46 protein-coding genes and 3 pseudogenes (1 of these 49 running past the window's edge) are annotated in these 55,645 nt (G+C 66.5%); 40 read left to right on the top strand and 9 right to left on the bottom strand.

What is annotated here, in order from left to right; genetic code table 11:
* From AC27IO_RS00530 to AC27IO_RS00505, 6 genes are all read right to left on the bottom strand, one after another.
* A partial coding sequence (locus AC27IO_RS00530) for a putative Ig domain-containing protein (RefSeq protein ID WP_498736671.1) occupies nt 1-9,854 on the bottom strand: 9,854 nt, incomplete at its 3' end.
* Between the two features lie 201 nt (nt 9,855-10,055).
* Entirely contained in the window at nt 10,056-10,970 is a 915-nt protein-coding gene (locus tag AC27IO_RS00525) for a hypothetical protein (RefSeq protein WP_498736669.1), read from the bottom strand.
* Between the two features lie 320 nt (nt 10,971-11,290).
* Nucleotides 11,291-12,025, bottom strand: a complete 735-nt coding sequence (locus AC27IO_RS00520; RefSeq protein WP_498736667.1) for a hypothetical protein — start codon at nt 12,023-12,025, stop codon at nt 11,291-11,293.
* A 200-nt stretch (nt 12,026-12,225) separates the two neighbouring features.
* On the bottom strand, nt 12,226-13,722 hold the full coding sequence (locus AC27IO_RS00515; protein WP_498736683.1) for an HlyD family type I secretion periplasmic adaptor subunit: 1,497 nt from the start codon (nt 13,720-13,722) through the stop codon (nt 12,226-12,228).
* A gap of 26 nt (nt 13,723-13,748) precedes the next feature.
* On the bottom strand, nt 13,749-15,956 hold the full coding sequence (locus AC27IO_RS00510; protein ID WP_498736681.1) for a type I secretion system permease/ATPase: 2,208 nt from the start codon (nt 15,954-15,956) through the stop codon (nt 13,749-13,751).
* A gap of 371 nt (nt 15,957-16,327) precedes the next feature.
* Nucleotides 16,328-16,993: a LuxR C-terminal-related transcriptional regulator gene (locus AC27IO_RS00505; protein WP_498736665.1), complete on the bottom strand. Its 666-nt coding sequence runs from the start codon at nt 16,991-16,993 to the stop codon at nt 16,328-16,330.
* 254 nt (nt 16,994-17,247) lie between these two features.
* Between AC27IO_RS00505 and AC27IO_RS00500 the strand changes: the two genes are divergently transcribed.
* From AC27IO_RS00500 to AC27IO_RS00390, 23 genes and pseudogenes are all read left to right on the top strand, one after another.
* Complete coding sequence (locus AC27IO_RS00500; RefSeq protein ID WP_498736663.1) at nt 17,248-17,823, top strand: RNA polymerase sigma factor; 576 nt, start codon at nt 17,248-17,250, stop codon at nt 17,821-17,823.
* Nucleotides 17,804-18,883, top strand: a complete 1,080-nt coding sequence (locus tag AC27IO_RS00495) for a FecR family protein (RefSeq protein WP_498736661.1) — start codon at nt 17,804-17,806, stop codon at nt 18,881-18,883. Before AC27IO_RS00500 ends, AC27IO_RS00495 begins: the two co-directional genes overlap by 20 nt.
* Before the next feature lie 117 nt (nt 18,884-19,000).
* The gene (locus AC27IO_RS00490; protein WP_498736659.1) at nt 19,001-19,378 is read left to right on the top strand and encodes a hypothetical protein; all 378 of its coding nucleotides are present in this window, start codon (nt 19,001-19,003) and stop codon (nt 19,376-19,378) included.
* Nucleotides 19,379-19,687: 309 nt separating this feature from the next.
* Nucleotides 19,688-20,089, top strand: coding sequence for a DUF2628 domain-containing protein (locus AC27IO_RS00485; RefSeq protein WP_498736657.1), 402 nt, complete (start codon nt 19,688-19,690; stop codon nt 20,087-20,089).
* Between the two features lie 338 nt (nt 20,090-20,427).
* Complete coding sequence (locus tag AC27IO_RS00480) at nt 20,428-21,330, top strand: hypothetical protein (protein ID WP_498736655.1); 903 nt, start codon at nt 20,428-20,430, stop codon at nt 21,328-21,330.
* 57 nt (nt 21,331-21,387) lie between these two features.
* Nucleotides 21,388-21,633, top strand: coding sequence for an AlpA family transcriptional regulator (locus AC27IO_RS00475; RefSeq protein WP_498736653.1), 246 nt, complete (start codon nt 21,388-21,390; stop codon nt 21,631-21,633).
* A 26-nt stretch (nt 21,634-21,659) separates the two neighbouring features.
* The gene (locus AC27IO_RS00470) at nt 21,660-22,511 is read left to right on the top strand and encodes a ParA family protein (protein WP_498736679.1); all 852 of its coding nucleotides are present in this window, start codon (nt 21,660-21,662) and stop codon (nt 22,509-22,511) included.
* The gene (locus tag AC27IO_RS00465) at nt 22,495-22,728 is read left to right on the top strand and encodes a hypothetical protein (protein ID WP_498736651.1); all 234 of its coding nucleotides are present in this window, start codon (nt 22,495-22,497) and stop codon (nt 22,726-22,728) included. Before AC27IO_RS00470 ends, AC27IO_RS00465 begins: the two co-directional genes overlap by 17 nt.
* The gene (locus AC27IO_RS00460) at nt 22,728-24,374 is read left to right on the top strand and encodes a ParB family protein (RefSeq protein WP_498736649.1); all 1,647 of its coding nucleotides are present in this window, start codon (nt 22,728-22,730) and stop codon (nt 24,372-24,374) included. The genes AC27IO_RS00465 and AC27IO_RS00460 overlap by 1 nt, the downstream gene beginning before the upstream one ends.
* A 13-nt stretch (nt 24,375-24,387) precedes the next feature.
* Complete coding sequence (locus AC27IO_RS00455) at nt 24,388-24,948, top strand: DUF2857 domain-containing protein (protein WP_274340464.1); 561 nt, start codon at nt 24,388-24,390, stop codon at nt 24,946-24,948.
* A 4-nt stretch (nt 24,949-24,952) separates the two neighbouring features.
* On the top strand, nt 24,953-26,212 hold the full coding sequence (locus AC27IO_RS00450) for an STY4528 family pathogenicity island replication protein (protein ID WP_498736647.1): 1,260 nt from the start codon (nt 24,953-24,955) through the stop codon (nt 26,210-26,212).
* Nucleotides 26,213-26,567: 355 nt separating this feature from the next.
* Nucleotides 26,568-27,423: pseudogene (locus tag AC27IO_RS00445) on the top strand (PFL_4669 family integrating conjugative element protein).
* Nucleotides 27,420-27,960: pseudogene (locus tag AC27IO_RS00440) on the top strand (DUF3158 family protein). Before AC27IO_RS00445 ends, AC27IO_RS00440 begins: the two co-directional pseudogenes overlap by 4 nt.
* Nucleotides 27,961-28,092: 132 nt before the next feature.
* Nucleotides 28,093-28,479, top strand: coding sequence for a single-stranded DNA-binding protein (locus AC27IO_RS00435; protein WP_274340461.1), 387 nt, complete (start codon nt 28,093-28,095; stop codon nt 28,477-28,479).
* 162 nt (nt 28,480-28,641) lie between these two features.
* A complete protein-coding gene (locus AC27IO_RS00430) occupies nt 28,642-30,684 on the top strand; it encodes a DNA topoisomerase III (RefSeq protein WP_498736645.1) in 2,043 nt (680 codons plus the stop codon).
* Between the two features lie 495 nt (nt 30,685-31,179).
* Nucleotides 31,180-32,778 (top strand): DNA cytosine methyltransferase, encoded by a 1,599-nt coding sequence (locus tag AC27IO_RS00425; protein WP_498736677.1) that lies wholly within the window; start codon nt 31,180-31,182, stop codon nt 32,776-32,778.
* A 297-nt stretch (nt 32,779-33,075) separates the two neighbouring features.
* The gene (locus AC27IO_RS00420; protein WP_498736643.1) at nt 33,076-34,641 is read left to right on the top strand and encodes an ATP-binding protein; all 1,566 of its coding nucleotides are present in this window, start codon (nt 33,076-33,078) and stop codon (nt 34,639-34,641) included.
* Between the two features lie 186 nt (nt 34,642-34,827).
* The gene (locus tag AC27IO_RS00415) at nt 34,828-35,106 is read left to right on the top strand and encodes a type II toxin-antitoxin system RelE/ParE family toxin (protein WP_228316135.1); all 279 of its coding nucleotides are present in this window, start codon (nt 34,828-34,830) and stop codon (nt 35,104-35,106) included.
* Between the two features lie 13 nt (nt 35,107-35,119).
* Nucleotides 35,120-35,404: a HigA family addiction module antitoxin gene (locus AC27IO_RS00410; RefSeq protein ID WP_228316134.1), complete on the top strand. Its 285-nt coding sequence runs from the start codon at nt 35,120-35,122 to the stop codon at nt 35,402-35,404.
* Nucleotides 35,405-35,748: 344 nt separating this feature from the next.
* On the top strand, nt 35,749-36,006 hold the full coding sequence (locus AC27IO_RS00405; RefSeq protein ID WP_498736640.1) for a hypothetical protein: 258 nt from the start codon (nt 35,749-35,751) through the stop codon (nt 36,004-36,006).
* Nucleotides 36,007-36,024: 18 nt separating this feature from the next.
* Entirely contained in the window at nt 36,025-36,417 is a 393-nt protein-coding gene (locus AC27IO_RS00400) for a hypothetical protein (protein WP_498736638.1), read from the top strand.
* A gap of 191 nt (nt 36,418-36,608) precedes the next feature.
* Entirely contained in the window at nt 36,609-37,295 is a 687-nt protein-coding gene (locus AC27IO_RS00395; protein ID WP_487087287.1) for a hypothetical protein, read from the top strand.
* Nucleotides 37,296-37,483: 188 nt separating this feature from the next.
* The gene (locus AC27IO_RS00390) at nt 37,484-38,260 is read left to right on the top strand and encodes a GTPase (RefSeq protein ID WP_498736635.1); all 777 of its coding nucleotides are present in this window, start codon (nt 37,484-37,486) and stop codon (nt 38,258-38,260) included.
* A gap of 188 nt (nt 38,261-38,448) precedes the next feature.
* Here the strand turns inward: AC27IO_RS00390 and AC27IO_RS00385 are convergent, their stop codons facing one another.
* Together AC27IO_RS00385 and AC27IO_RS00380 are read right to left on the bottom strand one after the other, a co-directional pair.
* Nucleotides 38,449-40,098, bottom strand: a complete 1,650-nt coding sequence (locus AC27IO_RS00385; protein ID WP_498736633.1) for a jacalin family lectin — start codon at nt 40,096-40,098, stop codon at nt 38,449-38,451.
* A gap of 14 nt (nt 40,099-40,112) precedes the next feature.
* Nucleotides 40,113-40,430: a hypothetical protein gene (locus AC27IO_RS00380; protein WP_498736631.1), complete on the bottom strand. Its 318-nt coding sequence runs from the start codon at nt 40,428-40,430 to the stop codon at nt 40,113-40,115.
* 864 nt (nt 40,431-41,294) lie between these two features.
* Between AC27IO_RS00380 and AC27IO_RS00375 the strand changes: the two genes are divergently transcribed.
* The 17 genes and pseudogenes from AC27IO_RS00375 (at nt 41,295) to AC27IO_RS00295 (ending at nt 55,608) form a co-directional block, all read left to right on the top strand.
* Nucleotides 41,295-42,203, top strand: coding sequence for a DUF3577 domain-containing protein (locus tag AC27IO_RS00375; RefSeq protein ID WP_498736629.1), 909 nt, complete (start codon nt 41,295-41,297; stop codon nt 42,201-42,203).
* A 156-nt stretch (nt 42,204-42,359) separates the two neighbouring features.
* Nucleotides 42,360-43,187 carry a DUF932 domain-containing protein gene (locus AC27IO_RS00370; protein WP_498736627.1) on the top strand — a complete coding sequence of 276 codons (828 nt, stop codon included), beginning with the start codon at nt 42,360-42,362 and terminating at the stop codon, nt 43,185-43,187.
* Between the two features lie 97 nt (nt 43,188-43,284).
* Nucleotides 43,285-43,977, top strand: a complete 693-nt coding sequence (locus tag AC27IO_RS00365; protein WP_498736625.1) for a DUF3275 family protein — start codon at nt 43,285-43,287, stop codon at nt 43,975-43,977.
* A 93-nt stretch (nt 43,978-44,070) separates the two neighbouring features.
* Complete coding sequence (locus AC27IO_RS00360) at nt 44,071-44,415, top strand: hypothetical protein (protein ID WP_498736623.1); 345 nt, start codon at nt 44,071-44,073, stop codon at nt 44,413-44,415.
* Nucleotides 44,416-44,520: 105 nt separating this feature from the next.
* Nucleotides 44,521-44,928, top strand: coding sequence for a hypothetical protein (locus tag AC27IO_RS00355; RefSeq protein ID WP_498736621.1), 408 nt, complete (start codon nt 44,521-44,523; stop codon nt 44,926-44,928).
* Between the two features lie 14 nt (nt 44,929-44,942).
* Complete coding sequence (locus AC27IO_RS00350; RefSeq protein ID WP_498736675.1) at nt 44,943-45,203, top strand: hypothetical protein; 261 nt, start codon at nt 44,943-44,945, stop codon at nt 45,201-45,203.
* Nucleotides 45,204-45,279: 76 nt separating this feature from the next.
* On the top strand, nt 45,280-45,933 hold the full coding sequence (locus AC27IO_RS00345; protein WP_498736619.1) for a hypothetical protein: 654 nt from the start codon (nt 45,280-45,282) through the stop codon (nt 45,931-45,933).
* Between the two features lie 64 nt (nt 45,934-45,997).
* A complete protein-coding gene (locus AC27IO_RS00340; protein WP_441004858.1) occupies nt 45,998-47,107 on the top strand; it encodes a DUF6094 domain-containing protein in 1,110 nt (369 codons plus the stop codon).
* A gap of 54 nt (nt 47,108-47,161) precedes the next feature.
* Entirely contained in the window at nt 47,162-47,488 is a 327-nt protein-coding gene (locus AC27IO_RS00335; protein WP_228316121.1) for a methyltransferase, read from the top strand.
* 85 nt (nt 47,489-47,573) lie between these two features.
* Nucleotides 47,574-47,882, top strand: coding sequence for a hypothetical protein (locus AC27IO_RS00330; RefSeq protein WP_498736616.1), 309 nt, complete (start codon nt 47,574-47,576; stop codon nt 47,880-47,882).
* 100 nt (nt 47,883-47,982) lie between these two features.
* Nucleotides 47,983-50,252 (top strand): annotated as a pseudogene (locus tag AC27IO_RS00325) (helicase-related protein).
* A 138-nt stretch (nt 50,253-50,390) separates the two neighbouring features.
* Nucleotides 50,391-50,972: a hypothetical protein gene (locus AC27IO_RS00320; protein WP_498736614.1), complete on the top strand. Its 582-nt coding sequence runs from the start codon at nt 50,391-50,393 to the stop codon at nt 50,970-50,972.
* Between the two features lie 150 nt (nt 50,973-51,122).
* The gene (locus AC27IO_RS00315) at nt 51,123-51,353 is read left to right on the top strand and encodes a hypothetical protein (protein WP_498736612.1); all 231 of its coding nucleotides are present in this window, start codon (nt 51,123-51,125) and stop codon (nt 51,351-51,353) included.
* Between the two features lie 74 nt (nt 51,354-51,427).
* The gene (locus tag AC27IO_RS00310) at nt 51,428-53,452 is read left to right on the top strand and encodes a hypothetical protein (protein WP_498736610.1); all 2,025 of its coding nucleotides are present in this window, start codon (nt 51,428-51,430) and stop codon (nt 53,450-53,452) included.
* Between the two features lie 43 nt (nt 53,453-53,495).
* On the top strand, nt 53,496-54,395 hold the full coding sequence (locus AC27IO_RS00305) for a hypothetical protein (protein ID WP_498736608.1): 900 nt from the start codon (nt 53,496-53,498) through the stop codon (nt 54,393-54,395).
* 13 nt (nt 54,396-54,408) lie between these two features.
* Nucleotides 54,409-54,984 (top strand): hypothetical protein, encoded by a 576-nt coding sequence (locus AC27IO_RS00300; protein WP_498736606.1) that lies wholly within the window; start codon nt 54,409-54,411, stop codon nt 54,982-54,984.
* Between the two features lie 201 nt (nt 54,985-55,185).
* Nucleotides 55,186-55,608, top strand: coding sequence for a hypothetical protein (locus AC27IO_RS00295; RefSeq protein ID WP_498736604.1), 423 nt, complete (start codon nt 55,186-55,188; stop codon nt 55,606-55,608).
* Here the strand turns inward: AC27IO_RS00295 and AC27IO_RS00290 are convergent.
* Nucleotides 55,592-55,645 carry the 3' end of an MASE1 domain-containing protein gene (locus AC27IO_RS00290; RefSeq protein ID WP_498736602.1) on the bottom strand. The gene runs 1,461 nt beyond the window's last position, so only the last 54 of its 1,515 coding nucleotides appear in the window; its start codon lies off the right edge, out of view; its stop codon occupies nt 55,592-55,594. The two genes, AC27IO_RS00295 and AC27IO_RS00290, sit on opposite strands and share 17 nt — an antisense overlap.

The raw sequence follows: 55,645 nt of genomic DNA, 5'->3' as shown, positions 1-55,645 counted from the left end.
ACGTCGTTGCCGGCGCCACCGGTCATCGCGTCCGCACCCGCGCCACCGTCCAGCCGGTTGGCCCCGCTGTTGCCCGTGAGGGTGTTGGCCAGGGCGTTGCCGGTGCCGTTGATGGCGGCCGTGCCGGTCAGCGTCAGGTTCTCCACGTTCGCCGCCAGGGTGTAGCTCACACTGGACAGCACCGTGTCGGTGCCCGCGTTGGCAGCCTCCACCACCTTGTCGGAGGCGTTGTCGACCACGTAGGTGTCGTCACCCCCCAGGCCCGTCATCGTGTCGGCGCCCGCGCCGCCGTCGATGGTGTCGTTGCCGCTGGTGCCGGTGAGGGTGTCATTGCCGCTGGTGCCCGTGATCGCGCTGGACTGTACGGTCAGCGGCAGCTTCTGGGAGGCCTTGGCACCTGCCTGATCGGTCGCGGTGATGGTGATTTCGTAGCTGCCCGCCGGCGCCGAGGCGCTGGACGAGCGCAGCGTCTTCTTGGCAGCGTCGAACGTCAGCCACGCCGGCAGCGCGGCGCCGGATGACAGGGTGGCGGAATAGGTCAGCACGTCGCCCTCGTCCTCATCGACAAATGCGTCGGCCGGCAAGACAAAGCTCCATGCGGAGCCTTGCTTGAACGACTGCGCGGTGAGCGGGGTCTTGGCCAGCGGCGCGTCGTTCACCGCATCCACCCAGACTTCGAAAGCCAGGTGCGCGGATGCGCCTGCGCGGTCCGTCGCCACCACTTCCACCTCCCACAGTCCGCTATCGCTGCCTGCCGGAATGCCGTGGAAGGTCCGCGTAGCGGAATCGAAGGAGAGCCAATCAGGGAGCGAGCCTCCACCCGGGTACTGGGCACTCCACGTCAGGACATCGCCCGCGTCGGCATCGGTGAACGTGCCGGCAGGCACCGTGAACCGCCATTCGGCGTCTTCCGTGGCGCGCTGCTGCGCGATCGCAGCCCCCGCCACGGGCGGCCGGTTCCCCGCGGCGATGCTCAGCGCGAAACTGCCACTCGCCTGCGCGCCCATCGCATCGGTGGCCGTCACGCGCACGTTCAAAGCGCCCTGGTCGGCGGCGGCTGGGGTGCCACTGAACGAGAGTTTGGATGCATCGAACACGAGCCACCCGGGCAAAGGCTTGCCATCCGCCAGCGTGGCGCTGTACGTCAGCACCTCACCCGCGTCCTCGTCCTTGAACGCGCCCGCCGGCAACGCGAAGCTGAACGGCGTGTTCGTGGCGGCCTTGGCCTCGGGCAGCGCTGCCGACAGGACCGGCGCGTGGTTCACGGTGTTAGGGTCGGTCATGCGCATCAGCGCGTCGAAACCCCAGGCAGTGCCGTCGGCGAACTCGATGCGCCGCACCGCGTTGAATTCCTGGTCTCCGTAGAAGCCCTGCACGGTGACCTGGTCGGTGGTGCCGCGAATGGCCACGACCAAGGTATCGCCGACCCGCCGCACGCTGACGTCGGAGGCCACGACACCGGCCTTGAAGCGCAGCGCCTGCTGCCGGTCCGCGCTGGCGCGGCCCGTCCATGCCGTGATCACGTCCTGGCCATCGCCCCGCCCGAAACGGAAGACATCGCCTCCGACGAGCGTGTCGTTGCCCGTGCCGCCGTCCATCACGTCGCGCCCGGCATAGCTCACCAGGCGGTCATCGCCCGCGCCACCCAGCAGCTCATCGTTGTCCCAGCCGCTGGAGTACAACGAAGCACTCGGGCGGATGGCTGCGTACTGGTCTTCCACCACGTCGTCGCCCGCACCGCCTTCCAGGATGTCGTCCTGGAAGGAGCCGCTCACGGTGTTGTTGCCGGCGTTGCCCACCAGGTGCACGCCCTGCGCAGGCTGGTTGCCGCGCAGTTGCCCGTTGGCCGCGAGGTTTTCCACATTGGCGTAGTCGTCCAGGCGGAACACCTTGCCGCTGGAATGGTAGGCCGCGGCGCCAATGGCCATGACGTCGATGATGACCCGGTCCGTGCCGCCGCCGGCCTGCTCGACCACCGCGTCGTCGATCCCCACGTAGTAGGTGTCGTCACCGCCCTTGCCGGTGAGCACGTTGCGCGCCGTGTTCCGGGACGCGCGGATCTGGTTGGCCTGGTCGTTGCCGGTGGCGTTGATCGCCTGGTCGCCCAGCAGTTCGATGTTCTCCACATGGAGCGGCAGGTCGATGGAAATGCGGGAGGAGACCACCGTGTCGTTGAGGGACAACTGGGTCCCGTTGTCCGCGATGCCCGTCTCCACCACTTTGTCGCCCAGGCTGTCGAGGACGTAGTAGTCGTCCTCGGCGCCGCCGATCAGCGTGTCGTTGCCCAGGCCCCCATCCAGGACGATGCCGCCGAGCACTTCAGAACGGTTGCGCATCAACGTGGCACTGATGCGACCCTGGTTCGTCGCGTCGATCGTGTTGTCGCCGGTGTTTCCGCTGAGCTGGAGCCGGGATTCGTCCGCTCGTCCATCGTAGAGCTGGTAGGAAGGCTGGAATCCGTAATAGGACTCCAAGGGGATCATTCGGAAGGTATTGCTCCAGTCCATCAGCACGAGGTTCTCGACGTTCTCGTCCAGCATCCGGTTCTTGGCATCGAGCAGCAGAGTGTCGTTGCCCTCCCCGGCACGTTCCACGATGACGTCCATGTTTTCGCTGGCACTGCCGGCCGCATCCACGTAGATGTCGTCGCCCGCACCGCCCACCAGGCGGTCCGTTCCGCCCATGCCGTTGAGTACGTTGTTGCCCGCGTTGCCGGTGATGACGTTGGCGGCGGCATTGCCGACACCCGCAATGTCCAGTGACCCCGTGAGCGTGAGGTTCTCCACCTCGCCGGGCAGCACATACGACACGGCACTGCTGACCGTATCGGTGCCCTGGCCCGCGCCTTCGGCGATGGTGTCGGCCACATGGTCCACGGTGAAGGTGTCGTCGCCTGCCGTGCCCTGCATCGCATTGGCCGTGCCGCGAGCGTCCACCGTGCGGCTCTGGATGTCCTGCAGGCTCCAGCGCGCGCCATCGGCGAACTCGATCCCTTCGATCCCGCCCCCCGCACTGAAGAACCCCGGAATCCACACCTGCCCGCCCCCGGGCAGCACGGCCACCAGCGAGTCCGCCGCAGCGAACGCCGTCGTGCGGCCGGTCAGGTCGGTGGGAGGGCTGGAGGTGCGCACCAGCTTCACGTCCGCCGCGGCGATGCCCGCCCCGAAGCGCAGCGTGTCCGTGCCACCGGTCTCGGTGATCACGTCGCGCCCCTCGCCCTTGCCGACCAGGTACACGTCGTCGCCCAGGCCGCCTTCGAGCACGTCGTTGCCCGCATCGCCCGACAGCACGTCGTTGCCGCCCTGGCCCCGCAGGGTGTCGTCGCCCGCGCCACCGGCGAGGCGGTCGTCGCGCCAGTCGAAGCCGATCACCGTGTCCGCACCCGCGGTGCCCTGGAGCGCGCGCTCGCGCAGGTTCTCCAGCGTCCACACGGTGGCGGGACTGCCCGCGAAGCGCACCTCGGCCACGCCGCCCGGCTGCGCGTTGCGCAGCAGGCCCTGCAGCTCCACCGAGACGCGGAGCGCGCCGGACACCGGGTCCCGGGCGACCAGCATGGCCGCGCCGTTCACGTGCGTGACGGTCACGTCCTTCGGCGCGATCGAAGCGTCGAACTCCAGCACGTCCTGCGACACGGCGTCGTCCTGCACGATCACATGCCGCCCGCCCGGGCCGAAGCGGAAGGTGTCCGCCCCCTCGCCGCCCGACAGGCGCGAGGTGCCGCTGGTGGAGGCCACCAGCACGTCGTCTCCGGCTTCGCCATAAAGCAGGTCGGCCGCGATCGCACTGCCTTCGCCTGCGATCAGCGTGTCGTTGCCCTCGCCCCCGCGCAGCGTGTCCGCGCCTTGCGAGCCGCGCAGCACGTCGTTGCCGGCAAGCCCCTCGATGACGTCGTTGCCGGCCAGGCCGTCGAGTTCGTCGTCACCGGCACCGCCCTGCAGCGCATCGTCGCCGGCCGTGCCCACGTTGGCTCGGCGGTAGGCATCCTGGTAGCTCCACACCGTGGCGGGCGCATCCTCGAAGGTGAAGCGCAGCCCCTGGCGGTCGGCCTCGAAGCCCATGAAGCCATCGATGCGTAGCTGCTGCACGCCACCGGCTCCCGTGCCGGGCCATTGCACCAGCAGGTCCTTGCGCCCGTTGCTGCCGGGCACGGCGGCCAAGGTCACGTCCTGGGGCGCGATACCGGTGGCAAAGCGCACGGTGCGCGCCGTGCCTGCGGCAGTGCGGCCGTCCAGCAGCAATGTCTGCCCCACGGCAGCCACCGACCGGCGCACGACCAGGGTGTCGTTGCCTGCCCCCAGGATGACCCGGGCGCCAGGCACCTCCACCGTGTCGTCGCCGTCCCCGGCGTTGACCGCACTGCCCGTGCCGGTGACGCGGTCATTGCCGTCGCCGCCATCGAAGGTGTTGTCGCCCGTGCTGTCGGACAGCACGTCGTCGCCGGCATTGCCATAGAGCTGGTCGTCGCCGGCTCCACCGTCGATCGTGTCGTTGCCACGCCCGCCGCGCACCACGTCCTGACCGCCCTGTGCACTCACGGTATCGCCGCCCGGCAGCAGGTAGATCGTGTCGGCGCCCGCGCTGGCCTGGGCGTTGCCCGGCGTGAGCGGCAGATCGGCCAGCGCGAAGGCCGCACCGCCTGCGAACTCCACGCGCGCCAGCGGTTGATCGGCATAGGCCGAGCGCACGGTCACGCGGTCGTCCGTTCCGACGACGCGCACCAGCAAATCGTCGTCCACCCGTGAGACCACTAGGTCGGACAGCGCCAAGCCCTCCTTGAAGCGCAGCACATCGACCGCGCCGGCCTCGGCAGGCCCGGCAGAGAACTCGTCCTTGCCATCGCCGCGCCCGAACAGGAAAACGTCGCTGCCAGCGTCGCCGTACACCTTGTCGTTTCCGGCGCCTGCATCGATCACGTCGTTGCCCGCGCCGCCCCACACCTGGTCGTCGCCGCTGCCGGCATTCACCACGTCGTTGCCGAATCCTGCGTAGATCCGGTCGCTGCCGTCGCGCCCCGTGATGAGGTCACGGTAGGCGGTGCCCTCGCCATACCAGGCGCCCGAATCGGTGCGTGCGCGCATGTCCAGCACGATGCCCTGGGCCACCGCTTCGTCCCAGGTCACGGCCGAGCCATCGGCGAACTCAAGGCGGTCGAAGGTCCGTCCGTCCTCGCCCGTCAGGCCATCCAGGCGGATCGAGTCGCCGCCCGCACCGCCCGGCTCCGCACCGTAACGCAGGAACAGCGCCATGTCGCTGCCCACGTACTGGCGCACCAGCGACACCCCAGCCGCCGTGATGCCCTCGCCGAACTCGAACACGTTGGCCTGGCGGGTGCCACCGCTGGGCAGGCCCGCCAGGGTGGCGCCACTCACCGAGCCAATGGCCACGTCCTGCCCGTCGCCCAGCCGGAACCGCAGCCGCGCGCCACCCGTCTCGTTGGCCGGCGAGAGGTCGAAGGTATCGTTGCCTCCGGCCCCTTCCAGCGTTGCGCCGCCGGCCGCCACGACCATGAAGTCGGCTCCGGCGCCCCCGAACGCCTCGCCTCCCGCGCCCGCCGCCAGTGTCTTGTCCTCCGTCACGTTGGCGCGGATCCACTCGGACACACGCGTTTGCACCCCATCGACCACCAGGGTCTCGAATGCACCCGTGAACCCGTCCTCCAGAATGAGTGCGCGCTGCTCGGCAGGGTCCCCCACGCTCAGCGCCAGGTTGGCCGACTTGCTCGTGCGCGCGGCCTGCAGCCGGCCCGAGACGACGACGGTGTCGTTGCCGCCCGCGTCGCGCAACAGCTCGGCGGTGCTGGTCGAGTTCACCGGCACGTCGTCCGCCTCCAGCACGTAGGTGTCATCGCCCAGCCCCCCGTCCATCCAGTCGCTGCCGGCCCCGCCCTGCAAGGTATCGTTGCCCGCACCGCCGCTCAAACGGTCGTTGCCCTCGCCACCCATCAGTGCGTCGTTGCCGTTGCCGCCCATCAGCGCGTCGTTGCCGGCCCCGCCATCCAGTACGTCGTTGCCGGTGAGGGTGGATACCGCTTTCTCGGTGCGTTCGTCCTCGCCGGCCAGCCAGTCGTCGCCGTCGCCCCCGCGCAAGGTGTCGTCGCCACCGCCGCCGTAGAGAGCATCTTCGCCTGCGCCGCCGTCCAGCAGGTCGGCGCCGTGCCACTGCGCATCGATCTCGCCCGTGCGGTCGTCGCCCTCCAGGATGTCCTTGCCTGCGCCGCCCAGCAGCACGTCGTTGCCGCCGCCGCCGAACAGGTCATCGTCGCCGTCACCGCCATCGAGCAGGTCGTCCCCGGTTTGCGGGCCGTTCATGCGCAGGTGGTCGCCATAGATCCGGTCGTCACCCGCCCGGCCATAGAGCAGGTCGTTCTTGCCGCCGCCCATCAGGGTGTCGTCGCCCGCGCCGCCGTCAAGCACGTCGCTGCCATGGCGCGCGGCATCCAGCGTGTTGCGCATGACCATGCTGGCGCCGTGGTAGGTCAGCGTCTGCACCGCCTGCTCGCCGTCCATGGCCTGCACGGTGTAGTCCCCTTCCAGCCAGTCGTTGCCTTCCCCGCCCTCGATGAAGTCGTCGCCGTCGTAGCCGGCGACCATGTCCGAACCCGCGCCGCCGAACACGATGTCGTTGCCCGCACCCGCATTGACCACGTCATCGCCCGCGCCGGCGTAGATGGTGTCGGCGCCCGCGCCCACCCCCACGTTGCCCACGAAGGCCTTCCCGTCGTTCATCTGGGCGAAGGTGCGCTGCGAGCCGGCGGCATAGACGTGCGTGTCGCCGGCCGGCGGCTTGATGTCCTCGGCCCGCATGGCCAGCAGCCCCGACAGGTCGATCTCGGCCAGGGGGTTGAACGCGAACCCCCACAGGTCGGTGCTTTCATAGGCGCGGCCGGTGCTGTCGGTGGCGGTGGTGCCGATGCGCGCCATGACGACCTCGGCGTTTAGGACCCGCACCTGGCCCGTGGCCACGTCGTTGGCGCCGCTGCTGTAGGAGGCCGAGGCATCGCCCAGCACGAGGCCCTCGCCGTTGCCGTCGGCCAGGATGATGTCGTTGCCACCCCCGCCCACCAGGGTGTCGTCGCCCGCCCCGCCGTACAGCACGTCGTCGCCCGCATCGCCCACGAGCCGGTCGCCGCCCTGCCCGCCCACCAGGCTGACGAAGCCCCGCCCGCTGGGCCCTTGCGTCTCGCCGCCCGCGATGGCGGCGGCCAGGTCCACGGGCGCTGCGGCATACAGCACGTCGTCGCCGCCCTCGCCAAACAGGGTCTGCCGTGCGCTCGCACCGGCGCTGCCCGCGGCCAGCACGTCCGCGCTGGCGCCGCCTGCGGCGCCACTGCGGTTGGTGCCGGCCTGCGCGACGTTCTCCAGCCGCAGGCCGCTGTCTTGCTGCGCATCGGTGAGGCGGTCGTAGGCGGTCTGGCCGGTGAGGCTGGACAGGTCGTAGGTCGAGGCCGGCGTGGGCAGCGGCTTGGGCACGCCGGCCGGCACCACAATGCCCAGCTGCCCGGGCTCGAAGTTCTTGACGACCACGGTGCTGCCGTGGCCGGTGATGGTGAGCTCGCGCGTGTCCACGTTCAGCCGGTAGTCGATGGGCTGTGCGGTGTTGCTCTCGTCGCGCCACACCGTGTAGGGCTGCGCGGCCCCGGAAGCGGTGGCGATCAGCGTGCCGCCGCCCACCACCGCCCGCCCGGCCAGCTCGATGCTGCCGCCCTCGCTGCCTTTGCCGCTGTCCACGATGGTGTCCCGGCCTTCATTGGCCTGGATGCGGTAGGTGTCGAAGCCGGCGCCGCCCGCCAGGGTGTCGTCGCCTGCACCGCCGATCAGCACGTCGTCGCCGGCGCCGCCTTCCAGGTAGTCGGCACCGCCCAGGCCGGTGAGGGTGTCGTTGCCGGCGCCTCCGTACAGGTGGTCGTCCTGGCCTCCTCCATTGAGCGCATTGGCCTGGTCGTTGCCGAACCGCACGTAGGCCACGGGTGCGCCGTTGCGCGCCACGGCGGGCAGCACGGTCAGCGTCTGGTCCTGGGTCGACACCTCCGTGTCGTAGTAGTGGTATTCCAGCACGGTGCCGTTGGGGGTGATCCGGACCGGTTTTTCCACATCGCCCTTGTTGGCGGTGGCCTTGGCCTGCACCAAGGCCAGCCGATCCGCATACCAGCCGGTGGAGAAATTCGCCAACCCTTGGGCCCGTTGCGCATCGGTCAGCTTGGCATCGGCATCCCACCGCTGCGCCAGTGTGGGGTTGGCGGCCTTGAGTTTGGCGATGGCCTGGGCATCGTCGGTCTTGATGGCGATCGGGCTCAGGGCATTGAGCGCGAGGAATGACGCGAACTGGGTTTTCCCATCGGCGGCCGTGATCTCGGACGCCGCAACGCTGCCCTTGCCCACCAGGGCCTTGTAGGCTTCGCTGTCGGTAACGGCCTTGAGCCGGGCATAGAAGGTGGTGCGGCCGCTGGTGCCATCGCCCTTGCCGTCCTCGGTCTGCGCCCAGGTGTTGCCCTCCAGGCTTCCTTTGAGGCGCGTGGCGCCTTGCCAGTTCAGTCCGAGCATGTCGCCCAGCGCGTTGACGACGTTCTCCAGCACATCGCCTTCGGCCTTGCCTTGCGTGCCGGTGCTCCAGCTCGCCTTCTTGTTGGAGGCCGCGCGCAGGAGGGCCGACGCCTTCTCCAGCGTGAGGCTAGGGTCCAGTTGGGCCAGCGTCTTTTGCACGTTCAGCGAGTCCTGCATCAGCACCAGGCTGTGCGTGTCGCCAAAGTCGTTGTTGCTGAATTCGGGCACGAGCAACTTGATGTCGCCGGCCGCATTGGCGGTCGCCGCCAATGCGCCTCCGATGACCGCGCCGCGCAACAGGGGCTGGTCTTCAATGAACACGCCCTGTGCCTGGCCGTAGTGCAGTTGGGAGTTGGCCACGGCCGATGGGCGGGTATCGCCATACACGTCGTGGAAGTTGGGAATGACGGAGGAGCCTAGCGCACGGCCCAGCACGGCCTGCAATCCGCCGCCGAGGGTGCCTGCGGAGGGCGCGGTCTTGGTCTGCGCCGCCATCACGGCCAGTTGGTAGTCCAGTTGCAGCGCCTGGATGTTGGCCGGGCCCTGGATGTTCAGGGGCGAGTCCGCGCCACTGCCGGAGGACAGGCCGGGCACGCGCTCGGCCTCCGCCTCGATGGTGGCGATCCGCTCCAGAGCGGCCTGGATCTTGCCCAGTTGCTCGTTGCGAGCCGTGGGCCAGTACACCGGAACGCCCGTTTCGGGCGAGTTGATCGTGGTGCGCAGCGCTTTCACGCTGGCGGCCGCGTCCTTGGCGGCCTGGGCCGTCACGCCGGTGGAACTGGCCCCGAACAGCGCGCGGTACTTCTCGTACTGCGCCTGGGCATCGGGCTCGGAGAACGCGATGGCGGTGCCCGAGGCGTTCTTGCGCTGCGCGTTGAAGTCGCGAATGACATCGGTCAGGCGCGTGCCCTGCTGGACGACGCCAACGCCCGCGCCGTTGAACGTATAGGTCTCTTTGACGGCGGTGTTCTGGGTGCCGTCTTCCACGCGCAAGAGGTTGAAGGCAGTGGCCAAGTGGCCGCCCAGGCTGTAGCCGGTGACGGCGATCTGCTGGCCTGCCGGGATCAGTCCTTTGGTTTTAAGACTGGCGTACCAGTCCTCCATGTCCGCGATCTGCCCGAACGCCCAGCCGTAGGGCTTGATCTCCATGCTGTTGGTGGCCTGGTTGTCGCGCGCGCTGTCGTCCAGGAATTCGGTGGAGCGGAAGGACAGGACGAGGTCGCCGGCGGTGATGCCTTGCGTTTCGTCGCTCTTCAAGGCGCGGAACAGGGTGCCGGAGAAGCCGGTGGCGGTGTTGCTGATGTGTTCTGCCACCGTCCAGGTTTCAGAGAAATTCTTGGCTTCTGCTTCTGTGAATTTGCTGGAGCGGCCGTTGCCGTTGGTCAGGGTTAGATTGTCTAAATTTAGACCTTCAGCTCTCCCCGGAGAAGAGACTTTTGGCAATAAAAAAAGCCTCTGCCGCCATTTGCAGATTCGTGTATTTCACATAGGTTTGGATTTCGTTGGCCATTTTAATTACCTTGCTTTGGCTTCAAGATTTGATCGACAAAAAAAACGGGTTGGCGCGCGCTCAGCCCATCCTTTATTCTCTGGACAAGTGACTGCAAAACGCCAAGGCTGGCGATTACCTGCGTGACTACCAAAACCAGGCTCGAAGGAATACCAGGTTTTCTTGGCAATCAATTCCTGCGTCTTTGTATCCGTAATCATCACGGTGGTGCCTGCGATCCAATACTCACGATCGGCGGGGTTGATGATGTTCTCGAAGGAAACGGCGTAACGTGCAGGTGCTTTGGTCAATAAATCTTTTGACATCTCTGAAGAAGGCGGATTTTTCAAGCGATACCTGTATATACCGTCATCTTCTTTGACATCTATATAAGAATAACCTTGAGTGACAAGATAATTTCTAGCACTTTTGGAGTATGTATTGAGAACACCTCGTTCAGGAGGCGACTGTTGATGCTCCCATTCAAGAAAAGATCGAATGTAAGAATCACCTCCATATTGCTGCGCCAAGCCCGCATCCGGCCAATAGGGATCTGAATTTCTTTCACTCATGTCCGATCCACGCACATTCGTTAATAGAACGCCATCAACCCCCTCGACCGTCCGATTAATCTTTTCCTCCGCACTTTTGCATCGTTCGTCGAAAATCGCCTTCCCCTTGGCGTAACGCTCTTTCATCTGCTGCTGAGTCAAGGCATTGTTTTTTCGGGCTTCCTCGGCGGCAAGGCGCCGTGGCTTGCCGACCAGCGCGATATAGCCCCAGATCAGCCCACCCGCGAATAACACCACGACCCATAGCGCCCCCTTCTGCCTTCCCCTGGGTGATTTGTTGAAAAGAAAAACCAGCAACATGCAGAAAACGAATGCCCCGCAAATCACCCCGAGGATGAGTTTGAAAATATCGTTGGCATCGAAAGTCATGCCGGACTCCTTGAATCAAATGCGTTTTTTGCCATAGCCCGACTTCCCTGCCGGCCGTTTGAATGCGTCGAAGCGCTCATCGTCATTCCCTGGGTTCGATTATCTGAATCCAATTGCACTGATGCCTAGTGCTGATTGCCTTGATTGCTACTCTTTCCATAGCAAACCAGTGGTTGCCGGCTCTGCCGCGCTTTCGCTGGCATGCCCGTATCGCATCGCTCACTGTTTTTCCCTTTCTTCCTTGGTTTCTTGAGTCAAATCGTGGTGGCGCGTGCAGCGCTTGGACACGCTGGTCGACACTCCGATGCCCACGACGGCTATCACGCCCCCACGGCGATCGCCTGATTCCACAACACCGCCTGGGTCGCCGAAGCCGTTGCCGCCGTCCCCATCGCCGATGGCGCAAAGCCCGCCATGGCCTGCAGCAATTGCTGTGCGCTGCCTTCCAGTGCCAGCGCGAGGGGCTGCTCCAATGCGCTGCCCATGGAGGGCGACCACTCCAGCGGCTTGGTCGTTCCTGCACCGTCCGCCACATCCGACAGCTGCATCGGCTTGTTGGACTCGAAGATCGCCAGCGCTTCGCTGTCGGTCGTATAGGGACGGGTGCTTTCCATGCTTGCTTCGCCCGCCGACCACTCCAGCGGCTTGGTGCGCTCTGAGAGCGTTGCGTCCTGTGCTGCGTCCACGCCCAACTCGTAAGCGTAGGGGCGCATGCTCTCCACGCTGACGATGGTCTGCGAAGCCACCTCGGAGGCAACTCGTTCGCCCAGCACGCCGTTCTGGCCACGCGAGTGCAACGCCTCCAGGTTCCATTGCACGGTGTCTGCCGCAGTGGCCGTCGCCTGTGCCATAGCGGCCTGCGTCAGCCGCGCTCCCTGCGCGGCGGCAGAGAGCGCGGGTGCGGCAGCGGTGCCGCCAGCAGGAAGCACCATCGCGCTGGCGACCTCCGCCGCAAGGGTGGATTCGGCATAGCTTTCCTTCCAGGGCGTCACTCCCTGGGTGCCCTGGAAGCGCCACGAAACGGCGGGGGCGTTCTGGTTGTTGTTGCTGCTCATCGGGATTCCTTTCGTTTTCAATGGATCTGTCAATGGATCTGTAAAACCCACGCCCATCGCTTCACAGCCGCGGCTGTGCGATGGCTCGCAGGAGGTGTTTCGTGGTGCGGCCACGCTGTGCTGCCTGTGCCACGTTGGAAGGCGGCGAGTGGCAACCGACTACGGTCCCGTGCGCCGCACTGATCGCGCCAGTTGTGCCGTCAGCGTTCCCTCAAACTCTCGCTGCCCGCCCGCTGGATCGGGCTGAGCAGGTACTCGATGACCCGCCGCTGCCCGGTCTTGATCTCCGCCGTCAGGTTCATCCCCGGCGCCAGCCGGATCGCCTTGCCGTCGACGTCGATGTGGCTCTGGTTCAAGGTGATGAGCGCCGGGAAGATCGCGCCGCGCTTTTCGTCGGTGACCGCGTCCTGCGTCACCTTGTCCACCGTGGCCTTCACGGTGCCGTAGCGGGTGAACGGGAAAGTCTCCAGCTTGATGGCGACCTCCTGCCCAGGCGCCACGAAACCGATGTCCTTGTTTTCCAGCGTCACCTCGGCGCTCACGCCGGCGCTGTCGGGCACGATCACCATCAGCGCCTGGGCTTCGGTGACCACCCCGCCTTCGGTGTGGGCGGCCAGTTGCTGCACGGTGCCGGCCACAGGCGCCGTGAGCGTGGCAAGCCGCTCGCGCTGGGTGGCCTTGGCCAGTTCCTGGCCCGATTGCTGGCGCTTCAAGTCCGCCTGCGCCTGGCGATCGCTCAACGCGCGGCGGGTTTCGGCCAGGTAGGCGCCACGGGCCTGCTCGGCCTCGCGCAGGGCGGCCTGGGCCTCTTGCAGCCGGGCCTGCTGGGTGGCCAGGTCCCGCTCCTGTTCGATGCGCTCGCGCGTGCGGTCCTGGTTGGCGTGGCCCGACACGAAGCCTTGGTTGGCCAGGGCCTTGAAGTCCTGCTCGCGCTGGCGCGCGATGGGCACGGTGGCCTCCAGCTTGCCGATCATGGCGTGCACAGTGGCCATCTCCGCCTGGCGGCGCTGGCGTTCTGCGGCCAGCTTGGCCAAGCGCGCGGTGATGTCGCTCCACTCGGCAGCCAATTGGGCATTGGCCTCGGTGAGTTCTTCTTTGCTCCACTCGCCGGGCACGTCTTTCGCCGTCAAGCGGTTGGCCAACGCCAACCCGCCCGTGCTGATTCGATCTGGATTCGACAGCAGGTACTGGAGTGTGCGGCTGCGCACCCATTCCGAATCCGCGGACCGCCGTGCTTCGTGGAAGCTGGCCTTGTCGGCCCGCGCGGCGGTGGGGTCCAGCTCCAGCAGGGGCTGGCCGGCCTGCACGTGGTCGCCGTCCTTGACCAGGATGCGACGGATGACGCTGTTCTCCAGTGGCTGCACGAGCTTGGTGCGGTCGCTCACGATGACCCGCCCGGGCGCCACGGCCACGATGTCGATCTTGCCGAAGATGGCCCACAGCAGCGCGATCACGAACAGTGCCATCAGCACGAAGGCGATGCGCCGGGGGGCCGGGTGAACCGGTGTTTCCTGCAGGCTCAACGCGGCGGGCAAAAAGGCCTGCTCGTCCGCCAGGCGCGAAGGGCCCGCCAGTTCGGCCCGGTGTGCCCAGGCGGCACGAAAGACGGCGCGGTAGCGACCCAGCAGTTCGATGCCGGGATGGCGCTGCTTCTGGGGTTGGGCAGGTGGCACCTTCCCAGGGGCATCCGAAGGCATGGCGGCGCTGGGGATCACGGTGTCCGTCATGCGATCGCTCCTTCGGCAGCGGGAGCGGCTTGGCTGCCGTCCTGCATGCGCCACAGGTGGGCATACAGGCCCTGCTGGCGCTGGATGAGCGCATCGTGGGGGCCGGCCTCGACGATCCGCCCCTTGTCCATCACGATGATGCGGTTCGCATGCCGCACGGCGCTCAGGCGGTGGGCGATGATGAGCACGGTGCGCCCTTGGCAGATGTGCGCCATGTTGCGCTGGATGATGGCCTCGCTCTCGTAGTCGAGCGCGCTGGTGGCTTCGTCCAGGATGAGGATGCGGGGGTTGGTGAACAGGGCCCGCGCGATGGCGATGCGCTGGCGCTGGCCGCCCGACAGGCTGCCGCCCTGCTCGCCCACCAGGGTGTCGTAGCCTTCGGGCAGTTCGCTGATGAAGTCGTGCGCGCCGGCCAGACGGGCGGCGTGCACCACGGCTTCGATGGGTGCTGCGGGGTCGGCGATGGCGATGTTCTCGCGCACGCTGCGGTTGAACAGCAGGTTCTCCTGCAGCACCACGCCCACCTGGCGGCGCAGTTGGGCGGCATCGATGAGGCTGATGTCGATGCCATCGACCAGGATACGGCCCTGCTCCGGTACGTACAGCCGCTGCACTAATTTTGTGAGGGTGCTCTTGCCCGAGCCCGAACGGCCCACGATGCCGATGACCTCCCCAGGCCGCACGTCCAGGCTGACGCCGCCCAGCACGGGCGAGGCCTCAGGCCGGTAGCGAAAGTGCACGCCATCCAGGGTGATGCGGCCCTGGATGGGGGGCAGCTGCGCGGCGCTGGAGGGCGGCACTTCGGTGCGGGTGTTGAGGATGTCGCCCAGGCGCGCCATGGAGATGCCGGTCTGCTGGAAATCGGTCCACAGCTGGGCCATGCGCATGATGGGCTGGGCCACGCGCTGCGCGAACATGTTGAAGGCGACGAACTGGCCCACGGTGAGCTGGTTGTCCATGACGAGGTGGGCCCCGTACCAGAGGGTGGCGGCGTTCACCAATTTGCCGATCAGGTTGACGGCCTCGTGCGCCCAGGCGGCGACGTTCTGCGTCTTGAAGCTGGCGCTGACGTAGGCGGCCAGCTGGTTGTCCCAGCGGCGGGCGAACGAAGGCTCCAGCGCGCTGGCCTTGACGGTCTGGATGCCGGTGACGGTTTCCACGAGCATGGCCTGATTCTCCGCGCCGCGCGCGAACTTGTGGTCCAGCCGGCGACGCAGCACGGGCACGATGGCCAGGCTCAGGCCGAAATACAGCGGAAGGCTGACCAGCACGATCAACGTGAGCGGCACGCTGTAGAACAGCATCACGGCGATGAAAATGACGGAAAACAGCACGTCCAGCACCACGGTGAGGGCGTTGCCGGTCAGGAAGCTGCGGATGTTCTCCAGCTCCCGCACGCGGGCCACCGAATCGCCCACGCGGCGCGCCTGGAAGTACGACAGCGGCAGTTGCATGAGGTGGCGAAACAGCCGCGCGCCCAGTTCCACGTCGATGCGGTTGGTGGTGTGGCTGAAGACGTAGCCGCGCAGGCCGTTCAGCAGGCTCTCGAACACCACCACCACGACCAGACCGATGACCAGCACGTCCAGCGTGGTCACGCCATGGTGGACGAGCACCTTGTCCATCACCACCTGGAAGAACAAGGGGCTGATCAGCGCGAAGAGCTGCAGCATGAAAGAAATCAGCAGCACCTCGCCCAGCAGCTTGCGGTGCTTGACGAGGCTGGGAATGAACCATGAAAAGTCGAACTTGGCCAGCTCGCCCGCCAGGCTGGCGCGGCTGGTGATGAGCAGCAAATCGCCGGTCCAATGCGCAGCGAAGTCTTCCAGGGATTCGATGGTGGGGCGGTTGCCGCCGGGGCCGGCGGAAGGGTCTTGCAGCAGCACACGCTGGCCGTTGCATTGCGCCAGGACGATGGCCCGCACCTCGCCGGCCGCGTTGCGCACCATGGCCAGGGCCGGCAAGGGGCTGAGGGCCAGCCGGTCGGGGGTGGTGACACTGATCTTGGCTTTCAGGCCGATGTGCTTGGCCGCGCGGACCAGATCCTGCATCGTGGCGGTTTCGCTGGGCTGCAAGCCCATCTGGTGCTTCAGCGTGGCAGGATCCGCCGCCACCTGGTGCAGCCGCGCGATGAGGCACAGTGCTGCGAATCCGCCGCCATCAACGGGGCCATGCCGCTCGTTTGCCGAAACAGCGTGCGCCATCCCTGCGGCCACGCCCGCAGGCGCCGCGTGTACTTCTCCCATCCCGAACTTTCCCTGTTTTCGAAGGCGCGGATGCTATGCGACAACGGCGATGAATGGACGTGCTCAAAATTGTTGAACAATCTTCTTTTTTGAAACAATTTGTAATTTGATAGCGTCCCGCCGAATGGGAATCTACGGTTGAGCTGCAAACGCCGCTGACTGCTTGGGAGAGCGATTTCGCACGCTGGCGAGGCCGTTGTGGCGGCGAATCCACAGGCAGCCGTGCCCTCCATCAAAGACGAACAGCGACCGCGCTTCCCCCATCTGCGCACATGCGCGGTGTGCCACCGCCCCTGCGATAGCGCTGTCCGCACAAGAACAGCCGCGCGCTAGTCGCGCGCGGATGGAAACACCACCCTCTCCTCCACCCAGCCGTACTGCTGCGCCATTCGTACCAACGCCACGTTGTGTCGGATGCCGAGTTTTGCGCGCAGTCGCGCCTTGTAGGTCGCCACCGTCTTCGCGTCGATGCCCAGTCGCGCGGCCACCTCCTTGTGCCGCAGTCCCTGCACCAGCAGCCAGGCGACCTCCATCTCGCGCGGTGAAAGCACATCGAATGGCGTTTCCTCGCCTCGCGCTGCCTCCAGCGCCAGGCGATTGGCAATTGATCGCCCGAGGTAGCTCCGCCCCAGCGACGCTTCTCGCACTGCACGCAGGAGGTCGCGCACTTCGCTGCCCAGGGCAATGAAACCGCAGGCGCCCGCCTGCAGCATGCGCCGGGGCCAGGGTCCGTCCTCCAACTCGGACAGGATCACCATGCGCGGCCCGCGCCCTGGGCGCTCCACCAGGTGCGGGAGGATCTGCATCGCGCCGCTGTCCGGCAGGTTGACGTCGCAGATCACGACGTCCGGCCGCAGGCGCCGGATCTGCGGCAGCGCTTCCTGCCCGGTGCCCGCATCGCCCTTCACGAGGATGTCCGGCTCTCGGGACAGGATCATGTGCAAGCCGGTGCGCACCAGCGCGTGCCGCACGATCAGGTAGGTCTTGATGTCCATCTCGTTTTCCGTGCGTCTGGCGCCTTCATTGCCTGGACGCAATGGCAGGCATTCTGCCAATGCAGGCTCCATGGCACCGGGATGCGCAGGGTGCGTTCCACTGACCTATGGCCGACCGCACCCACGTGTCGTGGATACCGTCAAAGCACGCTGCCCTCTCTTGTTCAAGACGAGCAGGCAGGACGCTTCCCTACCGACGGTCCATGCGGCAGCGAAGGGATGCCAGCCGCGAGCCATTGCGCTACTGTTACTGCATGTCCCGCGAAATCGACGACTGGTTCGTCCAGCACATCCTGGTCCACGAAGCCGAACTGGTCGCCTATCTGCGACGATGCTGGCCGAATCCGCAAGACGTGCACGACCTGCGCCAGGAGGTGTATGCGCGCGTCTACGAGTCCGCGCTGAAGGGACTGCCCGATGCACCGCGGGGCTTCCTTTTCGGCACCGCACACCACCTGGTCACGGATCGCATCCGCCGCAGCCGTGTCGTCTCCATCGAGGCAGTGGGTGATCCGGACTCGTTGCGCGTCTTGATAGATGAGTGCACTCCCGAGCGCTGGATGGGCGGCCGACAGCTGCTGTCGCGCCTGGTGCATGCATTCGACCAACTGCCGGACCGCTGCCGCGACGTGGTATGGCTGCGCCGCGTCCAGGAACTGTCGCAGAGGGAGGTCGCCGTGCAATTGGGGATCAGCGAGAAGACCGTCGAGAAGCACATGGCCAAGGGCGTGCGCCTGCTGGCCGAGCACTACCATGGCTCAGCCGCATTGCCGCCCAAGGCACCAGCCGGAGCCCGCAGACCGTTGCGCGATGGACAGCAGGGAGATTGAAGAGCAGGCCGCGCGGTGGCTGACGCGGCGCGAGAGCGGGCCGTGGGACGCGGATACGCAATCCGATCTCGATGCCTGGCTGCAGACGATCACGCACCGCGTCGCCTTCCTGCGCCTGGAAGCGGCCTGGCGCGACGCCGAACGGCTCAAGGCGGTGGCCGCCGGCCTGCCGCCGCGCACGAGCCCGCCGCGGGGCATGCCGACCGGTCTGCCGGCGGTGACCTCCGCGGCCATCGATCCGCCACCCTCCGACGAGCGATGGTCCGAACTGCGCTTCGCTCCCGTCCGTCCTCCCGCTGCCCGGACACGGCGCCGCACGATGCTCGCGCTCGGCGTCACGATGGTGGCCGGCGCGATGGTCGCGACTGTCGCCATGGCACCGCTGCATCGCCCACCGGCCCCTGGCCCGGCCCGCCAGGTCTATGAGAGTGCACCCGGCGCGCTGCACGCGGTGGCCCTGGCCGATGGCTCGCGCTCTACGCTGGGTGGCGATACCCGCATCGATGTCGATTTGCGCCGCGCCGAGCGCCACGTCGAACTCCGGCACGGCGAAGCGATCTTCGACGTTGCCAAGGACCCGGCGCGGCCTTTCGTGGTGCAGGCGGGTGCACGGCGCATCGTGGCCGTGGGCACGCGTTTTTCCGTGCGCCGCGATGCCGCAGCGTTGCGGGTCGTCGTCACCGAGGGCACCGTTCGGCTGGAAACGGATCCGGCCGGGGGGCATCGCGAGCCGTCCATCCTCATGCCTGCCGGCAGCATCGCCGTCGCCCAAGCGCAGGGCGTGCGGGTGCAGACGGCCAGCCTGGACGAGGCAGAACATCAGCTGGAATGGCGCTCGGGCTACCTCACCTTCACCGACACACCGCTGGGACAGGTCGTCGCCGAGTTCAACCGTTTCAGCCGCGAGCCGCTGGTCCTTGCGGACCCGAAGCTGGAACAGCTTCGCATCGGCGGGCATTTCAGCTGGAGGGATGCGCAAGGCTTCGCACGGCTGCTGGAACGCAGCTACCCGTTGCGCGCGGAAACCCGCGATGGGAAGGTGATCCTTCACGCGCGCTGACACGCATGGGGGATGGGTTGCGCTCGTTCGTCTTTTAGTAGGTGACCCGCGCCGCGTGCGCCATCGCAACCCACTCAAGGACAGACCATGCAGATAAGCCGCCCCACTTCCCTCACCGTGATCGCGTGGCTGCTGATCGCTTCCTGCGCCATTTCCCTGATCGGCTTCATCGCATCCCATGGCAATGCGGCGACCGAGGACATCATGCGCAAGAGCGTGTTGCCACTGTCCGTCCAGTACGCGATCGGCTACTTCGGCCTTGGCGTGCAACTGGCCTGCGCCTTCGCAATCTTGAAAGCGCGCGCGTGGGGCCGGTCCCTCTATGTGGGCTGGGGAATTCTCGGGATGGTGATCGGATTCGCCACATCACCCATGAAGCTCGCACTGATTCCCGGCGCGCTGCTCTTTGCCATCGTGGCGTTCTTCCTGTACCGGCCCGCTGCCAGCGCCTTTTTCGAGCGCGGCATGCTGGGCACCCGCGTCGGCAACGCCTGACGCCATCGCACCAGCCCACGCAGGGCCCGCGCTGGTCCGCGGCGAACAACGATGTCCCGCCGCGATTTCGTGAGCAAACGTATCAGCGCCGCATTGCGCGCGGTCGGTCTTTGTTTCGTGATCCGACGGTGCGTTCGCGGATCTTCCCGGCTCAGGCAGCCGCTCTCGGCGAGCCCCTTCCGAAGACGACCACACGATTGGGCGGAAGCTACCGCACGAATGCAGGCGCCCGTTACCGCACAGGCAGCCGGGATCGCGCAACGCGACGCACCCCTCCAATTCCCTGACCAACACAAGGCCCAAGCCCCGATGAGCGAAGCAGTTCAGGACTACTCGCAGTACAGCCCCACCTGGCAGTTCCGCTTCAACTTCTATGATCGCCACGGCGAACCGAAGTCTGCGACCTTCAAGACCGCAATGAAATCCAAGGAGCTGTCCTTGGGCACGAAGATCAAGATGAACATGAACTTCTACGCGTTCCTGTTCGGGTTCATCTACTTCTTCATCCTCGGGCTCTGGCGCAAGGCCCTGGTTCTGATCGGCCTGTCGCTGGCCGTGGCCGCTTTGAGCCTGTGTCTGCCGGACTATGCGCTGCGTGCCTTCGGCATGGCGTACTCGCTGCTTGTGGGCATGACGGCCAACTACGCGTACTACCTGGATCGGGTCAAGGGCAGCACCAGCTGGAATCCGTTCGAAGGCGTGCGCTGGTGAAGTGAGCCCCCCGTCGCGCGGCTTGATCCAACCCACCCGCCCCGCCTTGGGCGCAGTGTGCAAGGCAGACAGCACAAGCCGTTACACGGAACCCACTGGCGGGGGATTTACCGCGCGGACGCCGGCAAAGATTCTATCTAGTGGAACAAGCAGCGGGTACGGCTCCGACGCCAATCGATCGAACCTGCTGCGAAACCGCTTTTTTCCCGCAGTTCGGACTCTGACAAGCCAAGCATTTGAGGGGGGATGAAGTGGGGCGACGGACGCCCGCACTTCAGAAAAATGAGCGCGCTCGCGCAACAGGGGGGAGGCAGGAGTTCGCAAAGGAGTTGCGACAGATGCTCTCGACACAAGAAGGCCCTTCAAGCCCACTGTGCAAAGTCTATTACCGCCCGATCGAAGCCGCCATCCGGTGGAGTGGTCTGCACCGCCACGAACCTGCGATCCTGAACACCCTGCGCGGACGACAGACGCCCACCGCCCAGGATTTCCCGCGATGGCCCGCGCTGCGCCTGAACGCCGAGCGCATCTACGACGCGATCCTCAACGATGAGTTGCCGCATGGGCGCAACGGCATCACCACACGCAGCGCCTATCGCTGCAGCTGCGAGGGCAGCGCCGACCGCATCGACCAGGGCGATGTGACCGTCCGGCACCTGGATCTGCGGACGTGGATGCAGCGCTGCTATCCCGGCGAGCGGCCCCGGTTCCTGTTCACGGCCGCCGAGCGCGCCACGCACCCGGTCATCACCGTGGAAGCTGGCCAGGCCCTGCTCACGGAGCGGGCGGCCCTGCACGCGCTCTTGCGCCAGTGCCAGCAGCAGAACCGCATCCTCCAGGCGAGCTACAACGGCCTGGTGGCCCGGCAGTCCGCGGCCCCTGCGGTCGCGCCGGCACCGGCACCGGCACCGGCGCCGGACCTGGCCGCAGCGCAGGCCCCCTCCAGCACCATGGCGATCAGCCACCGCGCAGACACGACCTACCTCAACATCATCGGCGCGCTGCTCGCCTTGCTTCTGGGCGATGCGCCCTCGGGCAAACCGTACTCGGCGTTTCGCACACAGGAAGCGATCATCAGCGCGATGCTGGCCTACCACGGCGGGCTCATGGGCCTGACCGAGCGCACGCTGCAGTCCAAGTTCGCCCAGGCCAAGCGGCAGGTCGCTGCACGCCATCCACCCCCTGCGCAAGGCCGTATGTGCGGTCCGGAAAACCGCATTTGCGGTGTTCAAGCGAAGTAAGGGCGATTCCACTGGCCCCTGTCCGCACAACGCCAGCGAGCGTCAGGAATGGCCACCATGTCTTTGCAGAGCACACCACCGGGGAACACGCCCACCGCACCCACCACCACGTCCGCAACGCAATCCAACCGCCGCATCCTGCGCCGCGCGGCGGTCGAAGCCCGGACCGGCTTCAAACGCGCCCACATCTACAGCCTGATGAAGGACAAGAAGTTCCCCCAGCGCGTGAGGCTGGGTGTGCGCGCGGTCGGCTGGTACGAGGATGAAATCGACCAGTGGCTCGCCGGCCGGGAACGCGCATGACCGGCACGTTCAGCCGCGCGCACGCGATGCAGGTCGTCTCGATCATTTCGACCAAAGGCGGCGTCGGCAAGACCACGACGGCAGCCAACCTGGGCGGATTCATGGCCGACGCCGGCCTGCGCGTGCTGCTGCTGGACCTGGACATTCAGCCCACCCTCTCGAGCTACTTCCCGCTCGATCGGCGTGCGGCCGGCGGCATCTACGAATTGCTCGCCTTCAACGCGCAGGACCTCGGCGTGCTCGTCTCGCGCACCGCCGTCAGGGGCCTGAACCTGGTGCTGTCCAATGACGCGCAGGGCCAACTGAATACGCTGCTGCTGCATGCGGCCGATGGTCGGCTGCGGCTGCGCAACCTGCTCGGACTCTTTCGGCCGCACTACGACCTGCTGCTCATCGACACGCAGGGCGCGCGCAGCGTGCTGCTGGAGATGGCCGTGCTGGCCTCGGACCTGTCGCTGTCTCCGGTCACGCCGGAGATCCTCGCCGCGCGCGAGCTGCAGCGCGGCACCCTGAACCTGATGGAGGAGATCGCACCGTACCGCCACTTGGGGATCGAGCCACCGCCCCTGCGCCTGCTCATCAACCGGGTCCACCCGGTCTCGGCCAACGCACGGCAGATCCAGCAGGCGCTGCGCGGCATCTTCCAACAGCGCCCCGGCATCCAGGTGCTGGACACCGCGATCCCGGCGATCGAGGCATATCCGAAAGCCGCGCTGCGCGGCCTGCCGGTGCACCGCGTCGAGTCCCGGCGTCCGCACGGGCGCTCGGCGCCCGCCGCGCTGGAGAGCCAGCGCGCGTTGGCGAGCGAACTGTTCCCGCAGTGGCGCGACCGCTTCGAGCAGGTCACAGGGAAGCCGATCCATGCCCGCGCGAACTGATCCGTCCGCTCGCCGCACGGCGCTGCAGCGGCTGGTGGCGTTCGCCCGCGGCGAAGGCTGGGAGCTCGTGGCCAACGCGGGTGGCTTCCCGCGGCTGTGCAAGGCAGGCCTGCCGGCCATCCACCTGGGCGTGCCGGATGACCCGGGCACCCTGGTTCGCACCGACAAGCGACGGGCTGTATGCGACACGCGCCCCGATGGGCAGGGGAGGCCGTGATGGCGCACGGCAAGGATGCAGACATTGCCGGCCAGCTCCTGGCCGAGACCTTCCAGCGCAGCGGCCCCGCCGCCGACGCGCTGACCGACCCCATCGCCGACACCCCCATGGTGGTCACGCTGGACCAGTTGCGCCCCTACAACCTGAACCCTCGCGTCACGGTCAATCCTCTCTATGCCGAGATCAAGGCCTCCATCCGCGAGCGCGGTCTCGATGCGGCGCCCGCGATCACACGCCGGCCCGGCGAGGCCCACTACACCATCCGCAACGGCGGCAACACGCGGCTGGCGATCCTGCGCGAGCTATGGGCCGAGACCAAGGACGAGCGGTTTTTCCGCATTCCCTGCCTGTTCCGGCCCTGGCCCGTCCGAGGCGAAATCATCGCCCTCACCGGCCATCTGGCCGAGAACGAACTGCATGGGAGCCTGACCTTCATCGAGCGTGCGCTCGGCGTGGAGAAGGCCCGCGAACTCTACGAACAGGAGAATGGCGGCAAGCCGATGACGCAGGCGGAGCTGGCGCGGCGCCTGGCGGCCGATGGCTACCCCGTGCCACAGCCCCACATCAGCCGGATGCGAGACGCCGTGCAGTACCTGTTGCCCGCGATTCCCTCGCTCCTCTACGCGGGCTTGGGGCGCCACCAAGTGGAGCGGCTGTCGCTGCTTCGCAAGGCCGGCGAGCACGCCTGGGCGCAGCGCGCGATCGCGCAGGCGACGACGATGGAATTCGCGGACCTGTTCCAGGAAGTGCTCTCGGGCTTCGATGCACTGCCGGACGGTTTCTCCTACGAGCGCGTGCAGGACGAATTGATCGGGCAGATGGCGCAGTGGCTGGAGGCGGACTACGACACGCTGGCCCTGGACATCGCCGGTGTGGAGAGCCGCCAGCGGGCCCTGCTGAGCATACCCGCACCCTCGCCGAGCCCGGGCGGCGTGGTAGCGCCTGCATCGCAGGCAGCGGCCTCCACGCGCCCTGAAACGCCTCCTGCAGCGCCCCGCGCGCCGTCCGATCCCACCCCGCGCGCCGCCGGCGCACGGGATGCGGAGCATGCCGCCCCCGCCTCGCCCCGCGACACGCCGGATCCGATGGGGGCGCGCGTGCAGGAGCACGTCGTCTCCCCTGCCGCGAGCACCGAGCGCCTGCAATCGCTGCAAAAGCTGGTGGCCGACCACCACGGCGAAGCATCGCCCTCCTTCGCCGACAACGTCGTGCAGGCGATTCCCGTGCAGGCCGGCGGCCTCTATCCCATCTCGGACGTCTGGCGCATCGATCCCGGACTGGACACCCCTGATCGCCTGCGCGTGCACATCGCGCAGTTCGCGCGCGAGATCGCCGCCGAGGGGAGCGCAGCCGACCGCATCGCCGCCACCGACCACGGCCTGGGATTCGCATGCGACGAAGAACCCCCTGCGGTGGCGCCCCTGGCCCACGCCATGCTCGCGCTGCTGCGGGCGCTGGAGGCGAGCTACACGGGACCAGCAACCCCTGCCGCGCCTTGCACGCTGGCCGAGGCACTGACGCCCCTGCTGCGCCACGGCACCGCGCCGCGGCTCAGCGACAGCGGCCTGGTGAAACTGTTTCGCCTGCTGCGGCTGGCACGCCGGCTGGCCGAAGCCGAGGCCGGTACCAAGGCCATGCCCACCTGACCGGCCTGCTGCCATGACCGCACCCCACCCGCTCAACCAGGCCGTGATCGCCCAGGCGCTGCACGACCTGCGCAACGGCCAGCTGCGCCGCGCCCGGTCCATGGGCTTCGGCGATGCCGAGCTGGCCGCGCTCAAGCGGCCCGACCTGGTGAGCGTGCTGCTCAACGCATCGGTGTCGTGGTGTTCGGTCACGGTCAACCGCGAGGTCGTGCGCCGATTGCTCGGCCAGGTGCAGGACGTGGAGCGCGAGATCTCCACGGTGGACCGCATGCTGCGCCTGGGCGCGAGCACGGAGATGGTCAGCACGTTTTATGGCCTGTCGCACCAGGAAGTGGCGCTGCGCCGCGAGATCCTCGGCCTGCCCAAGCGCAAGGGCCGCCACCCGGTGCTGAGCGAGGCGCAGGATGCCGACCTGTGGGCGCGCTGGCGCGCCACCGCGCGCGCGCGTGGCGTCGCGCTCGAAGACGACATGGCGATGCTGGACGTGGGGATGGACCTGGCCCAGGACATGGCCCTCCCGCTGTCGGTCGTATGGGCCGCGATACAGGGCTGGATCGCGCAAGGACTGGTGTAGGGCCATGGCGACGTCGGGGACGCCCCGGCCGGCCGGCCCGCGCCCGCTCTCGGCCGTGCTCGATGACGCCTGGCGGCAGATCCAGGCCCCTTCCCCCTACCCACCCGACGGGGCCGTCCCGTTACCTCCGGCCGCGCCGTCGGCACCCGCGTTTCAGGACGGATTCCTTTACAGCGGCAACCGCCAGGAGAGCGTCCCCCGCGCGCTCTTCTTGGACCGGCGGCTCACGCCGCTGGAGCGCAATGCGTGGCAGGTGTTCCGGATGCAGCTGCAAGGCGATGGACTCACCGCATTGCCCACCTACGAGCAGCTGCGTCCCTATCTGTCGGCCATGCCCTGCGGACCGAAGGCCTCGACCGAAACCGTCGCGCGCGCACTCACGCTGCTGCGGCTCACGCGCTGGCTGAGCCTGGTGCGCCGCCGACGCGACCCGCGCACCGGGCGCATCCTGGGCAACCTGTACGTGCTCCACGATGAACCACTCACGCCGTTCGAGGCGATGCAACTGGACGCTGGCTACCTCGGCCTCGTCAGCCAGGCCCTGACGCACGCCAGCAAGGCCGTGAAGCAAGTCGGCCTGCACGCGCTGCAGGAAATCGCCGAGGACCCGTTGCTCAACGGACGCGTGCTGCCCACGCGGCTGCAAGTGCTCGCCGATCGCCTGGCGCGTGGCGGGATGGACGCCTTGCACGGCACAGAAACTTGTCCACAGGAGGCGCCCTCCCACGAATCCGAAGGCGGTGTCGACGGCCGCCTTCGGATGGCCGATGCCCCTGCTTCGGATTCCGAAGCCGGTCGCCAAACCGCGTCGCAGGCCCCCCTTCGGAATCCGAAGCAGGACCGTACCGTACGTAGTAGTTCTCTCTCAGAAATACGTACGGTACCGCGGGTGCACGCGCGCACGGACCTGCGCCTGCCTGCGCTGTTTCTCCGCTTAAAGGACGAGCAGCAAGCCGGTGCGCTGGTGGCCCTGGAGCAGGTGCCGGCGGCGCAGCGCCAGGCGGTGGTCGACGAGTGGGCCGCACGCTGCCGGGACAGCGCGGTGCGCAGCCCGGCCGGCTACCTGTTCGGCATCATCCAGAAAGCGCTTCGTGGCGAATTCAACGCCTGGGCCGGTGCCAGGGGCGCCACCAACGGCGGCGCACCCGCGACCGCGCCACCACCACCAGCGGCACCACCGCCCCCTGCGGCTCCCAAGCCTGCGAGCCGCGAGGTGGTGCAGGCCCATCTGGACCGGCTGCGGGCCATTCTGCGCGGCCCCTGAGCGGAACGCCATGGCGCTTGGCAGCACCAGACCCAGGGTATCAACGGAACACGCGGCCTTCCCTCGGCACAGGGCGATCGGGAGGCCCCACGGGGCATCGCGCACGCCTGCTCCGAGGCCAGCAGACATACCTGGCGGTCCATGGCACTAGACCCAGGGTATAGGCGGAACACGCGGCCTTCCCTGGCACCTCGCACCGACGAATGCACCAGGGCGAGCCCCGCGCATTCGCACGCGCCAGCGATAGGCGCCAGCCCGCACCAAACAGGCGGCCATGGGCTGCGTTTTGTTCACGGACAGCCTTCCCTGCCTGCGACGACGCTGGCGGCTCGTACATCCCTCAGCGAGTTGTCCCATGGCCGAAGCCTCCAATCCCCCCGCCCTGCAGCTCAATCTCGGATCGCTGCGCAGCGCGATGTCGCTGACGCTGCACACCCACCACGCCTCCCGCATCTGGCATGGCCGCGCCGCCGCCGAAGGACGGCCGGGCATCGTCGGCCTCAACGGCTACATCGCCGTCATGAACAAGATGAAGCGCGGCGCCGAACAGGACGACCCCTATTCCGACTGGTGGATGTTGCGCATCGAGGAGAAGCTCGCGCAGACCGACACCGCCCTGCGGCAATTGCGCGAGCAGGTGGACAGCGCCCTGGCCGACGTGCCGCCCGCCCTGTCGCTGGGAGACAACCTCAACGTGCAGCCCATCCGGCTGCCCCTGTTCGTCAACGCGCAACTCGGCTTCATGGCGGTGTATCTGCTGGCCGACTACGACGAGCTGGCGCGCAAGCTGATCCTGGCGCACCACACGGCACTCATCGACCGCTCGACCCTGGAGCGCTGGCTCAACGAGGGCGCCCATGCCCTGCGCAGCCTTTTTTTCCTTGGCGCAGCAGTACCGCTACTCCGGCTGTACGCGCGACGACTTCGCCGCCAAGAACGCCGCTGCCCGCGCGGCGCTGGAGAAATTCGGCGAACTGCCGCAAGAGGTGCTCGAAGGCACGCGCCGCTCCCGCTATGCGCCACCCATCGTGCGGCGCTCGGCGCCGGCGGCGACAGCGCGCAACAGCAACGTCATTGATGTCGCTGGTGCCGGCGGTAACGACGACGGCGCGATCGCCATCGAGGGCGATGGCCGCGCTATTCAAGGCGCCGCCGAAGGCAGCCCATTGGCCGCACCGGACGGCGAAGATGGCCGAGGCACACCGGCATGACCCACGCATCACCCACCAGCGCACCAAGCCGCCGCTTCGTGCCCCTGGAACAGGCGGACTTCCGCAATCTGCGACAGGCCGGCTCTCTAAAAGGCCTTTTACAGCCTTTTAAAGGTAAGGGACCTTTGACGCTCTGGGCCAGCGAGTGCCACGCGCTGCGGGACGATCTCACCGCCTTGGCGCAGCAGCGCGTGCTGGCGCAAGCGAGCCGGTATCCCTTCCTGCTGCTGCCGGTCCAGCTGGCCCAGCAGACCACTGGCGCAGGCACGCGTTTTTTTGCGCTGGCGCAGCCACGATCGCTCGGCGATGGGCGTGGCGCTGTGGCACGGCCTGATGGAAAACCCCGCAACGCCGGACAGCCTGGTTGACGACCTCTACGCGATGGAGGTCGAGCGCGTGGTGCTGAACATGCAGGTGAGCCTGTTGCACACGCTGGGCCGCCAGGCCCTGGACTGCGCCACCAAGCTGGAGCAAGCCCATGCCTGCCATCTGCGCCGCAAGGGCCTGCCCTCGCACACCGCAGATCTCGCGCCATGAACGCAGCGGCGGCCTGCACGAGGACACACCGCCGCGGCGGGAACCTGCGCCAGACCGGACGCTGGATCGATTCGCGACACCTGCATCGGCGCCTGCCGTGCAGGCCTTTCAACCCACCTGGAGACTGATCCCATGAGCACGTATTTCAGCGGCGAAGGCAACATCGGCTCGCCCCCCGAGTTCGACGAGTATGCCAACGGCAACGACGAGCCGCGCCGCGTCCTGCGCCTGAATGTGTATTTCGACAATCCTGTTCCCAACAAGGACGGCTCGTTCGATGACCGCGGCGGGTACTGGGCGCCGGTGGAGTGGTGGCACCGCGATGCCGAGCACTGGGCCACGCTCTTCGCCAAAGGCATGCGCGTGATGGTCCGCGGCCGCCAGGAGCGCGACGATTGGACCGACAGCGACAACCAGCCGCGGACCACGTACCGGATCAACGCGCGCAGCGTCGGCATCCTGCCCTACCGCCTGGAGTCGGTGGCACTCAGCCCGAAGCCGGGCAGCGCCGGCGATTGAGCCATGCGCAGCGCCACACCGCGGTCGACACCTGCGAATGCGCTGCCTCGAAGGCAGCGCAACGCGGTGGCCGCGGCGTGCGCGTTTTTTGGCTGTGCCGCGCACGCAAGCCCGGAATGCTGATGGCCATTCGATGACCGTCACGCACTTTCGGGAGGCACCATGCGCGTGGTTCTGTGCGAGAAGCCGTCCCAAGGCAAAGACATCGCCAAGGTCCTGGGCGCACACCAGCGCGAGGCGGGCTGCTACGGCGGCCCGGGCATCAAGGTCACCTGGGGCATCGGCCACCTGATCGAGGCGGCGCCCCCGGAGGTCTACGGCGAGCAGTACCGGCGCTGGGCGCTGGAGACGCTGCCCATCCTTCCCCAGCACTGGCAGTGGGTCGTCAAGACCCAGACCGCCGTGCAATTCAAAGTCGTCCGGCAACTGTTGGCACAGGCCACCGAACTGGTGATCGCCACCGATGCGGACCGCGAGGGCGAGATGATCGCCCGCGAGCTGATCGACTACTGCGGCTACCGCGGCCCGATCCAGCGGCTGTGGCTGTCGGCGCTCAACGATGCATCGATCCGCAAGGCGCTGGGTGCGCTGAAGGCCTCGCACGAGACGCTGCCGCTCTACCACTGCGCGCTCGCGCGCTCCCGTGCCGATTGGTTGATCGGCATGAACCTCAGTCGCCTGTTCACCCTGCTCGGCCGGCAGGCCGGCTACGACGGCGTGCTGTCCGTCGGGCGTGTGCAGACCCCCACGCTCAAGCTGGTGGTCGACCGCGATCGGGCGATTGCCGCATTCGTGCCCGTGCCGTTCTGGTCCATCGAGGTCTCGCTCTCCGCGAGCGGAAAGACGTTCATGGCGCGCTGGACGCCGCCGGCGGGGTGCACCGACGACGCCGGCCGGTGCCTGCAGCCCGCAGTGGCGCGGCATGCGGCCGACCGCATCCGCGCCACGGGAGCGGCCCAGGTGGTCGGCATCGACACCGAGCGCGTGCAGGAGGGACCGCCGCTGCCATTCGATTTGAGCACGCTGCAGGAAGTTTGCTCCCGGCGCCTCGGACTGGACGTGCAGGAAACCCTCGACATCGCGCAAGCGCTCTACGAAACGCACAAGGCCACGACGTACCCGCGCACCGACTCGGGCTACCTGTCCGACAGCATGCTCGCCGAGGTGCCCCTGGTTCTCGACAGCCTGGTCAAGACCGATCCCAGCCTGCGCCCGCTCATCGCCCAGCTCGACCCCACCCAGCGCTCGCGCGCATGGAACGACGCCAAGATCACGGCGCATCCCGGCATCATTCCCACGTTGGAGCCGGCCGACCTGTCCGCCATGGATGAGAAGGAGCTCGCCGTCTACCGGCTGATCCGCGCGCACTATCTCGCCCAGTTCCTTCCCCACCACGAATTTGATCGCACCACTGCGCAGTTCACCAGCGGCGACCAGGCACTGCAGGCGATCGGCAAACAGATCGTCGTGCCGGGCTGGCATCTCGCTTTCGCGGCACCGCCCTCCCTGCCGGAGGATGCCGACGCCGAGACGGATGGCGCGGGGCCGCGCGAACAGGTCTTGCCGGTGCTGCGCGAAGGCTCGGCGTGCCGGGTCGAGGCCCTCGATCTGAAATCGCTCAAGACCCTGCCCCCCAGGCCCTACACGCAAGGCGAACTGGTCAAGGCGATGAAGACCGTCGCCAAGCTGGTCACGGACCCGCGACTGAAGCAAAAGCTCAAGGAAACGACCGGCATCGGCACCGAAGCGACGCGCGCCAACATCATCAGCGGCCTGCTCGGCCGCGGTTACCTGCTCAAGAAAGGACGCGCGGTCCGCGCCTCCGACACCGCCATGACGCTCATCGATGCGGTGCCGGCGGCGATCGCCGACCCGGGCACGACCGCGATCTGGGAGCAGGCGCTGGACATGATTGAAGCAGGCCAGATGGGCCTGGACACGTTCGTCGAAAAGCAGTCCGCCTGGGTCGCGCAGTTGGTGCAGCAATACCGCGGCACAACGCTGGACATCCGCATTCCCCAGGGTCCCCACTGCCCGCTGTGTGGCGCGGCCACGCGCCAGCGCAGCGGCAAGACCGGCGCTTTCTGGTCTTGCTCGCGCTATCCCGACTGCAAGGGCACACTCCCCATCAGCCCTGCCAAGACCCGCCGCGCCAGCAGCGGCAAAGCCGGCACAGAACGCACCCCGCGCCGGCGCTCCCACTAGCCTCCCGACAGGCCCTTCCACCCGATCGCATCGCCCTCCGCGCCGATGCGTTGTCCTCGCGCCCCGCGAGGCACCCAGCACGCTTTAAGCCTTCTGCAACGTGTGCCCGTCGGCACCGGCGTTCGCGCACCGGCCGGCGTGAAGGCGCCTTCCTGCCCAGCCCGCGCCCGCGGGACGACCTCATCGCGTGTTCCCGTTGTTCCGGCGGGTCCCCCGGCGCCTTGCAATGCGAGCCGCCCGGAGACCCGCTGGGTCGACGGCAGTCCATGCCGGCGCCTACCGGCGAAACAACAGGTGCCCTTTGTGCGCGGATGCGTGCCAGGGATTGTCGGCCCCAGCCACGACACGGGCCGGGTAGAGGCTGCGACAGCGGACGGTTCCACGACGATCGCGTGCTGCGCCAGCTCAACGGGTGGTCGCTTCCTCGCGAGCCGGAGACCCACGGTCTCCGGCGTCTTTCTCCTGACTTCCCCCCAACACGAACAGGAGACTCCCATGAACCCCCACCCCCCAACCACCACCGCATTGGCGTACGGCAGCGTGTGCAGCGGCATCGAGGCGATCAGCCTCGCCTGGGAACCGCTCGGCCTGGTGCCGGCATGGTTTGCCGAGACCGATCCGTTTGCCAGCGCGGTGCTCGCCCACCGCCACCCCCGCGTGCCGAACCTCGGCGACATGACACAACTGGCGCATCGCATCCGCGCCCGCGCCATTGCCGCGCCCGACATCCTGGTGGGCGGCACGCCCTGCCAGTCCTTCAGCGTCGCCGGCGCCCGCCAGGGGCTCGCCGACCCCCGCGGCGCCCTCACCCTGGCCTACGTGGAGATCGCCAATGCCATCGACCAAGTCCGCACCCGTGCCCGCCGCCCGCCGGCCACGCTTGTCTGGGAAAACGTCCCGGGCGTCCTCAGCGACCGCGGCAATGCCTTTGGCTGCCTGCTGGGCGCACTGGCCGGCGAAGACCGTGCGCTCGAACCGCCAGGGCCCCGATGGACGAACGCAGGTTGTGTGTCTGGACCGCGCAGGCGCATCGCCTGGCGCGTGCTCGACGCCCAATATTTCGGCGTCGCCCAGCGCCGCCGCCGTGTGTTTCTTGTGGCAAGTGGTGGAGACCACATCGATCCCGCCGAAATACTATTTGAGCGCGAAGGCCTGCGCGGGGATCCTTCGCCGGGCTGCGCACCGTGGCAAGACGCTGCCGGCGCTGCTGGACCACGCACTGCGCGCGCAGGCGGCACGACAGGGCTGAAATCGCCCTACGGCCGAGTCACCGTGTCGCTCGGCTTCGGCAACGGCCAGGGGCCCGCCAATGTCGCGGCCTGCCTCATGGCCGCCGGCCCCCGGCACGACCTGTGCACCGAGACGGTTCTCGTGCAGTCGGTGGCCGGACGCATCAGCCACACGCTGGACACGGCCAACGGCGGCAAGGGGTGCGGCGAGGATGGCACCGGCAAGGGTGTCCCAATCATCGCCTTCACGGCACAAGGATGCGGTGCCGATGCAGCACTGGGACTGTCGCCGACGCTCCGCGCCGGAGGGCATTGCGCAAGCCACGCCAATGCCGGCGTGGTACCGGCGATCGCCTTCGCGCAAAACTCCCGCGGCGAACTGCGCTGGGAGTCCGGCCACGGGCAGATCGCTGGCACGCTGTCCACCGGCGGCGGCAAGCCCGGCCAAGGTCGCCCTATGGTGTTGAGCATGGCCCTGCGCGGCCGGGACGGCGCCCCCGCAGGCGATCCAGCACCGCTTTCGCTGCACACCAGCGAAGGCAAAGGCAAAGGCAAAGGCAAAGGCAAAGGCGATGGCCTTGGCCGCGCGCCGGTACCCGGCTATGAAGCGCACTTCCTCTGCGAGGCACCAACCGCCGGCTTGCATGGCCTGCACTGGCGGGTGCGCCGGCTGATGCCCAAGGAATGCGAGCGCCTGCAGGGCATGCCCGACGACTACACGCAGGTGCCCTACCGGGGCAAGCCGGCGGCCGACGCTCCGCGCTACAAGGCCATCGGCAATTCGATGGCCGTGCCCTGCGTGGCGTGGCTGGGCTCTCGCCTGAAACGGTGCCTGGACAACGGGACACCGGACGCTGCGGATTGACGCACGCCTGCGGGCGCCGGCCAGGCGATGCTGGTTACCGCATGCGCTGAAGCCATCAGCCACTGCCAGCAGCCCCGGTCGTCCAGGCTGCGACGCGGAACCTTCCGCGACGACCACCCTCGTCCGCTTCGCATCGTGCCGCGGACGCGCACCCCTCCCGGATGTCGATGCTCTCCCTCCATCGGGCACTTCCGCCCCTTTCTCCAACGGCAAACGCCCCACCGACGCGGCCTCGCGCCGACGCCTTGGCGTGCGCCTTCGTGCGCGATCCGCACCCCTCATTCCAAGGAGTCCTCCATGCACACCATCCGCCTTCAAACCAACCAGCACCGGTTGATCGCCAACCTGCGCCACGCCTTCAATCAACGCTCGATGCTCGGCGAGCTCCTGCAGAACGCCCGCCGCGCGCGAGCCAGCGAGATCCGGATCACCGTCGATCAGAGCAGCCTGACCATCCACGACAACGGCAGCGGCATTGCCGACCTGCAATCGCTGATCTTCATCGCCGAATCCGGCTGGGAAGAGCCACTGAAATCCAACGAGAACGCATTCGGAATGGGGGCGCTCTCCACGCTGTACTTCGCCGAGCACCTGAGCGTGCATTCGCGCGACGGCATGTTCAACGCGCGAACAGCGGACATCCTCGCGGGGGCGCCGATCGCCATCGTGCCAACGAACGCCTATCTGCAAGGCACCGTGATTCGCCTCGACGGCATCCAGCCGCCGCACCCCAGCGACCGGCTTCACGACTGGGTGGCATGGGAGCTCAAACGCCTGTGCGAAGCCTTCCCGGTGCCGGTGTGGCTCAACGGCACCGAAATCCCCCGCCCGCTCGCGTCTGCGTCGCTGGATTGGCGGCAGACGTCCATGGGAAAAATCTTGATCGATCTCACCGGTGCCCGAACGCAGTGGCGATGCTTCCTGCAAGGCCTGCCCATCGAGACCGGGGCGAACCACAGCCTTCACCAAGTCGTGCTGCTGCCCGACGACACGCTCGCCAAGCTGCCGGACCGGCAGCATCTGCTGAACGAGACCCAGGATTGCCGACGCATCCAGGCGGCGGTCGACCAGGCCTATCGCCAGGCACTGATGGACAAGAAGGCCGCACTGGCGGAAAGCGAGTTCGTCGAGCACTACGCCCATGTGTGCCTGCAGTCGTCCAATGCCGACCTGCTCAACGACCTGTCGTTCGTGCCCCGCGGGTGGTTTCGGGACTGGCAACAAGAGCCCGCAGGGTTTCGTCATTACTGGGAGCGCCGCGAAGCCGAGGGCGTCGTCTCTCGCACGGTGCTGCAGGAACTGGGCGTCTGGCAGATCGATGCCGACCAATGCGACGGGCTCACGGCCGAGGTCTATCTGGAAGCGGCCCAGGCGTTCCTGCTGGAAGCATCCGGCCTGGACAACGGGCACTGGGTCCATTCACTGGTCCGAGCCATCCGCCCGGAGCAGGTCCGAGTCGATGCGGATGCAGTCCTGCATCGGGATGCCAGCCCCTGGCTGGCCGACGGCGAAGTCGAACTGGCGCTCGTCGACACGCTGCAGGTCCGTCTGGAAGGCGAATCGGGCTACGCCGTGCCAGCCATCCGCAAGGACGGCACGCTCTACCTCACGGCACAGGCATCGGATGCGACCCGGCTGGTCAGCGATTACGTCTTCGAGGATCGCTACGAGGAGGACCGCGAGGATGAAGACGCAAAGACCCTGCGCACCTTCATCGCGGTGGGTTGCTCGTCTGCGCCGGATCGCGTCGTCGATGCCCTGCTGCCCGACGTGCTGCGCTACAGCGCGCAGCCGAAGCTGGCGGGCGCCACGGTCCGACTGGTCTTCGATGCGGCCGGAAAGCTCCAAGCGGTGACCGCATGACCCCATCCGCCGCGGTGCCGGCCCCTCGCCCGCACCGCCATCCCCTCCAAAGCGTCCCGTGCTCCCAAGCGATCGGCGCGAACCCGAAAGCGGTCGCGCGCACGTCCACTTCACACGAGAACCTCCCATGCCCCTCCACCAGCAACCCTTGCAGGGTGTAAGGCATCACCTTACACTTCAACAACCGTGATCCGGTCCATCCGGCACAAGGGACTGCGGGCACTGCACCAGCGTGGCGACACGGCCGGCGTTCGCGCCGACCATGTCGCCCGCCTGCGGCGCCTGCTGGCTTCCCTGGACGTGGCCCAGGTCCCGGCCGACATGGACCGTCCCGGCAACCGGCTGCATCCCTTGAAGGGGAAGCTGGCCGGCCACTGGTCGGTCAGCGTGTCCGGCAACTGGCGCGTCACTTTCCGCTTCGACGGCTCCGACGTGGAGCTGGTCGATTACCTCGACTATCACTGAGCAGGAGGCCTCCATGGCTATGCACAATCCTCCCCACCCGGGTGAAGCGTTGCGCGAGGACGTGCTCCCCGCGGCCCAGCTGTCGGTGTCGGGCCTGGCGCGGCACATCGGCTACTCCCGCGGGCAACTGTCCACGGTGCTGAACGGCCGGGCGGCCATCAGCGCCGACCTCGCCCACCGGCTCGAACTGGCGGGCCTGGGCAGTGCCCGGCAATACCTGGCCGAACAGGCGGCCTACGACCTGTGGCAGGCAGAACACCGCGAGCATCCCCGCATTGCACGCCTGCAACTGGCCTGATTTCTCAACCTCCGTTCCATCCCCTTCCCCATGGCCCCGCATTCCGATGCGGGGCTTTTTTTTGCCTCGGCAATCCGGACGGCGCGGGATTCCGATTTCCGGCCGACGCGGCCAGGCGCGCGCGCGAAGCTGGCTGCATGTGTCGCTGACGCCGTCAGCACCATGCCAGCAGCCAGGATCCCCGAGGCTGCCGCGGAGTTCCTACCGCGCGATCCGCCCGTCCGCCATCGCATCGAGTCCGCGGACACGCGTCCTGATGACGCCGATGCCGATTCATCCACCGCCTGCGGGAGCTGCCATCCCGTCAGGGATTGCTCGATCTCGCTTCTTCCAGGAGTTCGCCCATGTCCCACCTGCCCCACCTGTCCCAGCCAACCAGCGCTGATACCCCGTCCCAGCCGACGCGTTTCGGCTGCCTCGCCCTCGCATACGCCGGCAAGTACCTGCCGCTGCAGGTCTTGCACAGCGCCGCCGGCCACTACATCGGCACGCGCGACGCAGAAGGTCCCGTCTCGCGCGAGTCCAACGAGTACTTCCGCAGCGAAGCCGCCGCCCAGCAGGCGCTGGAGCGCGGTGGCTGGTCCCAATTGCCCACCCCGTGATCCATCGAAGGAGCTCTCATGCACCCGCTTCTCCCACCGGAAGTCGTCGAACAGATCGAACGTGAGGAACGGCATTTCACCGCGGCACCCGATGCGTTTTTCCAAGCCTGGAGGCGCGGCGTGGAAATCGCTGGACCCGAGTGGTTCGGCGACGGCACGCCCGAAGGCCTGCAGCGCGCCCGCAGCAAGTGGGACCTGCGCCCGAACCTGCTGCGGCTTGGCGACGCCCTCGGCGTGCTGAGCAGCGGCCAGCGCATGTTCCTGTCGGCCATGGTCAGCTTCTACAACGCCCGCGAAGGCGCAGCCATGCTGCGCCGCTGCGGCTTCGAGGGCCTCGCCGACCTGGGCGGCCTCGATCTGCAGCGGCGCCAGGTCATCGCCGATCTGGTGCTGAACTACAGCGGCTGGTAGGCCTGCCCGGGCTGCTGCCGCACTGTTTTCCGCTGCCCCCACGAGCGCCATGTGTTCCGTCTGGGGCCATGGCCCTCTTCTTTCCGAGTGCCCCCTTCACCTCCTGACCGACGCCTGACAGCGCCGGTCGTTTCCCTGCGGATGCCATGTCCGCAAGGGCCGGCTCCGCGTCCCACACCAGGAGCCAACCCATGGCAGACAACCACTACGAGGCCACTGGCGTCCTCGTTCTCGAGCGGGTGACCCCGGTCATCCGCGCACTGTTCGGCGGATTCCAACTGGATGCCGACTACCCCGGCAATGGCGAGGCCTACATCGCCCTCGTTGGCAACGCCCCTCCGAGCTGGGACGACCTCCGCGAGGAACTGGTCGAACTGGCCAAGCCCTTGGGCTTCACACCCTCCGTCGCGGCCACCCCGCCGGTCGGCGAAGTGCTGCAGGTGCTTGCCCAGCACTTCGGCGCAGACGGCAACGTGGCGTTGATGTCCCTGATCGGGCGGGACCGGTTCGAGGATGCCGCCGATCTCCATGTGCTGTTCCTGCTCGCCACGTGCTTCGATGACGGGCACCACCTGCGCGAGATCCGCTTCGAGGGCTGCTGGCACTGCGACAAGCCGCTTCTGTTCGAGTTCTGGGGCGCAGGCCACTACCTGAGCCGCGAATTCGAGGCCCACAGCGCCTCCGGCCATGCCCTGCAACTGGGCCCCCTGATCCGGGAGGCTTTATCCAGCGGCGACTTCGACCAGGGCGCCACCGTCATCGCGCGCGAAACGGACCGACTGCTGGCCGGCATCCGCAATGCCGCCCATCGCAGGCAACTGCAACGCCGTGTCGTCTGGCATCTGATCGAAGGCCTTTGCACTGACGGGGAGCCGTGATCCCGAAAGGCCGCGCCTCCGATTCGCCAGCGGCATTTCCCCAGCAGCCATGACCTATCCAGGCTGCGGTGCGGTTCGCCGCACAGGTCATCCCTCTTCGGACGCGTCGTGCGTCCTTCCACGCCAACCCACAAGGGATCTTCCTCCCTTGCGGGCGGAAGTCCCTTGGATTTCTCAAGGAGTCTTCCATGGATACCCAAGCCCTCCGCGCACAGATGCCGACACTGGTCTGCGGCCACGTGCCCTCCAACGTCCACCGCTTCAAGTTCCAGGTCTTCGACGGCGAACCCAAGGTCTCGATCCTGGGCATTCCCGTCGATCCGAAGCCCTTCGACGGCAAGGTCATTGCCAGGACCGACGAAGCGATCGTCATCAAGACGGGCCGAGCCGAGTTCGCGGTGCTCGACCGGGCGCTGGTGACCGAAGTGCCAGATGAAGGCGCCAAGGTGCACGTGGAGCCCTATGCCAGGCGCCGCTTCGATGGCCTTCGGGCGGACACGCCCGAAAAGCAGGTCGAACGGACGGTCGACGGTCTCACCTATTCGGTACACACCACGGTGTTGGGCTCCGCGCCTGCCAAGCTGCCCATCCCGAAGCCCCGCTGTCCCGAACTGGCCGCGCTGATCGAACAGCTGGAGCAGTTGCCGGCACCCGACGGTTTTCGTCGCATCACGCACATGCTGGTCGATGCGGGTGCGCGGGATTTCACCTGGGTGGATCCGACGCCCGCCAACATCATCCAGACGCCGCCGGCCATCGGCTTCACCGTCTCCACGGGCAAGTTCGCGGGCGACGTCCGCGTGCTGTACGACCGCGGCGCGGATCAGTACGTGATCGAACTGCACCGCGGTGGCAAATGCATTGACCGCATCGAGGACGTGTTCTTCGACGACCTTGGCCGGGTTTTGGAGGGGCTGATCGACGACGGCAGCTGGCGCCGCATCCGCGTGCAGCGCGTGCCGTGATCGCACCCGTCTGGCGATGACACCCGCCTCGCTCCTCGCCCGCCCGGCGAGGAGTTTTCTTTCATTTCTTCACGCGTCCACCATAGGTGGCAGGGCTCAACCAGGCGAGCGAGGTGTCCATCGCCCGGTAGGGCATGCGCGGCTACGGTTTCGCTCGGGCCTGCACTCAACGGCCCTGCCCCGTTTCGTCAATCCGACTGGACTGGTTGTGCTGGTAAAGGCAACGTGCAGTACCAGTGGAACGTCAGCACCTTTAGATTGCATGACGAGGTGCTGCCGTTGAGGCTGTAGCCCGACAGTCCCACCAGCCGGCCGTCAGCCGTTCCTTCAGGCGCATGGGACTCAAAAAACCCGCCACTGGTGCCATCGGCGCTTCCGGCGAGAAAGCTCTGACCATTGTCAGCCGTGAAACCCAGCGCGTTGATCAGCCCGGAAGAACGGCCTTCCGCACTGGTGATGGTCTGGCCAGTGGACAGAGTGACCTCGAAAGGCGTGGCGTCCGTATCGCCGTTGCGTCCCTGCACGCCCGTGGATGCGCCATCTATGAACACCTCCAGCGCATCGATCAGGTCGCCGGCCAGGACGCGAACCCGTGTAATGCGAGAGCCCGCGCCCGCCACCGCGCTAAACCCAGTGCTGTTCTGGTACTTGCCTCGCGGCCCGTCGAGGAACACCACTTCGGGCGGCCGAATGGGTGTCGGATTGTCGGGATTGGCCCAACTCCAGAGCTGGGTCTGGGCGATGTTCTGGTCGATCTGCCAAGCCAGTGCGTTCGTCATCGCCTCCGAATGCTGGTCGGCCGCGTACTGAGCGCGGCTCTTGGCTCCACCGCTGAATTCCTCCACGCCACGCCACCCGCTATAGGTGTCAATCGGCGTCCACCTATCAACGGTGATCGAACTGTTGTCCTGCAGCAGGATCATCGCCGCCCGCTGTGCAAGTAGGTCGGCACGCGCCCGGGCGACGGACGCTTGGTATGCCTCGATCTTTTCCTGCAATCGGGTCACCAGCGTCGCACGCGTTTCGGGGGTCGGCGGCTCACCGTAGATGTCTTCGTAGAACAGGATCTCTTCTCGAAGGGTGAGCAGCATGAGGGAGCCGAATGGCAGAAAGAAGCTCAGCGTGTTTTGCGACGATTTCAGGTCAATGAAATACGGCTCTTGGATCTTCAAGTTAGACAGCAGGGCGCCGAATGCGGTCTTACGCGTGGCGGACGTCGACTCCGCATAATCCCGCGTCACCGCGTAGAGACCTTCGAGCTTTTTGCTGAGGCTGGTAGCGATGATCTGCTGGTAAACCGTGCCTACCACCTGACTGATGTAATTCTGGAAGCTGGCCCAGGCTTGCTCCTGATTGGTCCGGGGATCGGGCCACAGGCCGTACAACATGGTCTTGAGCGCCACTCCCACGGTGGGAACCAGCATCAATGCCGAGCCGAGGGCCGTGCGGAAGAAGTTGTTGATGGTGGAGGCTGACACCAAGCCGTTGCTGTCCTCCACGGCCCAGTTCACCGTGGTCGGCTCGGGAAAGGACGCGGGCTGGTAGTCGTAGAGCTTGAAGCTGTCGATACTGCCGCCCACCCCGAATGCGTCCAGGTCGTCGATTTTCTGGTTGGGATAAAAATAGGCCGTCTTGCCGCCGTAATCGTCATCCTTGAACACCTGGATCCAAGCCCGTGAGCCGAGAACGAGCGAATCGGTTTCGTCGCCGCCTTTTTCGCCGGTAGAGAACGTGTAGTCATTCAGGTCCGGCACCTCAACCGGGCCGTCGAAACGCTTCGTTCCGCCTTTCTGATCCTCACCGTCGTAAAACTGTACCCAGCAACCGTCTGTAGACATTGGTTTCTCCCTATTTATGAAATCGCTTTCGCGAGTGATGACCATCCGACTTCATTAATGGACACGTCATTTTTTGGATCATATCCAAACGGTGCTGGGGCACTGGATATATCGTCGCGATATTCCTTGCGCTGCTGGCGCAAAATTTGAAGGACGTATGGTCCATGACTTTGTTTCGCTCCGCATTTGCGTGAAAACTGCATTCGCTGGGGATGCACTTGCAGTACCCCTTGAATTGCACAAGTGCCGCATGCCGCAGGCTCGCGCCACATACAACGCGCACATCTCTCAAGCACTGTGACCAGACTGTTGGTCAGGGCCAGCGTGTCCATATTGATGGATCTCGTGTCCACGGAGCGCGTGGTGCGCTATGAACACGAAGCTTCAGTTGATCGGCCGCGCATTGATGCCGAGCAACTCGCTATGGTCGTGATGAACATGCTCAGATGCCTCTATCGTCATGCTCCCCAATAAGATAGAGCGAAGGCGAAGCAGTTCATGCGCGTTGCAGCACCCTACTCAAAGGGCCTGGGCATAAACATCAGGCGCCTGCTGACACAACTACACAGCGTTTCGCGCGCAGATTGGCAGCTGCGTGCACTTCAGTGGGAAGCGGGAAAATTTCACCCGAGCCTAACAACCATAGCCGATTGGCAATGCAAAACGATTTATCCATTCAGCGCTGCTCAAATTTCTTTATGGTGGGGCGACCAGACATCAACCCACGGGATGGCGGTGTTGGCAAGTTAACGGTAGGGAGGTTGAGAAGTCGGCAGCTTCACTACAACTGCAATGCTGCACAGCGCCATTAGCCACTTGATGCTTGTAGCGCGACTCCAGTTGGCAAATGACCTGTTGAGTCTTGGCAACCAAGTCCTACGAATTTAATTGTCTCCGTCAATGCGGTCAGATGCGGTTTCCCCTTTGCGGTAGCACATCAGCCCAGGACGCATGACGCTTCGCGCATGCCTGCCGACCGATGTCGGTGACATGCCAGGCAACCTCCGGTCTTCGAGGTTGCGCGCAGCCCATCCGCTGCGTGACCGGACCAGTTCGCACAGCATCCCTCGTGCGAACGATCACCGGCTTGCCCGGTGGTGGATGCAGATCGCCTTATCAACCCACCGCGGGGTTACGCACCTCTCCCCGCAGCGTGGGGTCGGTGTGTCTCCGCTTTCTTCCCATGGAGATTCACCATGAACACCCCATCCAACACGAAGTCGTACTTCGACCTCCACACCTCGGGCATCGGCTATGTGCAGCGGGCCCGCGAAGTTCCCGTCAAGGGGGGCCGGCGTGCACAGCCCTTCTTGGCGTGCACGATCGCCGCGCTGGTCGGTCCTGCGAAGGATCCGAGCTACCGGTATTTCGATGTCAAGGTCTCGGGTGCCGAGGCCAAGAAGCTGGTCGAGCGCTACATCGGTGTCGACGATCCCCGGCAGCGTCCGCTGGTCCGTTTCCGGATCGGCGACCTGTGGGGCGATCCGTACATCCGTCCGAGCGGTGAACGCAAGGGCGAAGCCGCTGCGAGCATCAAAGGCCGGCTGCTGAAGGCCGAACCGATCGAGCGCACCGAACTGGCAACGGTCGATGCGCACGAACTGATCACCCGCGGCATCGGTTACCTCAACCGTCCGAAGGAAGTCACTCCGAAGGACCGCGATGCGTTCCTCTCGTGCTCCATTGCCGCGTTGGCGGGTCCCGTCGATGAACCGGAATACCGCTACATCGACGCGATCGTCGAAACCGTCGATGCCCAGCACCTGGTGCGGCGTTGCGTGCAGGCCATCGAGGCCGAGCGCAAGGTACTGATCGCCTTCCATCTGAACGACATGAAGATCGATCCGTACATCCGCACCCGGGGCGAGCATGCGGGCGAAGCAGCTGCGAGCCTGGAGTCCAAGCTGATCCACGTCGGCATGATCAAGATCGACGGCCAGAAGGTCTATCCCGAGGTCCCTTCGATCGCCGACGCGCCAGCGGCGCAGGACGACAGTGCCCGCGATGCCGCCGGCCCTGCCGACGACGACGCCGGCGTCCCGCCGTCCGAGTCCGCCGAGCGCGAGACCGAAGAACACGAGTCGGCCCTGGCCGCCTCGTGCTGAACCGACAGGGCCCCATCACCGGGGCCCTGTCTTTCCTCCCCAGCAGCCCATGCAGCTCCTTTCCCGGAGGTGCATGCGTTCGCACTTTCCTTCCTACGCATCCCGCGAGGCCATCCACCGGCCGGCGGGCTGCTGCATTGTTCAAGGAGAACGGACATGTCTCTTGCCACACGCTTTTCGCACCACTCCCCCGTGCTGCGCGCGGACCGTCCGCTGTCGGACGACCAGATCCGCACCGTTGCGCCCTCCATCTTCGCCGATGAACCCCACGGCAGCCGGTCCCACCGATACGCCTACATTCCGACCGCGACCGTGCTCTCCAAACTCCGTGCCGAAGGTTTCGAGCCTTTCATGGTATGCCAGACGCGCGTCCGCAACGAGGATCGGCGCGAGTTCACCAAGCACCTGATCCGCCTGCGCCATGCGAGCCAGATCAACGGCGCCGAGGCCCAAGAGATCATCCTCGTCAACAGCCACGACGGCACCAGCAGCTACCAGATGCTCGCCGGCATGTACCGATTCGTCTGCCACAACGGCCTGGTCTGCGGCGACACCGCCGCCGACATCCGCGTGCCCCACAAGGGCGACGTGTCGGGCCAGGTGATCGAAGGCGCCTTCAAGGTGCTCGACGGCTTCGACACCGTGCGGGAATCCCGCGATGCCATGCGTGACTTGACCCTCGACGAGGGCGAGGCGCAGGTGTTCGCACGTTCCGCACTGGCGCTCAAGTACGACGATCCGGACAAGCCTCTACCAGTCGCGGAGAGTCAGTTGCTCTCGCCGCGCCGCTTCGACGATCGGCGGCCAGACCTGTGGTCCGTGTTCAACCGGGTCCAGGAAAACCTGGTCAAAGGTGGTCTGTCCGCGCGAACGGCCAATGGCCGTCGCCAGCGCACGCGAGAGGTACGAGGAATCGATCAGAACCTGCGCCTGAACCGCGCGCTGTGGATGCTGGCCGATGGCCTGCGCCAACTCAAGGCCTAGCGCCGCACGGACCTCGCCCCTCGCGGGCGGGTCCGCTTCTTCCGCTTTGAACGGGCGCCATCCGGCTCCCATCACTTTTTCCGAGGAGACATCCCATGTGGCCACCAACCAACCGCCGTTGTCCACGACACCCCACATCGTTACCGGCCAGCTGACGCTGCGCACCATCCGTGGCCGCAACGGCCCGTTCAACGTCGGTCGGCTCGTCACGCCGATTGGCGAGTTCGCCGTGAAGGACGCGGAACTGGAGCAGTACCCCGAAGGCAAGTACGAAGGGAGCTTCGCCATCCGCTACATCTATCCCAAGGCGTATCCCACCGCCGGCGGCATGCGCTTCGAAATCCGGGCCAACCTCGACGGGATGACCCTCTCGGGCCTGGACCAGTTGAGCCGCGACGAAGTCCGCAGCTTTGCGCCGCAGGACGTCGATCCCCTGGACGAGGACCTGGGTGCACCGGCCACTGCCACACCGGCACCGGTCCCCGAGCCAAGTCCCGCGTCCAAGCCCGCACCCGTGCGGACATCGAAAGATCCGCTGATCGATACCACGCCGTTCGGCATGGACGCGCCATCCACTGCCGCGGCTGACACCACTACCGCCGGTAGTGCCGACAGTGAGGACGCTGCGTTGTTCGGTGTGCTGTGGCCCCTGGGCGAGTTCGTCAAGCTGGACTCGACCATCGACCGTCGCACGCTGCGCATGCAGATCGCACGCCTGGGCTCGCTGGGCTATGCGCTGGATTTCAGGTCACAGGAATGGAAACGCCAGCCGGAACCCCAGGCGGCGTAAGTCTCTGCACCGCATCCGCGCTGATTCATCCACCCGCTGGAGCGCCTTCCCGCGCGGAAGGGAGGCTCTGGCCTCTTTCTGGAGTTCTTCACCATGTCAACGATCGGCTGCAGTACTCAATCACATCCCATTGGTCACACGCCCGACGCGTTCGATGAACCCGCGTGGCGCACGGTCTGCGAGGCACTCGCCGCGCAAGCCAACAAGGGTTGCGGCCTGTCTCACGACTACTACGTCGAACGCTTCAGTTCGGCGATCGATGCGCAAGCCGGTCGATTGCCCGAAGACCAGCGCGCACAGGCTCTGAAAATCGCACGGGAATGGGACTACGCAACACCTGCCGAACGGCAGGAATCCCAGGACTGGAATGCGGATAACGGCTATTGCTCGCACGGCATCGAAGTGGGTTGCTGTCCCGCCGGTTGCGGTTCGTACTGAAGACTGGCCCTTCGCTCCATAGCCACACACGCGGCGTTTTCACCACCCGCCGGGGTTCTTCCCGGCGGGGGAGACCTCCGGCTCTTCTATCTCAGGAGGCCTCTCATGGGCTGGTATTTCTCTCCCCAATCGCGGTCTGAACTGATCGCGCAATTGATCGCACCGCAGGAGACCGAGCGCGCCAGCGTGAAGGTCATCGCCCACGCGCTGCGCGGCAATGTCCTCTGGTCCGTCGCCGAAGTGACCGCCAAGGCCGAAGGCGTGCATCGTGATCTCGCACCGGGCCAGTCCCTGCGCACCATCCGTTGCGATCTGCTGAAGCGCAGCGGCGACCAATGGGGCCACAAGCCCCTGTACGAGTCCATGCACCCGTACTACTACTCGTGCCCGCTCTCCTACCTCGACCTCGCGCCAGAGCAGTGCGCCGACTGGCGTGCAGGCGTTCGCGCCCACCACGCGCGGCGTCGCACGCCCACGATGGCCACGGCACCCGCCGCGGCGCTGACCGCTTGAGCGAAGGAGCCGACATGGACCCGATCCTGGCGGCGCTCTCGCCCGCCCTGGTGGCACTCGTTGAAGGGAGTTTGCCCAACGACGAAGTGTCGAGCGACGAGGAAATGCGGGAGACCTTGATCCGCAGCGGTCTCACCGAGGAACAGGCGCGACGGGCACTGACCTACCGCGACCAGTACCTCCACCACATCTACCTGGAGGGTTTCACGCCGATCACCTCGGCAGACCAGGCGCTTCACTTCAACCCGCACACCCGGCAGTTCACGCCGGACTGAGCGGCTTTTTTCCACCCCCTGGGGCAGTACTTGCCCCGGCGGGCGGTGCTGTTCCCGTTCATCCGAGGACACCACCATGCCCGCAAACCCTTCGTCCACCCCGCCCCTCTACCGCATCGACGAATGCGCCGACCTGATGGTCGATGCCTGCGTCTGCGGCGCACAGGGCGAACTCGTCTTCCTGTCCGTCTGGGCACGCGACACCGCCATCCAGGAGTTTCTGGCGCGCCTGACATTGCCAGGCGACGCACAGGGCCTGGACCAGTTCCACTTGGTCACCGGCGAAGGCGCTGCGCTTCCCGTGTTCGTCGGCAACGTCGAGCAATTGGAAAAGCGCACGACGCGCGCCTTCCGCCGCACCCTGTTCGGCTCCATGGTCCACCTGTGGCTGTTCGATCGCCGCTGCGTGCAGCCCGATAAAGCGAACGCCAGCGCGCTCGCCCTGATCCCCAAGGCCGACGCCGCGTCCACCGAACGGTTGTGGACGCTGGTGCAGCAGACCTGTCCGCTGCCCCTGCTCGACCACTGGCGCGACACCGTGCTGGAACTGCTGTCCACCCAGGCGATGCTGAGCCGCCTTCCGATGGCGCTCGGGCCGCTCGAAGGCCATCGGCTGGCCCTGGATGTGCCCGTGCTCGCCCGAGCATTGGGTGAGTTGATCCGCCGCGATGTTCTCCGCGCCTGCGCGCAAGACGCCCTCCCGGCGGAGCCGCTTCGGCGGCGCGCCTGACGCCCTCGATGGGCCTGCAACGCAGGCCCTTCCTCCTTTTTTCTCCCCGCAACAGGAGCATTCCATGGCACTCATGTTTCCGCGCCTCGCGCGCAATTTCATCAAGGCGGGCTACTTCCCGACCGACGAACCGACCCTGGAGCGGGTGCTGTCCGCCCTCGCACCCGCCAGCGGTCCGATGTGCATCCTCGATCCCTGCGCCGGCGAAGGCGTGGCGATCGCCGAGGCGGCCCACGCCCTCGGGCGCGAGCAGGTCACCGCGTATGCCGTCGAATACGACGGCGAGCGCGCGGCCCACGCGCGTTCACTGGTGGACCACTGCCTGCACGGCGACCTCATGGACACGATGATCTCCCGCCAGGCCTTCGGCCTGCTCTGGCTCAATCCGCCCTACGGCGACCTGTCCCGGGACGCCAACGGCAACATCGGCTACCAGGGCCAAGGCCGTGCGCGGCTGGAAAAGCTTTTCTACCAGCGCTGCCTGCCGCTGCTGCCTTACGGCGGCGTGCTAGTCTTCATCGTGCCCAGCTACGTGCTCGATGCCGAACTGGTCGGATGGCTCACGCGCCACTTCGATGGCCTGCGGGTCTACCGAGCGGTGGAGACGCAGTTCCGCCAGGTGGTGGTCTTCGGTCGCCGGGTCCGCCAGCGCGACCAGGCGTCGGACGAAGCGAAAGCCGCGCGCGGCCTGCTGCTGCAGGTCGGGCATGGCGACGTGGAAGCCGACGCATTGCCGACCGAATGGCCGTTCCTGCCGTACACCGTGCCTGCCAGCCCGGCGCCGCCGGAGCATTTCTACCGCGTGACGATGGAGCCGGCGCAGTTCGCCGAGGAAGTCGGCCGGCTGCAAGGGCTGTGGCCTTCGGTACAGACGCACCTGGGCGCCGCCCAGCAGGCCTTGCGCCCACCGGCGCGGGCCTTGTCCTCCTGGCATCTCGCCTTGGCGCTCGCAGCCGGTGCGGTCTCTGGCGTGGTCACCTCCAAGACCGGCCGCGTATTGGCCGTCAAGGGCGACACGCACAAGGAGAAAACGCTCGCCAGGCAGTACACCGAGCGGGACGACGGCTCCGTCGCAGAGACCCGCATCCTCACCGACAAGTTCGTGCCGGTCATCCGCGCGTGGGACTTGACGCCGTCCTCCCCGACCCGGGGCGAGGTGTTGACCATTCGCTGACGTTCGATCCCATCGGCGGCCTCGCCGCCTCTTTCCAACCCAAGGAGTCATTCCATGCTGCAAGGTCTCTTCGCACGCCAGCGGCGTGCATCCGTGCCGTCCCCGCTGTTCTCCGTGTGCCAGCTCCAGTTGAGCGAGCAGGTGCATTGGCTGGACAGCAAGGGCCTCCTCGATCCCCTGCCCTATGTGCAGCGCCACATGCGCGGCGACTGGGGCGAGGTCGATGAAGCCCGGCGCCGCGCCAATGAAGGCGCGCTGCAGGCAGGCGGCGTCCTGCAATCGCAGTACCGCATCACGCCCCGGCTGGCGTTGCTCGTCCTCACCGACGAGGCGCGCCACCGCACCGTCGTGCGGCTGCCGGAGGAACCGGATCCCCGCTGAGCGGTTCCGCTTTTTTTTCATTCACCCCCTGGGGCACGTCGCGGCCCCGGGGCCGGGCGTGCTCCGCTTTTGAAAGGAGCCTTCCATGTCGTCTTCTTCTCATCGCATCCCGCAGCGCCACAACCCGCTGTTTCCCATCGGCGCGCTGGTCTACAGCGAAGGGGTCTACCGGCTGGTCCGCGAGGGCCGGCTGGACCCCCTGCCCTGTGTCCAACGCCACATGCGCGGTGACTGGGGCGATGTCTCCAACGAGGCCTGGCATGCGAACAACGCCGCGCTACCCGCAGGCGGACGCCTGGGCTCGTTCTATGTCGTCACCCGCGAATTAAATCTCCACGTTTTCACGCTGGCGGACCGCAGCGCGACCCACGTCGTGCTGCCGTCCGAGAACTGATCTCGCTTTCCTGACGGCTCGCCGTCGCTCTTCCCATCCCCGGGGCATGCCACCTGCCCCTCGGGGCGGGTGCATGCCCTTTTTTCTTTGGAGCATCACCATGTCCCTCGATCTCGATTCCAACGATGCGGCGCCCGTGCAGGGCGAACTGCTGGACGACGCATCGTCCCCGCTCACCATCGCCCTCACCGACTTCGTCTCGGAGTTCGGCGACGAATTGCTGCAGGCCCTCAACGGTGCGAACCCGCCGGTCTATACCGGCCAGGTTCGCATGCACCGGCAATCGGTACTCTCCGGCCTCAAGCGCCGGCTCTTCCCCGCGCAGGCCGACGTGGTGCACGCGGTTACCGAGCTGCTCGTCGACCGCGGCGAACGCGCTGCGTTCGTCAACGGAGAGATGGGCTGCGGCAAGACCACCGTCGGCATCGCCACCGCCGCCGTGCTGCACGCCGAAGGCTACCGCCGCACGCTGGTGCTCTCCCCGCCCCACCTCGTCTACAAGTGGCGCCGCGAAATCCAGCAAACCGTCGCTGGCGCCAAGGTCTGGGTGCTCAACGGCCCGGACACACTGGTCAAGTTGCTCAAACTGCGCGAGCAGCTGCAGGTCCCCGCGCACGCGCAGGAGTTCTTCGTGCTCGGGCGCGTGCGCATGCGGATGGGCTTTCACTGGAAGCCCGCCTTCGCAGTGCGGCGCACCCGCCACGGCGACGTCGGCACCTGCCCGCATTGCGGCACCGTCATCACCGACGAGGACGGCGAGCCCATCGGCACCGCTGAACTCGATGCGGAGGAAACCCGCCGCACCTGCGGTGGCTGCCGTTTGCCGCTGTGGACGCTGATGCGCCCGCGCAGCCTGTCGGCCACCGATCAGTCCAGCGCGGTGCTCAAGGCGCTGCAGCGCATTCCCACCATCGGACAGGTCACCGCGCAGCGGCTGATGCGCACGTTCGGCGACGGCTTTCTCGCCTCCATGCTCGGCGACAACATCCACGAGTTCATCAACCTGATGGATGACCGCGGCGAGCTGGTCTTCTCGGACCGCCAGGCGCACCGCATGGAGCGCGCGATGGCGAACATGGAGTTCGGCTTCGGCGAGGGCGGCTACCAGCCGTCCGAATTCATCAAACGCTACCTGCCGCAAGGCACGTTCGACCTGCTCATCGCCGACGAGGCGCACGAGTACAAGAACGGCGGCTCGGCCCAGGGACAGGCGATGGGCGTGCTGGCGGCGAAGGCGCGAAAGACGCTGAACTTGACCGGCACGTTGATGGGCGGCTATGGCGACGACCTGTTCTATCTGCTGTTCCGGGCCCTTCCCGGGCGGATGATCGAAGACGGCTACCGGCCCTCGAAAAGCGGCTCGATGACCTCGGCTGCTATGGCATTCATGCGCGACCACGGTGTGCTCAAGGACATCTATTCCGAGAGCACGGGCACTTCGCACAAGACGGCCAAGGGTTCCAAGATGTCGTGCGCACCGTCAAGGCACCGGGATTCGGACCGAAGGGTGTGCTGCGCTGCGTGCTGCCGTTCACCGTGTTCCTCAAGTTGAAGGACATCGGCGGCGACGTGCTGCCGCCCTACGACGAAGAGTTCCGCGAAGTGGCGATGGAGCCGGCGCAGGCATCGGCCTACCAGAACCTGGCAGGCCGGCTCACTGCGGAATTGCGGCAGGCACTGGCACGCCGCGACACGACGCTGCTGGGTGTGGTCCTCAACGTGCTGCTGGCCTGGCCGGACACGTGTTTCCGGTCGGAGACGGTGGTGCATCCCCGCACGCGCGACACCTTGGCGTTCGTGCCGCCCCAGTTCCACGAACTGGACGCCATGCCCAAGGAGCGGGAACTGGTCGAGATCTGCCGGCAGGAGAAGGCACTGGGCCGCAAGACGCTGGTCTACACGGTGTACACCGGCACGCGCGACACGACGGCGCGGCTCAAGCGGCTGCTGGAGATGGAAGGCCTCAAGGTGGCGGTGCTGCGCGCAAGCGTAGAAGCCTCCCGCCGCGAGGACTGGATCGCCGAGCAGCTGGACCGCGGCATCGACGTGCTCATCACCAATCCGGAGCTTGTGAAGACCGGATTGGATTTGCTGGAGTTCCCGACGATCGTCTTCCTGCAGTCGGGCTACAACGTGTATTCGCTGCAACAGGCCGCACGCCGCTCCTGGCGCATAGGCCAGACGCAGTCGGTGCGCGTGATCTACCTGGGCTACGGCGCCACCTCGCAGATGACCTGCCTGGAGTTGATGGCCAAGAAGATCATGGTGGCGCAGAGCACGTCGGGCGACATCCCGGAATCGGGGCTCGACGTGCTGAACCAGGATGGCGATTCGGTGGAAGTGGCACTGGCAAGGCAGCTGGTGCATTGATCCTGTGATGACCCTTGGCGGCTCCTTCGGGAGCCGCTTTTTTGCCGATTGCACTTGCGCTGCCTGCTTACCAGGCGTTACCGCAGCGGCGAGCTCGTCTCCGACACTTTTGAACCCGAGACCCACTGTGGAGAACCGATGACCTCTTCAAGCACCCATCCAAGCCAGCGCGATCGGAATGCAACACCCAGCGTCCGCGAACCCAGTACACCGGGACAACCGATGCCGGAAAACGAGATACCGTTCCAGGCGGAGGTGGTGACGGACAAGGGGCGCGTCATCGGCGCGGCATTCAAGGGGCAGATCTCCACGGCAACGTTCAACGGACAGGTCAAGACCGGCGGCGCCGAGGTCACCGTCCAACAGGGGCGTGCGTTCGGCACGGCCTCCACCAACGGCACATCCATGGATGGCCGCGTGGGTTTCAAGACCGCGATGGAGAACTTCGAGTTCAGCGCATCGTTCGCCCCCGGTGGCCAACTCAATGGCTCCGGCAAGGTCTCATTCGGCGACATTTCCTTTTCTCTCTCGAACGACTCGATCGGCACCGAGTTCAAATTCGACAGCGGCGTCACCGCGTCCCTCAGCAGGAACACGGATGGTGCATGGAATGCGAATTGGAACTCTCCAACGGTCGGGGGCTTTCAGACGTCGTTGAGTTTCGGAACCAGCGACGGCGGCTGGTCCATTAACGCCAACTTCACACTCAAGGCCAACTGACGCCTTAGCATCTGGCGCGGGTGCACGGCGGCGCCCGCGATCTTTGGGAACCCAGGGTGGGTGCAGATGTTCCAGTCTTCCTTCGTCGTTCGTGCGTCACTCTTCGCCCTGGCCTTGGCACTCCCTGGTTGCGCTTCGACGCAACGGGGGATGGAGCGTTTCGATAGCTGGCTCGGCGGCAGCCAAAGCCGCGATGGTCGGTACACCGCGACCTGCTATTCGGCAGGCGACAACTACAGCAGTGCGCTGTCCTGCGACACCACGCTCCGAAAGCACTGCCCGAACGGCTTCGACATCCTGAGCACGGGTGCGTCGCCCAATCCCAATGCCCAGAGCTTCGCGGAGAAGTACCGGATCACGGCATTGGCGCAGTGCAAGTGACGTCAGAGTTTTCCTAATGCGCATTGCCTTCTGAATTGGCATCCTAGGCCCATCCCGCCCAGGAAGGCTTGCTGATGGCCGAGCGCCGCCAGACCCGCTACACCACAAGCGAATACGCTGCCCTGCTGGGTGCGATCGACGACAACGGCCGCTTCGATCCCGCCGCCTTCGAGGCCCAACGGCTGATCCATGCCAACGAGACCATCGACGGCATCGACGCCGACGCGCTGGTCCGAGATCTCAAGGGCTCCCCGGCCTTCACCGGTCCGGACGGCAAAACCCAGGTGCAGCCCCTGGTCGAGGCGATCAACAGCCGGTTGGATGCGGCCAGTCGGGAGAAGCTGGCCGGCGCGCTCACTGCTGGCGGCATCACGGATCCCGGCATCGCCGACCGTGCCCGCGCCGTGTACGACCAAGCGCACGAGAGGGTGCGGCAGGCCGCCGATCGCGTGGACCAATCGATCAGCGACACGCTGGCCGATGCCAAGCGGCTGAGCGACGGCCTGGGCAACGACCCAGGCGCCACGCCGGCCGAACGCGCGGTCGGCCAGGCCGCCGGATTCGCGCTGGGCAAGACCCAGGAGGCCTACGGCGAGAAAAAGGGCCAGTACGGCGCTGCATTCGACATGGTGGCCGGCGCCGGCGCCGCTGCGCAATTCGGCTACCGCTACCAGCACGATGCCAACTACCGGGACGTCGTCAATGGTGCGGTCGGCCTGTATGCGGCGCAGGCCGCGCAGGATCCGAGCAAACCGCTGCACGACCTGGGATCGGCGGCCAAGGCCGCCTACACCGGCTTTGCACAGCGCATGGAGGCGGCGCAGGAGGCCGGAAAGGGCCACGAAGCCGGCGGCCAGATGCGCGGCGCCGTCGGCTTCGAAGTGGCGATGTCCGCGCTGCCCGTGGGCGGCGCGACGCGGCTGGCCAAGCTGACGCGTGGACTGGAGCGCGGAGGGCCGGAAGCCGCGGCAGAGATCGCCGAGACGCTGGGCCAGGCGCGTGCCCTGCGCGGCAGCGCCGCCGGCGAGGAAGTCGCCGAGAACCTGTACCGCGGCATGGCCGGGATCAAGCGCAGCCAGGGCGAGTTGCACGAACTGATCGACACCGTGCGCAAAGCCGGGCACATGGACGAGCTGCTCGGAAGCGGCGCATTGCATCCGAACGAATTGAACTACCTGATCCGCAAGCAGCCGGAAGTGTTCTCCGGCAAGGTGCCGTTCGAGCAATCACTGGAGGCATGGATTGGTGACAGGCCATTGCAGGCCCTGGGCCGCCGTGACATTGGAGACATCGGCGAGGCGCTGCTCGCGCATCGGCTGGTCAAGGAAGGCTATACCGACCTCATGCCCATCCAGAACATCTCGGGGCATGGCAACGACATGGTGGGTCTGGCCCCGAATGGAGAGATCGAGTATTTCGAGGTGAAAGCCTCCGTTCACAACCGAGCACGCTCCGCATCCGGTGATCCGGAAGACATCATTCCCGGTCGCCTGGCGAAAGCCGTCGGCAGTGAAAAATACTGGGAGACCCACAACATCTGGGAGCAGGAAACCGTGGCACGCGCACGCGAGCTGATGATCGATGTGCAAGCCAGCGGCATCACCGCGAAGTGGGTCCGGGTGAACCTTGGTCGAGACCTGCAAACCGGAAAGCTGAGCAGCGACATGGTCATCGAGGACTGGGTGCCGCCCCAGCAGCACGGCAGCCTGGCTCCCACCGGGGCGCGTACGCCCGGCATCACGGGCGACCCGGACATCGATGAAATGTTCTACGCGCTCAAGAGTGGCAGTGATCAGCAACTCTATGCGGCGATGGAACGGGTGGCCGCCTCTCCCGGGGCCCAGACCCTGATGAAGGAGGCGGAAGCGCGGCTCGATGCGCAGACGATGGCGATGGCCCAGGACCAGGCCAACATGGCCGAGAATATTGGACTCCAGACGGCCGTTGCCGACGTCCAGACCAGCCGCGGCCCGGTCATGATGCATCGCCTCACGCCTCCCACCATGATGCAGGGTCCAGGTGGTGGTGGCAGTGGTGGAGACGGCGGCGGCGGGGGAGGAGGTGCTGGCGGTGGTGGTGGAGGCGGCGGCGGTGGTTAAGGCGGGTTTTGAAACCCTCTCCTGGCGAATCGGAAGTGCATAGATGCAAGACCCGTTCATGGAAAACGCCTTCAAGACACTGGAGGGTGGATTTGCAAAGTCCATCGCCAGCGGAGGCATGGAGATAGAAGAAGCCGAGTTGGCGCGCCAGCTTTCGCTACCAGGCAGGATCAGTCGCGGGCAGTGTGTCGCGTTGCGAATGATTGGCTATTTCCATGCAGTGCGTGCCGGCACGTACCTGGGAAGGGGCGATCATGAAGAGGTGCGAACGTCCTTGGCCAACGCCATCGCGTTCAAGGCACTCGCGTTCCTGCTTCAGGCGGCGGTGCCACATCCCAAACAGCCTGGAATCCTCCCGCTGCCCTTCGAGTCGGGGCTGGATGCCGCGGGCCCATGCGTTGCGGGCTGGTGGCCATGGGCCACCCAGTGCGCGCATTGGCTTGCCCATGTCGCGGAGACGAACCAGCGGCTCAAGCCGCCCGAAGTGCGATCGACCGGCTGGGGCAAAGGGACCAGCGATGCATTTCTGATCGGCCTCTTCGCCGACGCGCTCGATGTCTCGACAACCTATGCGCCGGTCCACCCCTTGCATCCGGCCTATGCGGGCTTGCTTTCGCAGTGGCGCACCCGCGACGAAGACACCTTTCGCCAGGCGATGCAGGCCGCGGCGGGCTACCACGAGTCGCAATCCAGAATCTCGACGGAGAGAAGCCTGTTCGACTTCGATGACCCGCCGGATTGGATCTTTCCCATGGAGCTGTTGGCGGTGCAATCCCTGCGCCGGCGCGAAGGCCTGCCCGAGTTCCAGGCCGGCAACGCGATGGTCGACATCGCCTGGGCTGCCGCTCAGGGTCTTCGCCTCTCCGATTGTGCCCCGCTGGTGTCGCAAACCGCGACCCGGCTGCAATCGGACTACCCCCAGTTGCAAGACCTCATCTCCTGAGCCAGGCAGCGCCATGCAAGAAGACAGAGCCGATCTGAACACCGCCGCACAAGCACTGGCCAGCCTGGCGGTGGCGATGAAGCAGAGCGAGACGCGACTCGCCGATACCACGGAGCAGCACCTGCAGGCACTGCAGCGCACAGTGGCATCGACCGCCCACCAGATCCATGCCGCGCAGTCCGACGCGCTGGATCGGCTGCGCTCCCAGGTGCGTTCCGCATTGGACGAGGGGTGGACGGTCGCCACCAAGAAGTATTTGGACGACGTACAGCTGGCGGCCCGCCAGATCACCGCCGCCTCCGAGAGCGCGGCGGCGCTGCAGCGCCAGGCCGGCGCACGCCAACTGCGCCATGCCTGGATCGTGCTCGGCGTCGCCATCGTCGCTGCAGTGGGGCCGCTCTTGAGCGCCAGCCTGGTGCTGCGCTACTACGAGGGCCGCGTGGCCCAGGCAAAGGACCAGGGCGACCTGGTGGAAGCCTTCAACCGTGCCGACATCGTGCGCTGCGGCAACGACCTGTGTGCCCGCGTGGACACCAAATCCGCACGCACGGGCGACCGCCAGGGCTACGTGAAGGTCAAACCGAGATAGCAGCAGTACAGGCCGATCCGCGCCATCCAGGGGGTTCTTTTCACGCTGCCTGCCGCCGACCAGGGACCGCGTGCCCCGGCGCGCTGGACGACGGCGCCTGAGAGCGGACTGTTGTCAACCGAGTCCACGCATGAAACACGTACCGTGGTCGTGCCTGAACTGCAGGCGGACATTCCCCAGCTGGGGAAAAGGAACAGTGTGATGGAGATGAAAGCAAAGACGCTGGCATTGGTCGTCGTCGCAGGGGTGGCCCTGTCCTTCCAGGCCCATGCGCAATCGTGCTGCCCCTCGGGTGGGCATGGCGTGCCGGCGGCCACCGGGCTGGGTGAAAGCGCTCCCCGCGCGGCCAATCTCGCCACCGATTCGGCGTGGCGGATCTACGAGTTCCAACGCGACGGCGTGACCTATCTGCAGATCAACGACGCCACCGGCGTGGTCCGGGCCGCGGTCGGGCGCATCAACGAGACCTTGTGGGTGCTTCCCATGGGCAAGGACGTGGCCCGCGTGTCGCTGTCGGCCACGCCTGCCGCCCCGGGGCGCGTGGTCTACCAGACCGGGGATTTCGTGGTCTGGTTGCGATCGGATGCGAAGGGCGATGCCTGGGTGGTCACTTCGCGAGATTGATCCCGACGCCGACGCGCTCGGACACGAGAAAGCTCAA

The sequence above is a fragment of the Acidovorax sp. KNOB132 genome, assembly GCF_057541515.1.
This window is presented reverse-complemented; position numbering and strand designations above follow the sequence as displayed.

Coding starts and splice junctions, on each gene's coding strand:
- AC27IO_RS00525 (WP_498736669.1), bottom strand. CDS start 10,970: ATGACTTTCGATGCCAACGATATTTTCAAACTCATCCTCGGGGTGATT.
- AC27IO_RS00520 (WP_498736667.1), bottom strand. CDS start 12,025: ATGAGCAGCAACAACAACCAGAACGCCCCCGCCGTTTCGTGGCGCTTC.
- AC27IO_RS00515 (WP_498736683.1), bottom strand. CDS start 13,722: ATGCCTTCGGATGCCCCTGGGAAGGTGCCACCTGCCCAACCCCAGAAG.
- AC27IO_RS00510 (WP_498736681.1), bottom strand. CDS start 15,956: ATGGCGCACGCTGTTTCGGCAAACGAGCGGCATGGCCCCGTTGATGGC.
- AC27IO_RS00505 (WP_498736665.1), bottom strand. CDS start 16,993: ATGGACATCAAGACCTACCTGATCGTGCGGCACGCGCTGGTGCGCACC.
- AC27IO_RS00500 (WP_498736663.1), top strand. CDS start 17,248: ATGTCCCGCGAAATCGACGACTGGTTCGTCCAGCACATCCTGGTCCAC.
- AC27IO_RS00495 (WP_498736661.1), top strand. CDS start 17,804: ATGGACAGCAGGGAGATTGAAGAGCAGGCCGCGCGGTGGCTGACGCGG.
- AC27IO_RS00485 (WP_498736657.1), top strand. CDS start 19,688: ATGAGCGAAGCAGTTCAGGACTACTCGCAGTACAGCCCCACCTGGCAG.
- AC27IO_RS00480 (WP_498736655.1), top strand. CDS start 20,428: ATGCTCTCGACACAAGAAGGCCCTTCAAGCCCACTGTGCAAAGTCTAT.
- AC27IO_RS00475 (WP_498736653.1), top strand. CDS start 21,388: ATGTCTTTGCAGAGCACACCACCGGGGAACACGCCCACCGCACCCACC.
- AC27IO_RS00470 (WP_498736679.1), top strand. CDS start 21,660: ATGCAGGTCGTCTCGATCATTTCGACCAAAGGCGGCGTCGGCAAGACC.
- AC27IO_RS00465 (WP_498736651.1), top strand. CDS start 22,495: ATGCCCGCGCGAACTGATCCGTCCGCTCGCCGCACGGCGCTGCAGCGG.
- AC27IO_RS00460 (WP_498736649.1), top strand. CDS start 22,728: ATGGCGCACGGCAAGGATGCAGACATTGCCGGCCAGCTCCTGGCCGAG.
- AC27IO_RS00455 (WP_274340464.1), top strand. CDS start 24,388: ATGACCGCACCCCACCCGCTCAACCAGGCCGTGATCGCCCAGGCGCTG.
- AC27IO_RS00450 (WP_498736647.1), top strand. CDS start 24,953: ATGGCGACGTCGGGGACGCCCCGGCCGGCCGGCCCGCGCCCGCTCTCG.
- AC27IO_RS00435 (WP_274340461.1), top strand. CDS start 28,093: ATGAGCACGTATTTCAGCGGCGAAGGCAACATCGGCTCGCCCCCCGAG.
- AC27IO_RS00430 (WP_498736645.1), top strand. CDS start 28,642: ATGCGCGTGGTTCTGTGCGAGAAGCCGTCCCAAGGCAAAGACATCGCC.
- AC27IO_RS00425 (WP_498736677.1), top strand. CDS start 31,180: ATGAACCCCCACCCCCCAACCACCACCGCATTGGCGTACGGCAGCGTG.
- AC27IO_RS00420 (WP_498736643.1), top strand. CDS start 33,076: ATGCACACCATCCGCCTTCAAACCAACCAGCACCGGTTGATCGCCAAC.
- AC27IO_RS00410 (WP_228316134.1), top strand. CDS start 35,120: ATGGCTATGCACAATCCTCCCCACCCGGGTGAAGCGTTGCGCGAGGAC.
- AC27IO_RS00405 (WP_498736640.1), top strand. CDS start 35,749: ATGTCCCACCTGCCCCACCTGTCCCAGCCAACCAGCGCTGATACCCCG.
- AC27IO_RS00400 (WP_498736638.1), top strand. CDS start 36,025: ATGCACCCGCTTCTCCCACCGGAAGTCGTCGAACAGATCGAACGTGAG.
- AC27IO_RS00395 (WP_487087287.1), top strand. CDS start 36,609: ATGGCAGACAACCACTACGAGGCCACTGGCGTCCTCGTTCTCGAGCGG.
- AC27IO_RS00390 (WP_498736635.1), top strand. CDS start 37,484: ATGGATACCCAAGCCCTCCGCGCACAGATGCCGACACTGGTCTGCGGC.
- AC27IO_RS00385 (WP_498736633.1), bottom strand. CDS start 40,098: ATGTCTACAGACGGTTGCTGGGTACAGTTTTACGACGGTGAGGATCAG.
- AC27IO_RS00380 (WP_498736631.1), bottom strand. CDS start 40,430: ATGGACACGCTGGCCCTGACCAACAGTCTGGTCACAGTGCTTGAGAGA.
- AC27IO_RS00375 (WP_498736629.1), top strand. CDS start 41,295: ATGAACACCCCATCCAACACGAAGTCGTACTTCGACCTCCACACCTCG.
- AC27IO_RS00370 (WP_498736627.1), top strand. CDS start 42,360: ATGTCTCTTGCCACACGCTTTTCGCACCACTCCCCCGTGCTGCGCGCG.
- AC27IO_RS00360 (WP_498736623.1), top strand. CDS start 44,071: ATGTCAACGATCGGCTGCAGTACTCAATCACATCCCATTGGTCACACG.
- AC27IO_RS00355 (WP_498736621.1), top strand. CDS start 44,521: ATGGGCTGGTATTTCTCTCCCCAATCGCGGTCTGAACTGATCGCGCAA.
- AC27IO_RS00350 (WP_498736675.1), top strand. CDS start 44,943: ATGGACCCGATCCTGGCGGCGCTCTCGCCCGCCCTGGTGGCACTCGTT.
- AC27IO_RS00345 (WP_498736619.1), top strand. CDS start 45,280: ATGCCCGCAAACCCTTCGTCCACCCCGCCCCTCTACCGCATCGACGAA.
- AC27IO_RS00340 (WP_441004858.1), top strand. CDS start 45,998: ATGGCACTCATGTTTCCGCGCCTCGCGCGCAATTTCATCAAGGCGGGC.
- AC27IO_RS00335 (WP_228316121.1), top strand. CDS start 47,162: ATGCTGCAAGGTCTCTTCGCACGCCAGCGGCGTGCATCCGTGCCGTCC.
- AC27IO_RS00330 (WP_498736616.1), top strand. CDS start 47,574: ATGTCGTCTTCTTCTCATCGCATCCCGCAGCGCCACAACCCGCTGTTT.
- AC27IO_RS00320 (WP_498736614.1), top strand. CDS start 50,391: ATGACCTCTTCAAGCACCCATCCAAGCCAGCGCGATCGGAATGCAACA.
- AC27IO_RS00315 (WP_498736612.1), top strand. CDS start 51,123: ATGGAGCGTTTCGATAGCTGGCTCGGCGGCAGCCAAAGCCGCGATGGT.
- AC27IO_RS00310 (WP_498736610.1), top strand. CDS start 51,428: ATGGCCGAGCGCCGCCAGACCCGCTACACCACAAGCGAATACGCTGCC.
- AC27IO_RS00305 (WP_498736608.1), top strand. CDS start 53,496: ATGCAAGACCCGTTCATGGAAAACGCCTTCAAGACACTGGAGGGTGGA.
- AC27IO_RS00300 (WP_498736606.1), top strand. CDS start 54,409: ATGCAAGAAGACAGAGCCGATCTGAACACCGCCGCACAAGCACTGGCC.
- AC27IO_RS00295 (WP_498736604.1), top strand. CDS start 55,186: ATGGAGATGAAAGCAAAGACGCTGGCATTGGTCGTCGTCGCAGGGGTG.